Annotated in this window: 46 protein-coding genes and 1 pseudogene (2 of these 47 cut by a window edge); 28 read left to right on the forward strand and 19 right to left on the reverse strand. The window is 32.3% G+C overall.

Annotated elements, in window-relative coordinates:
• Both DR871_RS13620 and DR871_RS13625 read left to right on the forward strand, forming a co-directional pair.
• Positions 1 to 1,467 carry the 3' portion of a lipopolysaccharide biosynthesis protein gene (locus DR871_RS13620; protein ID WP_113666749.1) on the forward strand. Its footprint begins 3 nt before the window's first position, so only the last 1,467 of its 1,470 coding nucleotides appear in the window; the start codon falls outside the window, past its left edge; the stop codon is at positions 1,465 to 1,467.
• A 178-nt stretch (positions 1,468 to 1,645) separates the two neighbouring features.
• On the forward strand, positions 1,646 to 1,954 hold the full coding sequence (locus tag DR871_RS13625) for a hypothetical protein (protein ID WP_113666750.1): 309 nt from the start codon (positions 1,646 to 1,648) through the stop codon (positions 1,952 to 1,954).
• 3 nt (positions 1,955 to 1,957) lie between these two features.
• Here the strand turns inward: DR871_RS13625 and uvrA are convergent, their stop codons facing one another.
• On the reverse strand, positions 1,958 to 4,753 hold the full coding sequence (uvrA, locus tag DR871_RS13630) for an excinuclease ABC subunit UvrA (protein WP_113666905.1): 2,796 nt from the start codon (positions 4,751 to 4,753) through the stop codon (positions 1,958 to 1,960).
• Between the two features lie 186 nt (positions 4,754 to 4,939).
• Between uvrA and DR871_RS13635 the strand changes: the two genes are divergently transcribed.
• The 9 genes from DR871_RS13635 to DR871_RS16455 all read left to right on the forward strand — a co-directional run bounded on the left by DR871_RS13635 (position 4,940) and on the right by DR871_RS16455 (position 19,820).
• A complete protein-coding gene (locus tag DR871_RS13635) occupies positions 4,940 to 7,741 on the forward strand; it encodes a helix-turn-helix and ligand-binding sensor domain-containing protein (RefSeq protein WP_242497121.1) in 2,802 nt (933 codons plus the stop codon).
• Between the two features lie 476 nt (positions 7,742 to 8,217).
• Positions 8,218 to 11,343 carry a glycoside hydrolase family 2 TIM barrel-domain containing protein gene (locus tag DR871_RS13640; RefSeq protein ID WP_113666751.1) on the forward strand — a complete coding sequence of 1,042 codons (3,126 nt, stop codon included), beginning with the start codon at positions 8,218 to 8,220 and terminating at the stop codon, positions 11,341 to 11,343.
• A gap of 12 nt (positions 11,344 to 11,355) precedes the next feature.
• Positions 11,356 to 12,762, forward strand: a complete 1,407-nt coding sequence (locus tag DR871_RS13645; protein WP_113666752.1) for a CIA30 family protein — start codon at positions 11,356 to 11,358, stop codon at positions 12,760 to 12,762.
• Between the two features lie 173 nt (positions 12,763 to 12,935).
• Positions 12,936 to 13,637, forward strand: a complete 702-nt coding sequence (locus DR871_RS13650) for a glycoside hydrolase family 16 protein (RefSeq protein ID WP_317125689.1) — start codon at positions 12,936 to 12,938, stop codon at positions 13,635 to 13,637.
• A gap of 27 nt (positions 13,638 to 13,664) precedes the next feature.
• Positions 13,665 to 15,467: a carbohydrate binding domain-containing protein gene (locus DR871_RS16450; RefSeq protein ID WP_165355341.1), complete on the forward strand. Its 1,803-nt coding sequence runs from the start codon at positions 13,665 to 13,667 to the stop codon at positions 15,465 to 15,467.
• Positions 15,468 to 15,634: 167 nt separating this feature from the next.
• Positions 15,635 to 17,935 (forward strand): beta-glucosidase BglX, encoded by a 2,301-nt coding sequence (bglX, locus tag DR871_RS13660; protein ID WP_113666754.1) that lies wholly within the window; start codon positions 15,635 to 15,637, stop codon positions 17,933 to 17,935.
• Between the two features lie 6 nt (positions 17,936 to 17,941).
• Entirely contained in the window at positions 17,942 to 18,697 is a 756-nt protein-coding gene (locus DR871_RS13665; protein ID WP_113666755.1) for a glycoside hydrolase family 16 protein, read from the forward strand.
• Between the two features lie 342 nt (positions 18,698 to 19,039).
• Positions 19,040 to 19,624, forward strand: coding sequence for an RNA polymerase sigma factor (locus tag DR871_RS13670; RefSeq protein WP_091171946.1), 585 nt, complete (start codon positions 19,040 to 19,042; stop codon positions 19,622 to 19,624).
• Positions 19,625 to 19,676: 52 nt separating this feature from the next.
• On the forward strand, positions 19,677 to 19,820 hold the full coding sequence (locus tag DR871_RS16455) for a hypothetical protein (protein ID WP_165151563.1): 144 nt from the start codon (positions 19,677 to 19,679) through the stop codon (positions 19,818 to 19,820).
• Positions 19,821 to 19,936: 116 nt separating this feature from the next.
• On the opposite strand, the gene DR871_RS13675 is transcribed toward DR871_RS16455, so the two are convergent.
• The gene (locus DR871_RS13675; protein WP_113666756.1) at positions 19,937 to 20,587 is read right to left on the reverse strand and encodes an endonuclease III domain-containing protein; all 651 of its coding nucleotides are present in this window, start codon (positions 20,585 to 20,587) and stop codon (positions 19,937 to 19,939) included.
• Between the two features lie 88 nt (positions 20,588 to 20,675).
• On the opposite strand from DR871_RS13675, the gene bcp reads away from it, so the two are divergent.
• Positions 20,676 to 21,128, forward strand: coding sequence for a thioredoxin-dependent thiol peroxidase (bcp, locus tag DR871_RS13680; protein WP_113633377.1), 453 nt, complete (start codon positions 20,676 to 20,678; stop codon positions 21,126 to 21,128).
• Positions 21,129 to 21,276: 148 nt separating this feature from the next.
• On the opposite strand, the gene DR871_RS13685 is transcribed toward bcp, so the two are convergent.
• Positions 21,277 to 22,737, reverse strand: a complete 1,461-nt coding sequence (locus DR871_RS13685) for a TonB-dependent receptor (protein ID WP_113666757.1) — start codon at positions 22,735 to 22,737, stop codon at positions 21,277 to 21,279.
• 94 nt (positions 22,738 to 22,831) lie between these two features.
• Here DR871_RS13685 and DR871_RS13690 point away from each other — a divergent pair, with 94 nt between their 5' ends.
• Entirely contained in the window at positions 22,832 to 23,596 is a 765-nt protein-coding gene (locus DR871_RS13690) for an MBL fold metallo-hydrolase (RefSeq protein WP_113666758.1), read from the forward strand.
• Positions 23,597 to 23,607: 11 nt separating this feature from the next.
• Entirely contained in the window at positions 23,608 to 24,108 is a 501-nt protein-coding gene (locus DR871_RS13695; RefSeq protein ID WP_113666759.1) for a hypothetical protein, read from the forward strand.
• A 58-nt stretch (positions 24,109 to 24,166) separates the two neighbouring features.
• On the opposite strand, the gene DR871_RS13700 is transcribed toward DR871_RS13695, so the two are convergent.
• The 4 genes from DR871_RS13700 to DR871_RS13715 all read right to left on the reverse strand — a co-directional run bounded on the left by DR871_RS13700 (position 24,167) and on the right by DR871_RS13715 (position 28,458).
• A complete protein-coding gene (locus tag DR871_RS13700; RefSeq protein ID WP_113666907.1) occupies positions 24,167 to 24,814 on the reverse strand; it encodes an alpha/beta hydrolase in 648 nt (215 codons plus the stop codon).
• A 5-nt stretch (positions 24,815 to 24,819) separates the two neighbouring features.
• Complete coding sequence (locus tag DR871_RS13705; protein WP_113666760.1) at positions 24,820 to 25,161, reverse strand: hypothetical protein; 342 nt, start codon at positions 25,159 to 25,161, stop codon at positions 24,820 to 24,822.
• A 4-nt stretch (positions 25,162 to 25,165) separates the two neighbouring features.
• Positions 25,166 to 26,419 (reverse strand): dihydroorotase, encoded by a 1,254-nt coding sequence (locus DR871_RS13710; RefSeq protein ID WP_113666761.1) that lies wholly within the window; start codon positions 26,417 to 26,419, stop codon positions 25,166 to 25,168.
• A 110-nt stretch (positions 26,420 to 26,529) separates the two neighbouring features.
• Positions 26,530 to 28,458, reverse strand: a complete 1,929-nt coding sequence (locus tag DR871_RS13715) for a BatA domain-containing protein (RefSeq protein ID WP_113666762.1) — start codon at positions 28,456 to 28,458, stop codon at positions 26,530 to 26,532.
• A 182-nt stretch (positions 28,459 to 28,640) separates the two neighbouring features.
• Here DR871_RS13715 and DR871_RS13720 point away from each other — a divergent pair, with 182 nt between their 5' ends.
• Positions 28,641 to 29,753, forward strand: coding sequence for a lactonase family protein (locus DR871_RS13720; protein WP_113666763.1), 1,113 nt, complete (start codon positions 28,641 to 28,643; stop codon positions 29,751 to 29,753).
• A gap of 122 nt (positions 29,754 to 29,875) precedes the next feature.
• Here the strand turns inward: DR871_RS13720 and DR871_RS13725 are convergent, their stop codons facing one another.
• The 8 genes and pseudogenes from DR871_RS13725 to DR871_RS13760 all read right to left on the reverse strand — a co-directional run bounded on the left by DR871_RS13725 (position 29,876) and on the right by DR871_RS13760 (position 40,189).
• Entirely contained in the window at positions 29,876 to 31,228 is a 1,353-nt protein-coding gene (locus DR871_RS13725; RefSeq protein ID WP_113666764.1) for a DEAD/DEAH box helicase, read from the reverse strand.
• A gap of 87 nt (positions 31,229 to 31,315) precedes the next feature.
• On the reverse strand, positions 31,316 to 31,687 hold the full coding sequence (locus tag DR871_RS13730) for a response regulator transcription factor (RefSeq protein WP_113666765.1): 372 nt from the start codon (positions 31,685 to 31,687) through the stop codon (positions 31,316 to 31,318).
• A 10-nt stretch (positions 31,688 to 31,697) separates the two neighbouring features.
• Positions 31,698 to 33,869 carry a DUF4838 domain-containing protein gene (locus DR871_RS13735; RefSeq protein ID WP_113666766.1) on the reverse strand — a complete coding sequence of 724 codons (2,172 nt, stop codon included), beginning with the start codon at positions 33,867 to 33,869 and terminating at the stop codon, positions 31,698 to 31,700.
• A gap of 69 nt (positions 33,870 to 33,938) precedes the next feature.
• Positions 33,939 to 35,210: a YaiO family outer membrane beta-barrel protein gene (locus DR871_RS13740; RefSeq protein ID WP_113666767.1), complete on the reverse strand. Its 1,272-nt coding sequence runs from the start codon at positions 35,208 to 35,210 to the stop codon at positions 33,939 to 33,941.
• Positions 35,207 to 36,649, reverse strand: a complete 1,443-nt coding sequence (locus DR871_RS13745) for a glycosyltransferase family 2 protein (RefSeq protein WP_113666768.1) — start codon at positions 36,647 to 36,649, stop codon at positions 35,207 to 35,209. Before DR871_RS13745 ends, DR871_RS13740 begins: the two co-directional genes overlap by 4 nt.
• The gene (locus DR871_RS13750) at positions 36,649 to 37,710 is read right to left on the reverse strand and encodes a HEAT repeat domain-containing protein (protein ID WP_113666769.1); all 1,062 of its coding nucleotides are present in this window, start codon (positions 37,708 to 37,710) and stop codon (positions 36,649 to 36,651) included. The genes DR871_RS13745 and DR871_RS13750 overlap by 1 nt, the downstream gene beginning before the upstream one ends.
• Positions 37,711 to 38,143: 433 nt before the next feature.
• Positions 38,144 to 38,413: pseudogene (locus DR871_RS13755) on the reverse strand (DUF2400 family protein); the annotation flags it as partial.
• A gap of 24 nt (positions 38,414 to 38,437) precedes the next feature.
• Positions 38,438 to 40,189, reverse strand: a complete 1,752-nt coding sequence (locus DR871_RS13760; RefSeq protein ID WP_113666770.1) for a recombinase family protein — start codon at positions 40,187 to 40,189, stop codon at positions 38,438 to 38,440.
• Positions 40,190 to 40,273: 84 nt separating this feature from the next.
• Here DR871_RS13760 and DR871_RS13765 point away from each other — a divergent pair, with 84 nt between their 5' ends.
• Positions 40,274 to 40,729 carry a hypothetical protein gene (locus DR871_RS13765; RefSeq protein ID WP_113666771.1) on the forward strand — a complete coding sequence of 152 codons (456 nt, stop codon included), beginning with the start codon at positions 40,274 to 40,276 and terminating at the stop codon, positions 40,727 to 40,729.
• A 245-nt stretch (positions 40,730 to 40,974) separates the two neighbouring features.
• Here the strand turns inward: DR871_RS13765 and DR871_RS13770 are convergent, their stop codons facing one another.
• Positions 40,975 to 41,805 carry a hypothetical protein gene (locus tag DR871_RS13770; protein WP_113666772.1) on the reverse strand — a complete coding sequence of 277 codons (831 nt, stop codon included), beginning with the start codon at positions 41,803 to 41,805 and terminating at the stop codon, positions 40,975 to 40,977.
• A 1,596-nt stretch (positions 41,806 to 43,401) separates the two neighbouring features.
• Here DR871_RS13770 and DR871_RS13775 point away from each other — a divergent pair.
• The 10 genes from DR871_RS13775 (at position 43,402) to DR871_RS13820 (ending at position 55,164) form a co-directional block, all read left to right on the forward strand.
• Positions 43,402 to 44,964, forward strand: coding sequence for a type I restriction-modification system subunit M (locus DR871_RS13775; protein ID WP_113666773.1), 1,563 nt, complete (start codon positions 43,402 to 43,404; stop codon positions 44,962 to 44,964).
• Positions 44,961 to 46,247 (forward strand): restriction endonuclease subunit S, encoded by a 1,287-nt coding sequence (locus tag DR871_RS13780; RefSeq protein ID WP_113666774.1) that lies wholly within the window; start codon positions 44,961 to 44,963, stop codon positions 46,245 to 46,247. Before DR871_RS13775 ends, DR871_RS13780 begins: the two co-directional genes overlap by 4 nt.
• 4 nt (positions 46,248 to 46,251) lie before the next feature.
• On the forward strand, positions 46,252 to 47,004 hold the full coding sequence (locus DR871_RS13785) for a PDDEXK-like family protein (protein WP_113666775.1): 753 nt from the start codon (positions 46,252 to 46,254) through the stop codon (positions 47,002 to 47,004).
• Between the two features lies 1 nt (position 47,005).
• Positions 47,006 to 47,566 carry a hypothetical protein gene (locus tag DR871_RS13790; protein ID WP_113666776.1) on the forward strand — a complete coding sequence of 187 codons (561 nt, stop codon included), beginning with the start codon at positions 47,006 to 47,008 and terminating at the stop codon, positions 47,564 to 47,566.
• Between the two features lie 2 nt (positions 47,567 to 47,568).
• Positions 47,569 to 50,748 carry a type I restriction endonuclease subunit R gene (locus DR871_RS13795; RefSeq protein WP_113666777.1) on the forward strand — a complete coding sequence of 1,060 codons (3,180 nt, stop codon included), beginning with the start codon at positions 47,569 to 47,571 and terminating at the stop codon, positions 50,746 to 50,748.
• The gene (locus tag DR871_RS13800; RefSeq protein ID WP_113666778.1) at positions 50,741 to 51,433 is read left to right on the forward strand and encodes a M48 family metallopeptidase; all 693 of its coding nucleotides are present in this window, start codon (positions 50,741 to 50,743) and stop codon (positions 51,431 to 51,433) included. The genes DR871_RS13795 and DR871_RS13800 overlap by 8 nt, the downstream gene beginning before the upstream one ends.
• 156 nt (positions 51,434 to 51,589) lie before the next feature.
• Positions 51,590 to 52,693: a hypothetical protein gene (locus DR871_RS13805; RefSeq protein ID WP_113666779.1), complete on the forward strand. Its 1,104-nt coding sequence runs from the start codon at positions 51,590 to 51,592 to the stop codon at positions 52,691 to 52,693.
• 160 nt (positions 52,694 to 52,853) lie between these two features.
• The gene (locus DR871_RS13810; RefSeq protein WP_113666780.1) at positions 52,854 to 53,144 is read left to right on the forward strand and encodes a YgjP-like metallopeptidase domain-containing protein; all 291 of its coding nucleotides are present in this window, start codon (positions 52,854 to 52,856) and stop codon (positions 53,142 to 53,144) included.
• A gap of 42 nt (positions 53,145 to 53,186) precedes the next feature.
• Positions 53,187 to 53,987, forward strand: a complete 801-nt coding sequence (locus DR871_RS13815) for a hypothetical protein (RefSeq protein ID WP_113666781.1) — start codon at positions 53,187 to 53,189, stop codon at positions 53,985 to 53,987.
• Between the two features lie 166 nt (positions 53,988 to 54,153).
• On the forward strand, positions 54,154 to 55,164 hold the full coding sequence (locus DR871_RS13820; RefSeq protein ID WP_129752547.1) for a hypothetical protein: 1,011 nt from the start codon (positions 54,154 to 54,156) through the stop codon (positions 55,162 to 55,164).
• A 25-nt stretch (positions 55,165 to 55,189) separates the two neighbouring features.
• Here DR871_RS13820 and DR871_RS13825 read toward each other — a convergent pair whose 3' ends face one another.
• The gene (locus DR871_RS13825) at positions 55,190 to 55,588 is read right to left on the reverse strand and encodes a hypothetical protein (protein ID WP_113666783.1); all 399 of its coding nucleotides are present in this window, start codon (positions 55,586 to 55,588) and stop codon (positions 55,190 to 55,192) included.
• Positions 55,589 to 55,938: 350 nt separating this feature from the next.
• On the opposite strand from DR871_RS13825, the gene DR871_RS13830 reads away from it, so the two are divergent.
• Complete coding sequence (locus DR871_RS13830; protein ID WP_129752548.1) at positions 55,939 to 56,268, forward strand: hypothetical protein; 330 nt, start codon at positions 55,939 to 55,941, stop codon at positions 56,266 to 56,268.
• A 74-nt stretch (positions 56,269 to 56,342) separates the two neighbouring features.
• On the forward strand, positions 56,343 to 56,957 hold the full coding sequence (locus tag DR871_RS13835) for a recombinase family protein (RefSeq protein ID WP_113666785.1): 615 nt from the start codon (positions 56,343 to 56,345) through the stop codon (positions 56,955 to 56,957).
• 95 nt (positions 56,958 to 57,052) lie between these two features.
• Here DR871_RS13835 and DR871_RS13840 read toward each other — a convergent pair whose 3' ends face one another.
• Together DR871_RS13840 and DR871_RS13845 are read right to left on the reverse strand one after the other, a co-directional pair.
• The gene (locus tag DR871_RS13840; protein WP_113666786.1) at positions 57,053 to 57,343 is read right to left on the reverse strand and encodes a hypothetical protein; all 291 of its coding nucleotides are present in this window, start codon (positions 57,341 to 57,343) and stop codon (positions 57,053 to 57,055) included.
• Between the two features lie 41 nt (positions 57,344 to 57,384).
• Positions 57,385 to 57,671: the final stretch of a YncE family protein gene (locus DR871_RS13845; RefSeq protein ID WP_113666787.1), read on the reverse strand. 1,471 nt of this gene lie beyond the right edge of the window; the window shows 287 of its 1,758 coding nt (coding positions 1,472–1,758); the start codon falls outside the window, past its right edge; its stop codon occupies positions 57,385 to 57,387.

The following is a 57,671-nucleotide window of genomic DNA, read 5'->3' on the forward strand; positions in this document are numbered from 1 at the left end:
GGAATAGTATTAAATCAATCTTTAAAGAATACGATAATTACCTATTTGGGTTTTGGAATTGGGGCAATAAATACGTTGTATTTGTACCCTATTTTTTTGGGCGCTACGTATTATGCTTTAACGAATTATATCCTTTCAGTTGCCAATGTTATCATGCCTTTATTTGCAATAGGAATGCAAAATACGTTAGTGAAATTTTATTCCCAATATCAAACTGATGAAGAACGATCTCGATTTTTATCCTTTACCGTACTTTTTCCGTTGCTTTTATCGATTCCTTTAATTCTAATTGGATATATTTTCTTTGATGATATTTTATTCTTTGTATCAAAGAAAAATCCAGTAGTCAAGGATTTTATCTGGCTGATTCCATTTATTGGATTGTGCATGGCTTATTTCGAAATATTTTACGCTTGGGCCAGAGTTCACATGCATTCGGTTTTTGGGAATTTTGTCAAAGAAGTAGGATTAAGGTTGTTTTCGTTATTAGCGTTGATTGGTGTCTATTATAAATGGATAACGGTTGTTGATTTTGTTTACATTACTGCTGGTATTTATTTTTTGGCATTGATTATTACAATGGGATATGCATTTTATATCAAAACACCAAGTTTTCAGTTTGCAATTCCGCATAACGTAAAAGGTTTGATGGAGTACACTTTTTATATTATTTTATCAGGAAGTGTGGCTAATTTGCTTTTGGATGGCGATAAAATAATGCTGAATCAATATATGGTTATCGAAAATATAGCCTATTATTCAATTGCAACCTTTATTGCTTTGGTAATATCAGTTCCAAGTCGGGCGATGCATCAAATTGTTTATCCCATCACTGCAAAACTGATGCATGATAACAAATTCGATGAATTAAATGTTTTATACAAAAAAACGTCAATAAATTTACAAGTCGTAGGTGGCTTTGTAATGTTGGGCATTTTTGTCAATATCAATCAGTTGTATGAAATTGTTCCTAAAGAATACAGCGGTGGAATTTTAGTTGTGTTTATGATTGGGTTGTCTAAATATTTTGATTTGATATTAGGGAATAACAATGCTATTATTTTTAATACTAAATATTATCGAGCGGTTTTGTTTCTGGGAGTTTTTTTAGTCGTTGTAGCTATTGGTTTAAACATGATTTTTATTCCTTTGTACGGAATTATGGGATCTGCTTTTGCTACTTTATTATCGATAACCTTATATAGTATTGCCAAGTTGCTTTTTGTGGTAAAACGATTGCATTTGTATCCATTTACAAAACAAACATTGTATTCTCTGGCAATAACACTGTTGTTATTTTTACTGTTTTACTTCTGGGAATTTCCTTTTAATCCAATGATTAATATTGTGTTGAAATCGGTTTTAATAACCCTATTATACGTTTATATTAATTACAAATTTGTTATTTCTGTCGAAATCAATCAAGCTATTGATGTAGTTTTTAAGAAATTAAAAATTATGTCTTAGTATTTTTATTTGATACATAAAGGAAATAACTCTTTCATTTTCTCTTATTTAGGAAAAGTCTTTTTTTATTTAAAAATTTTAAATATCACTAAAAGTGGGTATTGTGGAGTTTTAATTTTGCTATTATTTTTGTGAAAGTTATATAAACGTATAACCGCAAAAAAATAGACGAATCGCAATGAAAAATAGTTCTTCCGCAATAAACGCAAATGATGCTGATTTAATTAAATTTACATCTATTCTAACCGATAAAACCAATAATGGATTTGTAGTTTTAGAACGAAATGATAAATTACCTTATGCAGTTTTATTAAAGAAGAAAAAAAAGGTGGACCATGTTTTTAATTTTTACATCTTTTGTGCTACTCTTGGACTTTGGTCTATAGCTTGGATATATATTTCACAAGTTTCGTCAAAAGCTAAAAAAATATTAATAGCAATTGATGAAGACGGAAATCCATTTGAAGAGAAATGTTATATGGGGTAATGTTTATAATTTATCCTTCAAATATTTTCCTGTAACAGATCCTTTCATTTTGACAACTTGTTCTGGAGTTCCTACCGCGAGTAATTTTCCTCCATTTTCTCCTCCTTCAGGTCCCAAATCAATAATCCAGTCCGCACATTTTATCAAATCAAGGTTGTGTTCGATAACAATAATCGAATGTCCTTTGTCAATTAATGCATCAAAGGAAGCCAGTAGTTTCTTGATGTCATGAAAATGTAATCCAGTTGTAGGTTCATCAAAAACAAATAAAGCTTTGTCTTTTGTTGCTCCTTTTACTAGGAATGAAGCTAGTTTTATACGCTGTGCTTCTCCTCCGGAAAGGGTAGAAGAGGATTGTCCTAACTGAACATAACCCAATCCCACATCTTGCAACGGCTGTAGTTTTTGAGTGATTTTAGTTTGTTTGTTCGCAATGAAAAAAGCAATGGCATCGTCAATAGTCATCGTAAGAATATCGTGAATGTTTTTACCTTCATAAGCGACTTCCAGTACTTCTTTCTTAAATCTTTTCCCGTTGCAGGTTTCACAAGGCAATTGCACATCGGCCATGAAAACCATTTCTACGTTTATAGAACCTTCTCCTTTACAGGTTTCACATCTTCCACCATCAACATTAAAAGAGAAATGTTTGGCCTGATACCCTCTTATTTTTGATAATTTTTCCTTGGCATACAATTCCCGAATGTCATCATACGCTTTAATATAGGTCACAGGATTAGATCGGGAACTTCTTCCTATTGGGTTTTGGTCTACGTATTCAATATGTTTAATTTGCGAAAAAGAACCAGTCATTTCAGTAAACTGTCCTGCTTTTTCGCCTATATTTTCCAGCTTTTTCTGCATGGCCGGAAAAAGGATTTTCTTAACAAGCGTACTTTTCCCACTTCCAGAAACTCCAGTAATTACTGTTAACACATCCAATGGGAAAGTAACATCAATATTTTGAAGATTGTTTTCTCGAGCTCCTTTTATTTCTATAAAATTTTTAAATAATCTTCGTTTTTTAGGCACGGTAATTTCTAAATCTCCATTCAAATATTTTGCGGTAAGTGAAGTTGATTTTAATATTTCGTCATAAGTTCCTTGAGCGACTAAATGTCCTCCTAAAGTTCCCGCTTCCGGACCAATATCTATAATCATATCAGCGGCTTTCATGATATCTTCATCGTGTTCTACCACGATTACCGTGTTTCCTAAATCGCGTAGGGAAAGCAATACTTTTATCAAGCGCTCTGTGTCTTTTGGGTGTAAACCAATACTTGGCTCATCCAAAATATACATAGAACCCACTAAACTACTTCCAAGTGAAGTTGCTAAGTTGATGCGTTGCGATTCTCCACCGGAAAGTGTTGCTGAATTCCTGTTTAATGTCAGATAATCTAGTCCTACTTCGGTCAAAAAGGACAAACGGTTGTTGATTTCTACTAATAATCGTTTGGCAATTTGTTTTTCATAAACATCTAAATCAATATTTTTGAAGAAGGTAACCAAATGTTTTATAGGTAAATCAACTAAATCCGAAACTGTTTTTTCATTGATTTTTACGTAAGAAGCTTCAATTCTTAAACGTTTTCCTTTGCAGGAATGACATTTAGTTTTGCCTCTGTAACGCGAAAGCATCACTCTGTTTTGGATTTTATAATTTTTTTCTTCCAGTTCTTTGAAAAAATCATTCAAGCCTTGAAAATAGCTATTTCCATTCCAAATCAATTCTTTTTGATCCTCAGATAATTGGTAATACGGTTTGTGAATTGGGAAATCAAATTTGTAAGCGTTATTTACTAATTCATCTCGAAACCAACTCATGCTTTCGCCTCTCCAAGGAAAAATTGCATTTTCAAAAACGGATAAAGTGGTATTTGGCACCACTAATTCGGCATCAATTCCAATAATATTTCCATAGCCTTCGCAAACGGGACACGCTCCATAAGGATTGTTGAAACTAAATAAATGAACGTTGGGTTCCAGAAATGTAATACCATCTAATTCAAAATTATTGGAATAGGAATACTTTTTTTCGGAATTTAATTCCTTTAAATAGCATATCCCTTTTCCTTCAAAGAAAGCAGTTTGTACCGCATCTGCCAATCGATTGTAGAACTCTTCTTCGCCTGATGTATCGTGATTAACGACAATTCGGTCAATGATTAGGAAAATTTCTTTTTTATCCAAAACATCCGGTAAATCGTCTAGACGTACCATTTCATTCTCTACTAATATTCGGGCAAATCCTTGTTGTAAAAGGACTTTTAGTTTGTCTTCCAGTTTTCGTCCTTCTTCAAGGTGAATGGGTGCAAGAAGTAACCATTTGCTGTCTAATTCAAATGTTTTTACATCGGAAACCACATCAGTAACAGTATTTTTTTTGACTTCACGACCAGAAATAGGAGAATAAGTTCTTCCAATTCTGGCAAAAAGCAATTTTACATAATCGTATATTTCGGTTGAAGTTCCTACCGTAGAACGTGCATTTGTAGTATTCACCTTTTGTTCGATAGCAATCGCAGGAGCAATTCCTTTGATATATTCCACTTTTGGTTTGTCCAATCGTCCAAGAAATTGTCTCGCATAAGACGATAAGCTCTCTACGTAGCGACGCTGCCCTTCGGCATATAAAGTATCAAAAGCCAAACTTGATTTTCCGGAACCCGAAAGTCCTGTGATAACAACTAATTTATTTCGGGGAATCGCAACATCTACATTTTTTAGGTTATGTACTTGTGCGCCTTTTATGATGATATTTTTCTTTGGATCTAATTTCGAAAGGTCAACTTGCATAAAAATGATAATTTTTACAAAAGTAATCAATTTTCAACTGACTAAAAGGATTCAACAAGTCACAAATATTGTTTAAAAGGTCGTGTGAAATCTCTTTTTTCTTCTTGTATGGTTTTTATGTTTTCTATCCCGTAAATAAATACTAATTTTAGGTTTATTTTTGAAAAAAATTAACAACAAGACCCTTTGAAAACAAAACTTTACTTTTTTCTTTTTTTAATATCCTTCTGTGCTTTTTCTCAAGAATTACCCCCAATTGTAAAATATGCATCTAGTATTTACGGTGCGGGAAATCAAAACTGGATGATTTCGCAGGATCAAAATCATTATGTTTTCTTTGCTAACAATGAAGGTTTATTAGAGTTCAACGGTTCTAATTGGGAGTTATATCCGTCACCAAACGAAACGATTGTTCGTTCTGTGAAAGTAATTGGAAATAAAATTTTTACGGGTTGTTATATGGAATTTGGTTTTTGGACCCGACAACCAAATGGAAAACTAAAATACACGTCACTTAGCAAAACAATAAAAACTAAAATTCTTGATGATGAGCAATTTTGGAATATATTAAATTATGATCAATGGATAATTTTCCAATCCTTGAACAGAATTTATATTTATGATACTAAAACGGGAGGTTTCAAAATTATTGCTCCAAAAAATAATATTACTAAGTCATTCCGTACCAAAAATGCAATCTACTTTCAAACACTAAACGAAGGATTTTTTGAAATAGAAAGTGGAAAAGCACGGTTAGTTTCCAATAATCCAATTTTGCAAAGCAATAAAATTGTCAATGTTTTTGCTATTGATGAAGGGCTTTTGATCCAATCACAATTAAATGGATTTTACAAGCTCATAGGAGGTGCTTTGACAAAGTTTTCTACTGAGGCTGATTCGGTATTAGCAGCCAGTAGTTTGTATAGCAGTCAAGTGCTTTCAGACGGAAGTTTTGCTTTGGGAACCGTTTCCAATGGGATATTTATTTTAAACAATAGCGGAAAAATTAAATATCACATCACTCAAAACAAAGGATTGACTAATAATACTGCGCTTTCTTTATATGAAGATGCTGATAAAAATCTTTGGGTAGGATTAGACAACGGAATCAATTGCATTAATCTGCAATCTCCAATACAAAATTTTGTTGATGACACGGGAATTCTGGGGACGGTTTACACTTCAAAACTGTACAATGGAACTTTGTATGTAGGAACGAATCAAGGTCTATTTTATAAAAGTTATCAGAGTAAAGATGACTTCAAATTTGTAAATGGAACTAAAGGACAGGTTTGGTCATTGTTTGAACACGATGGGACGCTTTTTTGCGGTCACGATTCGGGGACATTTGTGATTGAAAATGCGGTAGCGAAAAATATATTTTCAGCATCAGGAACATGGAAATTTGAAACTGTACCCAATCAAAAAGCACTTTTGCTTCAAGGGAATTATTACGGAATTTCAGTTTTGGAAAAAACGAATAATCAGTGGAGCTTTAGAAACAAAATAGCCGGATTTGATTATTCTGCTAAATATTTTGAAATCACAAACGATTTGAATGTGTTCGTAAGTCATGAATACAAAGGCGTTTACAGACTGGAATTAGACAGTAAACTGTTGAAAACAAAGCCTTTTTTGAAATATAAAACACCTGCAAAAGGGAAAAATGCCAGTTTGACAAAGTTTAATAATAGCATTTATTATGCAAATAAAGGAGGTATTTTTAAATTGAATGAAAAGACAAAACAATTTAGTAAAGATACTTTGTTAAGTGCTGTTTTTGAAAAAGATGAATACACTTCTGGAAAACTGATTGTGGATAATTCCAACAAAATATGGTTGTTTTCAAAAAATTACATCCATTATTTTTCATTGAGTAAATTGAGTAATCAACTAAAGCAAAACGTGATTCCTATTCCAGCTTCGTTAACAAATTCGATGTTGGGCTATGAAAATATTACTCAAATTTCTAATTCTAATTATTTGATTGGAACCACTGACGGATATTATATTTTAAATCTTAACGAGTTGAGTTTTAAAAATCATAATGTCTCTATTTCCGCAATTAATACAAATAAGCTTAATGAAAGCTCCGAAAATCGTTCGATTCTAGAAAAAGGTAGTTTTAAACATGATGATAATAATATTACTATCAATTATACGGTTCCTGAATTTAATAAATACATTAATGCTGAATTTCAATATTTATTAGAAGGATTTCAAGATGATTGGAGTGAATGGAGTGCGAAATCAACGGTAAATTTTAAAAACCTTCCTCCTGGCGAATATACTTTTAAGGTCAGAGCTAAATTTGCTAATTCTACTCTGGAAGATATAGCGGTATATTCTTTTACGGTTGAAAAACCTTGGTATTTAACTCATACTGCACTGTTAGTATATTTGATTTTTATAATGGTAATGGCTCGATTTATCCATAAGGCATATAAAAGTTACTATCAAAAACAAAAAGAAAAACTGATAGAAGAGAATAATCTTTTATTGGAAATTAAAGAACTGGAGAACGAGCAGGAATTGATGCGGATTAGAAACGAACAACTTTCGCAAGATGTAGATGCCAAAAATAGAGAATTAGCATTTTCTACTATGAGTTTGAATAGTAAAAATGAGTTATTGGCGTTCATTAAAGATGATTTAAAGAAAACACCAGATGATGGGAACAGAAGTATAAAATCTGTCATTTCTACAATTAACAAGAACATTACAGAAGGCGATAGTTGGAGTGTTTTTAAGGAAGCTTTTGACAACGCAGATAAAGACTTTTTGAAAAAGATGAAAGCTGCTCATCCTTCGTTAACACCAAACGATTTGAGATTATGTGCCTACCTGAGGTTAAATCTTTCCTCGAAAGAAGTGGCTCCTTTGTTAAACATTTCAGTACGAAGTGTCGAAATAAAAAGATATCGTTTGCGTAAAAAAATGGAATTAACGCATGAACAAGGGCTTGTTGAGTACATATTAGCTGTATAGTTTTCTTCAATTCCCTCAAATAGAACTATACATTACCACAACATTAACGTTATTGTTGTGGTTTTTTTGTTTTGTAGAAAAAACGGTTATCACAATTTCTTCTTAATTTTCAATGCTTTTTTAAGTATTGTAAATTAAATAGTGAATTTTTTGCATTGTATGTTTTTTGTTGAGGTTCTTTTTGATTTATTATTAGTGTTTCCGATTAATTTTATAATATCATAAAAAGCCAAAAAATGAAGAAACCAATTTACATTAGTACTTACTTATTATTGAAGACAAGTTATTGTCTTTATAAACCAATATTGATAAATAGAAAGTAGTCCAATTCGTTAAGACTTTTTGCAATTCGGATTAATATAAAAATGTAAGCAAGAAACTATAAGTGAAATATGATTTATACTTTATTTGCTCATTACACTAAAATAATTATCGTTCAATAATTTTTGAAAGAATCAAATTAAATTTATTAAAATATGAAAATCAATATTCTAAGATTACTATTTTTCTTAATAACAACAACTGTTTTTGCACAGTCTAATAACGTCTCGGTCGTTTCTAACGAGAAGGGAATGAAATTAGTTGTTGATGGAAAAGATTTTATGATCAACGGTATGAACTGGGATTATTATCCTATTGGGACTAATTTTTCCTATAGTCTATGGAAACAACCAGATGATGTTATTAAAGCTGCTCTTGACTCTGAAATGGGTTTATTGAAAAACATGGGAGTTAATGTAATTCGTCAATACACGGGTGTCCAACCAAAATGGATTCAATATATTTATGAAAAATATGGTATTTATACTATGCTTAACCATTCTTTTGGACGTTACGGACTAACTCTAAATGGAAATTGGGTGCCTAACACCGAATATTCTGATTCTAGAACTCGTAAATTACTTTTGAAAGAAACTAAAGAGATGGTTCAAGAATATAAAAATACTCCAGGACTTTTATTATTTTTATTAGGAAATGAAAATAACTATGGTCTTTTTTGGGATGGTGCAGAAACGGAAAATATTCCGTTAGAAGATCGAAAATCTACTGTAAGAGCACATTCATTATATAAGCTTTTCAATGAAGCTGTTTTAGAAATGAAACAAATTGATGCTTCACATCCTATCGCGATTTGTAATGGAGACTTATTATTTTTAGACATCATTAAAACGGAATGTCCGGACATTGACATTTTAGGTACTAATATGTATCGTGGTGTTTCTTTTGGTGATGCTTTTGCAAAAGTTAAAAATGAAATTAATAAGCCTATTTTATTTACAGAATTTGGTGCAGATGCATTTAATACCATTAATAATACTGAGGATCAAAAGTCTCAGGCATATTACATGGTTGGGAACTGGAAAGAAATTTATGAAAATGCAGCAGGAATTGGTAAAGCGGGAAATTCACTTGGCGGTTTTACATTTCAATTTAGTGATGGTTGGTGGAAATATGGTCAAACTAAAAATCTAGACATCCATGATAATAATGCCTCTTGGTCGAATGGAGGATACTCATTGGATTTAGAAGGTACTAATAATAATATGAATGAAGAGTGGTTTGGTATTTGTGCCAAAGGACCAACAAATGAACGTGGCTTATATGATCTTTATCCACGTGCAGCTTATTATGCATTGAAGCAAGCACATAATGTAAATCCATACGCTTCAGGCGAAAATCTTGAGAGCATACAAAATTCTTTTGCAAATATTGAGTTAATGGATGCTGTTTTAAAAGCTCGTGGAGATAAAGCTGCGTTGTTGGGTGGTGGTAGCGAAAAAATTCGTATTAGTAATATGAGAGCTGAGTTTACTACATTTAATACTGGTGGAAGTTTAATTACAACTCCGAAAACTGCAGATCCTGAATCAACTGTTTATCCTAAAAAACTTGGATTTGACCACATGCAATCCTTTTTTGTAGGAGTTGAAGGTAATCCTTCTTCAAATATGCGTGCTAATGTCAATTTCAGTATACTTGGCAATGTCGCTGAAAATCCAATTGATGAAGTTTTTTATGAAAACCGTGGTCGTAGTAGAACTGTATTAACTGATAATGGTCCCCTTTTATTAGATGATATAAATAGAGTTAAAGTTTACAATGCAAGTTACACTTGGGATGCAAAAGATTTTGAATTAAGAGGTTTCTACAGGACAGGCCATTATCATTGGGGTTACGAAGGCGATTTTTTTGGGTTGTATCCTGAGGCAAATTATGGAGCAAATTTAGATATTTATAATGGAGAAACTTCTGGTTTTGAAATTGATGGTAAAAGAGCATTAAAAGGTTTTAAAGCTGCTTTCGGACCACAATTATGGTGGGGTGCAAATCCAGCAGTTCTATTGAAATATGCTACAAAACTTGGTAGGTTTGATCTTGCGGGTATTTATCATGAAGATATTGCTGATGCTCCGGAAGCTGTTTCATCAATTGCGGTTCCACTACCTAAAACAAGAAGACTTTCTATTTATTCAAAAACTAAATTTGGAGATTTAGGTGTTGAGCTTGGTGCTATTTGGGGAGGACAACCATTAAATGGTAGAAGATTTCAATTTGCTGAAGGACAACCAGGAAATTATGTAATTTATACTGATGAAGTTAAATCAACTGATAATTGGGGAGGAAAAGCTAAATTAACGTATTCCAAAGGTTCATTCAATTGGTACGGACAAGCTGCAGCTATGGGCTTAGTCGCTAATGGTGGTGCTGATTATACCAGAACATTTACCGGCTGGAGATTAAAAGACAGTGGAAGTGGAAACCAAGTAAATGTTCTTTCCGGATTTACTTATACCACTGGAAATTTCCAAATTGCTCCAAACTTTTTGTGGCAAAAACCAATTGTGGCGGCTATGCCAAATGATGTGCAAGCGCCAGGAAGATTACGAAATATTCAAGATGATCCATTTGCTGTAAGAGGAAATAGAGAAACAGTGGGAGGAGAATTATTGCTGACTTATGATCCAACACCTGCGACTTGGATGTATGAATGGGATAATGACATGACTGAGGACGCTAAGTTTGCAGTAAGTACCGGATTTGTATTTCGTCATTTACCAACTACTCAAGATGCTGCTGTTGGAATTCTTGCTGATGGGCGACAAACGTTTGCTTTTCCTACTTCGGCTCCTGCACATGACTTATGGGAATCAAATACACGTATAGTTTCTAAGTTAACTCCGGATTTTGGATTAATAGGTAATATTTACTTTGGAAATGCGCAAGCAAATGGTGGTGATGCTAGATTAGTGGAGCGTCTGGGAGGTGACATACGAGTTATCTATAATAAATCGAAATTAGTTAGTTCTATAAAACTTAATGATTGGGGACCATTTGATTATCATCGAGATTTTAACTTGACGTATCCTTTGCAGTTGATGCTAGATTTATCTACTTCAGTAGGAAAGCCTAATTGGTTTATATTACCTGATACTAAAATTGGTATTCGTGGAACGTGGCGTACACTTGATCAATATTCTCCACGCTACCTTCCAAATGTTGCTGATGAATTTGCCACTTCACCGATAATAAGTCCAGTAGGATTCCCTAACGGAAATGAATGGGAAATTAGAACATACATACATATTAATATTGGAAAATAATAAAAATAAAATATGAAAAAGAGTAACTATAGAGATTCAAAAATCATATTCCTACTGGGATTGATACTCATTGTAACAGTTGGATGTGAGAGAGAGCTTTCCGATGATGTTGAGTTTGCAACGTTTCCTAAAACAGCTGAAGTTTTTATCGATGGTTTTAGTGGAGGTTTAAATTATTTCCCCTTTAGTGGTTCAAAAGCAAATGCATTTACAGTAGACCAAGAGGTAAAATATAAAGGTACGGCATCAATGCGATTTGACGTTCCTACAGTAGGTGATCCTAATGGTGCCTTTGCAGGGGCAATTTTTCCGGATGCTACGGGACGTGATTTATCGGATTATGATGCATTGACTTTTTGGATTAAATCCACACAAGCAGCAACGTTAAATGAAGTGGGTCTTGGGAATGATTTTGGGGCGAATAAATATTTAGTCACAATGACTAATGTTCCTTTATCTACAAATTGGACTAAAGTTATAATTCCTATACCTGATGCTACTAAATTGACGCTTGAAAAGGGGATGTTTTGGTATGCTGAAGGAGCTGAGAATGGTAATGGATATACTTTTTGGATTGATGAATTGAAATATGAAAAATTAGGGACTGTTGCACAGCCAAAACCTGCTATTTTTAATGGTGTTGATAAAAAGGAAAATAGTTTCATTGGTTCAAATGTTACAATTGATGGTCTGACTCAAACTTATAATTTGGCTTCGGGTATAAATCAAACTGTTTTGGCAGCACCTTCTTACTTTAAATTTAGTTCCTCAAATGTTGAGGTTGCAAGAGTTAGTGAGTTAGGAATCGTTACAATTGTTGGATTTGGTACAGCCAAAATAACCGCTGCTGTAGCAGGTGTTAAAGCGACAGGTTCCTTGACAATTGAAGCTTCTGGTGGTTTTGGTTCTGCACCTGTGCCAACTCAAGCAGCAGCTAATGTAATATCGTTGTTTAGCAATGCTTATACAAATGTACCAGTTGATTTTTTCAATGGATTGTACGATGGTTCAACAACTAAAACGTCTGATATAAAAGTTGGTTTTGATAATTTTAAATATTATTCGGATTTAAATTATGTGGGTATTGAGTTTAAAAATCCTGCAATAAATGCGACAACAATGGGTTTTCTTCATTTAGATATTTGGACCGCAGATACAACAAATACGCCTTTTATAGTCAAAATAAGAGATAGAGGCGCTAATGGTGTAATTGATACCAATGTTTTTACAGGAGGACCAACTGTAGATGATAAAGAAATATCATATACAGTTCCAGCAAATCAAATAACTCCTGGACAATGGATTTCAATAAACATTCCGTTAACTGGTGATATTGCTTCGCAAAAGGGAAATTTAGCACAAATTGTTTTTGTAGGCGATATAAATTTTTTACTTGATAATCTATATTTCTATAAATAATTTATTGGTTTTAATAAATAATAAAAACACTTAAGATGAATAAAATAAATCAACTTAAAATAAGAGCACGACAATTATCCATAATACCTTTTTATGTAGTTTTTTCCTTTTTTGTGTTCCCTAGTTGTTCAACTGATGAGAAGCAAACGGTAGCAACATTTAATAATTTGGTAATGTCTGATGAGTTTGATGTTAATGGTAAACCAAACAGCGAAATTTGGAATTATGATATCGGAACTGGAAACAATGGTTGGGGAAATGGGGAGTTGCAATACTATACAGATCGCACTGAGAATGTAACAGTACAAAATGGCGTTCTGCTTATTACTGCAAGAAAAGAATCTTTTAATGGTTCTTCCTATACTTCTGCAAGATTGTTGACTAAAGGTAAATTTGAACAAGCTTACGGTCGGTACGAAGCCCGTATAAGAGTGCCTTATGGCCAAGGGATATGGCCGGCTTTTTGGTTATTAGGTGCTAATTCCGATACTGTTATTTGGCCACAATGTGGCGAAATAGACATTATGGAATATCGCGGACAAAATCCCACAACAATTTTAGGAACAGTCCATGGTCCAGGTTATTCAGGAGGAAATTCAATATCAAAAAGTTATAATCTTTTAAATGATCGTTTTGATACTGGTTTTCATGTCTATGGCATAGAGTGGGGACCTGAATATATTAACTTCTATGTAGATGATGTGTTATATAATCAAATTACACCTAGTGATGTGACAGGCGAATGGGTGTTTGACAAACCTTTTTACATCATCATTAATTTGGCTGTAGGAGGCTCTTTTGTTGGTTCTCCAAATAGCGAAACGGTCTTTCCACAAACTATGTTAATAGATTACGTAAGAGTTTACAAAAAATAACACCAATTAACCCAAAATATAATAATTATGAAATACTTAATCAATAGCGCTAAGCAAATTGCAATTTTGATCTTAACGATATGTTTATTTGGATGTACAAATGATGACTCCAAATATCCTAAAGTAGTTGCCGGATTCACTTACACAGTAAATCCAGCAACAGGAACAGTTACATTTATAAATATCTCAGAGAATTCTAAAAACTACGAATGGGATTTTGGAGATGATGAGACTTCTACTGAAATAAATCCGATAAAGTCGTATGCTGCCGGTACATATACAATTGTTTTAATAGCAAATAATGTAGCAGGTGGTTCGGATACGTTTGAGGACGAAATTACCATAACAATTCCTACCACTCCTTGTACTACTGAAGCATTAGAATCAATAAATGCCGCAACTTTAAATATGACATTTAAAACAGAACCTGCAGCAGGAACTATTATAAATGATGGAGCTGATTTTGCATGGGTGTCAAACCCTAGTTTCGATAATGCATTAAATAGTTCATGTAAAGTGGGTAAAATCACAAAATTAGGAAACAATCCTTGGGATAACACACAAATTAATTTAAATGCCAAATTAGATTTCAATACCAACGGAGGATTGAAAATGAAAGTTTATTCGGCAAAACCTGGTTTTAAAGTTAGAATTAAATTAGAAGAAATTGGTAATCCAAATAATAACACAGAATTAGAAGTACCTACAACAAAAACAAGTGAGTGGGAAGAATTAACGTTTCCTTTTGCAGCTTCTCAAACCAATAAGTTTAATAAAATAGTTCTTTTCTTTGATTTGAATGCAAATAATAAAGATACTTACTATTTCGATGATCTTAAAGTATATGCAGGAACTGGTGGTGGAGTTACTCCTGGCGCATTTGATGATGGTTTATTAACTAATGGTAATTTTGAAAGCGGTAGCAGCTCTTGGATTATTGGAGTTGGTACTGATCCTGCTCCAGTTAAAACTGTAAACGGTGATACTTTTTATTCGGTAAACGTGACCGCTGCAGGAAATTCTTATGATGTCAATGTAAGTCAGAAATTAGCGATAGTACAAGGTGCAACATACACCTTGAGTTTTGATGCATGGTCAGATAGAGCAAGATCTATCATAGCAGGAATAGGATTGAGTGGAGGAGATTTTTCTAATACGGTTCAGACAGTAAACATTACTACAACTCGCACGAAATACACAATTACTGTAACCGCGAGTAACTTTGGTGCAAGCGATGCACGTGTATTGTTTGATTTAGGTGCAGCAATTGGAGAAGTAAATATTGATAATGTATCCCTATTTTTACAAGGTTCAGGAGGAGGTACTGGTGGGTCAGGAACGACTACAGGATTAGCACAAAATAGTGATTTTGAAACTGGGGCGCTTTCTGGATGGATTGTTTTTCAAAATGGAGGTACTGCAGCTTTAGATAATACAACAAGTAATAATGGTGGTACATGGTCAGGTAAATTAGTGACAAATGGGCCAAGTAATCCAGCCTTTAAACAAGAAGCTGTTGGTGCAGGAACAGTAAAATCTGGTGACAAAATAACAGTTAAGTTTGATGTTAAAGGTTCTATTGTACAACCAGGTGCTGTATTTAATGTTCTACTTTTTGGTGAAGGTGCTGCTGGAGCTTCGTTTACACATGTTTTCAATCCAACTCCAACTTTAACTTCATCATGGACAACATTTACGGGTACTTATACAATACCTTCAAATGCTGATGTCTCTAAAGGATTGTCGTTCTTAATTGAAGCAGTTTGTGGTGGTGATGCAGGGTGCAAAGTAACTGCTAATATCGATAACGTTTCTGTGACTATTAATTAAACTGTTGTTTAAATAGTTAAAGTGTACGTTTGCTATTTCAAAAAAGAATATAATCTTAGTTGAGACTAGTGTTTTTTTACAAGTTTAAAACTATAATAATTTGATATGATGAAAATAAAAAGGTCGAAATTTATTTCGGCCTTTTAAGTGTAAAAAAATGGATAAAGATGAAAAATAAATTCCTGATAGCATCATTTGCTGTAGCAACTCTATTAGTTGCCGGATGTAGTAATAAAATATTGAAATCTTCTGTTTCTTATTCCAAAGAAAATGTTTTAGAGACAAAAGTAGATTCAGTTCTCCAACTGATGACTTTGGAAGAAAAAGTCGGGCAACTCAATCAGTATAACGGGTTTTGGGATATTACAGGTCCAACTCCAAAAGAAGGTCAAGCGGCCAAAAAATACGAGGACTTGAAAAAAGGTTTAGTCGGTTCAATGCTGAATGTCAAAGGAGTTAAAGATGTTAAAGCATTACAGAAAATAGCGGTGGAACAAACCCGATTGGGAATTCCTTTGCTTTTTGGATTTGATGTTATTCACGGTTATAAAACGATCAGTCCTATTCCGCTCGCTGAAGCAGCAAGTTGGGACTTAGAAGCGATGAAAAAGTCGGCAGCAATTGCAGCTGAAGAAGCCGCTGCTGTTGGATTGAACTGGACTTTTGCGCCCATGATTGATATTTCCAGAGACGCCCGATGGGGACGCGTTATGGAAGGCGCCGGCGAGGATCCTTTTTTAGGAAGTAAAATTGCCGTTGCTCGTGTACAAGGTTTTCAAGGGGAAGATTTAGCCGCTGTGAATACTATTTTGGCTTGCGCCAAACATTTTGCAGGATATGCTTTTGCAGAATCAGGAAGAGATTACAATACAGTTGATATAAGCGAAACTGTGTTGCAAAATACCATTTTTCCACCTTTTAAAGCAGCCGTTGATGCAGGTGTGCGAACGTTTATGAACTCTTTTAATGAATTGAATGGAATTCCCGCAACAGGAAATGCCTATTTGCAAAGAGAAGTTTTAAAAAGAGATTGGAAATTTGATGGTTTCGTAGTTTCGGATTGGGGTTCTATCAACGAAATGATTCCGCACGGTTTTGCTAAGGACAGTAAACAAGCGGCTGAAATAGCGATTAATGCAGGTTCAGATATGGATATGGAATCCAGTGCATATGTGGAACATTTGGTTGCATTAGTCAAAGAAGGCAAAGTCAAAGAAAGCGTTATTGATGATGCTGCAAGACGAATTTTGAAAGTTAAGTTCGAATTGGGTTTGTTTGATGATCCATACAAATATTGTGATGAAAATCGAGAACTGGCAACCGTTGGAAAAGCGGCCTTTCATGAAGGAGTTTTGGATATGGCCAAAAAGTCAATCGTGCTTTTAAAAAATGAAAAGGAATTATTGCCTTTAAAAAAATCAGGTCAAAAAATCGCATTAATTGGTGCTTTGGCAAATGATAAAACGAGTCCTTTGGGAAGTTGGAGAATCGCAGCTGATGATAATTCGGCAGTTTCTGTTCTGGAAGGATTACAAAAGTACTCAGAAAATCAACTCACGTATGTAAAAGGCGCTGATGTAACCGAGGGAAGAACCCAATTCATTTGGGAAACTAAAATCAATACGACGGATAAGAGTGGATTTGCAGAAGCTATTGCCGCTGCAAAACAAGCTGACGTAGTAATTATGGTTTTGGGAGAACACGGTTTGCAATCAGGTGAGGGAAGAAGCAGAACCGATATTGGTTTACCGGGTGTTCAGCAAGAATTATTAGAAGCAATTTATAAAGTCAATCCTAATGTTGTTTTGGTTTTAAATAATGGTCGTCCATTAGCGATTCCTTGGGCTGATGAAAATATTCCTGCAATAGTCGAAGGATGGCATTTAGGAACACAAAGCGGAAACGCAATTGCGCAGGTTTTATATGGCGATTACAACCCAAGCGGAAAATTGCCAATGACTTTCCCGAGAAATGTAGGTCAGATTCCTATTTATTACAATTATAAAAATACGGGAAGGCCAGTTATGAACGAACCCGAAAGTGTGTTTTGGTCGCATTATATCGATGAAAAAAATACGCCTTTGTATCCTTTTGGTCACGGTTTAAGTTACTCTAAATTTGAATATTCGGATTTACAATTATCCTCCAATAAATTTTCTAAAAATGGTAAAATTGAAGTTTCTGTAAATTTAAAAAATACGGGGAAAGTTGCCGGAAAAGAAGTGGTTCAATTGTATATTAGAGATTTGATAGGAAGTACCACACGTCCGGTAAAAGAGTTGAAAGGATTTGAAATGATAGAATTACAACCCAACGAAACCAAAAAAGTGGTGTTTACAATCGATGAAAAAACAATTGAGTATTTCACGGCTAATAGAAAATGGGAAGCAGAAGTTGGAGATTTTAAAGTATTCATTGGAGGCAGTTCAATAACAAAGTTGGAAGGAGATTTTCAATATTCTAATTAAAACATAATGAAGAAAATAATAGTATTACTGCTTGTGGTTAATTTTTCTTTTGCGCAACAGAACAAACGAAAACTGGTTTGGGAAGAAAATTTCAACGGTAAAATTTTAAACGAAAAGAGTTGGAATTTTGAACTTGGTGATGGTTGTCCTAATTGCGGTTGGGGCAACAAAGAAAGACAATTGTATACGAAACAGAATCACAAAATTGCTAAAAATAAATTGGTCATTACTGCTAAAAAAGAAGGAGATAAATATACTTCGACACGCATTACTACCAAAGGCAAAAAAGAGTTTCAATACGGTCGTTTTGAGGCAAGAGCGAAGTTGCCGGTCGGTCAAGGAGTGTGGCCTGCTTTGTGGATGTTAGGTTCTAATATAAATGAAGTTGGCTGGCCTAAATGTGGTGAAATCGATATTTTAGAATACATAGGGAAAGAGCCAAATATGGTTTTTACTTCTTTGCATACGCAGGACAGCCATGGAAATACTATAAATACCAAGAAAACAAGATTTGATAATATTGAGGAAGGTTTTCACATTTACGCTATGGAATGGACGAAAGACAAAATCGATTTTTATGTGGATGATACTTTAGTGTACACGTTTCAGCCTGAAAATAAAACAGAGGCAATTTGGCCCTATAATCAGCCTTTTTATTTTATTGTTAATATGGCAATAGGAGGAAACTTTGGTGGTCCAGAAGTTGATGACAATATTCTACCGCAGGATTTCATAGTTGATTACATCAGAGTCTACCAATAATGGTACACAAACAGTAAAATAGTTGGAACTAAAATGAGGTTTGATTCTAATCGATTAACAATCAGACTTTATTTTAGTTTTTTTATTTTTAAGAATTTCTTGACATAAATTATTCTTTTTTATTCAACGGCATGCTATTTGTGTAGTAAATGTGAAAAAAAGAAGAAAAATTTTAACAAATTTTATTCATGATATGTTAATTTTAATTAATTTTACTTGCATCTTAAAATAATATTTAGTTAAATTTGAAAACTTAACGAACGTAATCCAATTTAGCCTATAATAGAAAACTACTTTTTAGAGAAAACTCTCCAATTTTAATTAAAACTAAAAAGTATTATTATGGTTAATATACAACTCCCAGATGCGTCATTAGTTAAGGAATATGTCGCAGGTAATGAGGATGCCTTAGCTAAACTAATAAAAAGGCATGAATCAAAAATCTATGGATTTATTTATTCTAAAATCCCCGACAGAGATATTACCAACGATATTTTTCAAGATACTTTTATCAAAGTGATTAAGACTTTGAAATCAAACTCCTATAATGAAGAAGGTAAATTCTTGCCATGGGTAATGCGTATTTCCCATAATCTGGTTGTTGATCATTACCGAAAAACTAAAAAAATGCCCATGTTCAGAGAAACGGAAGAATTTTCTATTTTCTCAATTATGTCTGATGATTCCTTGACGATAGAAAATAAAATTATATCGGAACAAGTAGAAATGGATTTGAAGAAATTAATTGAAGAACTTCCAGCGGATCAAAAAGAAGTTTTAGTGATGCGAATGTATCAAGACATGAGTTTTAAGGAAATCTCGGAATCTACCGGAGTGAGCATCAATACCGCCTTAGGAAGAATGCGTTATGCTTTGATGAATTTGAGAAAAGTAATTGATAAACACCAAATTGTTTTAACCAATTAACAATATCTTGAAATTTGCTGCGTTGTAATAGAAAACAAATATGTATTACTTTATGGCAAAAACTTACTCAAAAAAATCATTAGTTTATCAAACGATGAAACCAAGTAAAGAAACAATTTCTTTTTTATTAGGCTATTCCAAAGCGTTAACCATAATAAAAGTAGATAATAAGAGTTTCGAAATTATTTCGAATTAGAATTGTATTGATTGATTGATAAAAAGTCAGTTTTTACTTTTCTAAAGGGTAATAACAAACATAAAAAAAACCGCTGATTCTTAATGTGAATCAGCGGTTTTTTGTGTTTAGATAACTTATTTTTTATAATATGCATCGAGTACCGTTTTTCGGCCAATCGTTTTGGTAATAATATCTTTTTCTAAATCCCACCCACGAGCCGGAGAATATTCTCTTCCGTACCAAATAATTTGAAGATGCAGGTCATTCCAAATTTCCTCAGGAAAAATCCGTTTGGCATCTTTCTCCGTTTGGACTACGTTTTTACCATTGGTTAAATTCCAGCGGTACATCAAGCGATGGATGTGTGTATCCACAGGAAATGCAGGGACTCCAAACGCTTGCGACATCACGACACTGGCCGTTTTATGTCCTACTGCAGGTAATTCTTCTAGAAATTCAAAACTTTGGGGTACTTTTCCTCCATGTTTGTCAATTAAAATATGTGATAATCCATGAATTCCTTTTGATTTCATTGGCGATAAGCCACACGGACGAATAATTTCCTTTATTTCCTCCACAGACATTTTTATCATATCATATGGATTATCTGCTTTTGCAAAAAGTAAAGGCGTAATCTGATTTACTCGCACATCTGTACATTGTGCTGATAACAGAACAGCTATTAATAATGTATATGGATCTTTATGATCTAGCGGAATTGGAATCGTAGGGTATAATTCTTTTAACGTATTTATAACAAAAGATACACGTTCTTGTTTATTCATTATTCATTAAATTTGATTGTAAAGAAAAACAATTTCAACTGCAATAGCAATATTCAAATTCAATTCAAATAAGTAAAAAATACAAATAATGACAACATTAAAAAAAGGAGATAAAGCACCTAATTTTTCAGGCGTAGATCAAGACGGGAAATCACATCAATTAGCGGATTATTCAGGAAAAAAATTAGTCGTTTTCTTTTATCCAAAAGCAAATACGCCGGGATGTACTGCTGAAGCTTGTGATTTAAGAGACAATTTTGAGCGATTTCAGGCTAATAATTACGCGTTGTTAGGTGTAAGTGCTGATTCAGCGAAAGCTCAAGCGAAATTCAAAGACAAGTATGAATTTCCTTTTCCATTACTTGCTGATGAAGATAAATCTGTAATTCAGGCTTTTGGAGTTTGGGGACCAAAAAAATTCATGGGTAAAGAATATGATGGAATTCACAGAACCACTTTTGTAATTGATGAAAAAGGAATCATCGAAGAGGTGATTTCTGATGTAAAAACGAAGGCGCATGCAGCTCAAATACTTAAATAAGTATTTGTGTTACGTTTTTAGGAGTTAGTTGCCAGTGGAATTTAATTAAGTTTCTAAAACTGAACTTAGATTTTGATGGACAAAGAAAAGTCCAGAGTTGAGGTAATAATTAACCGCAATTCTGGACTTTTTTTATGATTTTAATCTACTAGTTGCTTTCGTTCAAGACTTTATTTGGATCAAATCCAAAAAGTCTGTGTTCTTTAATTATTTCTGCAATACCGGAAGGAAGCATATGTTCCCAACCTGGTTTTCCATGATTAATCATATTCAAAACTTCACGGGAGAAAACTTCTAGAATTGAAGGGTCATAATCGTCAATATCAACTACTTTGCCATTGAATTTAAAGAATTTATAAAGTTCTTTCATTCTTGGATGTACTTTCAAATTTTCGGATGTAATTATTTCTCCATTTTCACCAATCATTGGATACAAGAATACTTTCATATCGCGGTAGAATAATTTTCCAAAAGCTTCCAGAATTCCACCACTTAAATGTCGGTAATATTTCTCGTCAAAAATATCTATTAAATTATTTACGCCCATGGCTAATCCCATTCGGGCTTTTGTATAATTTGCAAAATACTCCACCACTTTATAGTATTCCTGAAAGTTTGAAATCATTACGGTTTGTCCAAGAGAACACAATAATTCAGCTCGATCCATGAAATCTCTTTCATCAATTTCACCATCGGAACGAAGATTTGAAAGTGTGATTTCAAAAACTACCAGTGTATTTTCAGCATTTACTTTATTCTCGTTCAAGAACATTTTCAATGATTTCTCATACATGTCCATGTTTACTTTTGTAACCGGACGAAAACTTCCTCTAAAAGCAAGTATGTTCTTTTTATATAATATAGCTGCAGGAAGTATGTTTTTTCCATCAGGATTAAACATTACCGCATCGGTCATTCCGTTTTTGACTAATTGTAAACTCATCAAACGATTGTCTACATCAGCAAAACGAGGACCTGAGAAATTTATCGTATCAATTTCTAGTTGATCTTTATCTAAATGGTCGTATAAATAACGCAAAAGACGTTTGGGATCGTTGTATTTGTAGTAAGCGCCATAAATTAAATTTACACCAAGGATTCCAAGAGTTTCCTGTTGCAAACGAACATCAGTTTCTTTAAAACGAATGTGAAGAATAATTTCGTTGTAATCTTCGTCTGGTTCAATTTGGTAACTTATTCCAACCCAGCCGTGTCCTTTAAATTGTTTGGCAAAATCAATTGTGGCCACGGTATTGGCATAACTAAAAAACATTTTGTTAGGATGTTTTTCTCTACTTAGTCTTTTTTCTATTAGGTTTACTTCATGAGAAAGCATTTTTTTAAGTCGGCTTTCAGTGACATAACGGCCATCTTCTTCAATACCATAAACGGCATCACTAAAGTCTTTGTCATAGGCTGACATTGCTTTTGCGATTGTTCCGGAAGAACCACCAGATCTAAAAAAATGTCTTACAGTTTCCTGTCCAGCTCCAATTTCAGCAAAAGTTCCATAAATATTTTCGTTCAAATTGATACGAAGTGCTTTATCTTTAATTGAAGGGATTTGTTGGATGATTTTATCACCTTTTAATTTTATTTCTGTATCCATTTTCTTTTAATATGGCTAATATTTTGCAAAGTTAATGAAATAGGTTTCTAATGAAAGAGAATTAACCCTATTTTTGCAATTAAAATAAAGAAAGTTGAAGGTATATTTTTTAGGAACTGGCACGTCACAAGGGATTCCTGTTATTGGGAGTAATCATCCCGTTTGTAAAAGCACTGATTTTAAAGATAAAAGACTACGAGTTTCGGTGTGGATTTCTTGGGGAAATTACTCTTTTGTTATTGATTGCGGACCTGATTTTAGACAGCAAATGCTATCCTCCAATTGTCAGAAAGTAGACGGAATTCTTTTTACCCACGAACATTCAGATCACACTGCAGGAATTGATGATATTCGTCCTTTTAATTTTAAACAAGGTGAAATCCCAATTTACGCACATCAAAGAGTGCTCCATAATTTGAGAAAACGTTTTGATTACGTTTTTGAAACAGTCAATAAATATCCGGGTGCGCCATCTGTGGAAACTATCGAAGTGGTCAATAATCAATCCTTTTCTATTGGAAATAAAACAGCTGTTCCCATAAATGTGATGCATGGAAATCTTCAGGTTTTTGGGTACCGAATTGATGACTTTGCCTATTTAACAGATGTGAAAACTGTTGAAAACAGTGAAATTGCAAAGTTGAAAAATCTAAAAGTATTGGTTATAAATGCTTTGCGGGAAGAACCCCATGATACGCATTTCAATTTGAAAGAAGCCTTGGATTTTATAACTTTGGTGCAACCCAAAAAAGCATATCTCACTCATATTAGTCATATTATGGGATACCATGAAGAAGTTCAAAAAAACCTTCCGGATAACGTCTTCTTGGCCTACGATAATTTAGAAATTACAATTTAATTTTAACTACAATGAAAAAATCATTATTCCTTTATCTAACTATTTTGGCTGTTCTTTCGACTGTTTTTACCTACATGTTCTTAAGTAAACAGGTGATATTTGAACAAAATAGATACGATAAAACTACAAAAAAATTAAGAGACAGTTTAAGCTTAGTTTCGAATCAGTTGGTAGATGCCAACTATTTTTCTTTAGAAAAGAATGAAAATGCCCAAAATTATTTTGATTCAGGAAATGGAGATAAAATGATTCAATTTGAAAAATTAATTCCTGTTGTTACTGAAAAATTAATGGATTTTAACGCCAATCCAAAAGGAAATCCTTATACCGGTCAAGACCAAATTGGGACTAATAAATTTATTATTAACAAAGTAAAAATACTAAACCACAGATGGATTATAGCGGATTATAGTGATGGTGAAATTTGGGGCGAAGTTTTGTTAAAATACTTTGTCAATCCTGATGAAAGCATTTCTTTTGAAGTGAATCAATCGCTGTTGTATCAGAAATAAATAAGCAGTCACAGTTTTCAGATAGTATACCCTGAAAACTGCGACTGATTACTGAAATTTATTTTTCCTGAAGCCAGTTTTTGAAGTCATAAAAATTCTGTGGAGCAACTCCATGGCCAATTGGATATTCTTTGTACGTTATATTTATTCCTAATTTCTGTACTATTGCCGGCGTTTTTCTTGCCCATTCTACTGGAATTACCTGATCTACTGTTCCGTGTGAAGCAAATATTTTCAGATTATTAAAGTTGTTTTTGAGGTAATCCTCAGCTACAATTTCTAAATTCAAATACCCGCTCATAGCTACTACTTTCTGAACTTTTTCAGGATAAGAAAGTGCAACTGCGTAACTCAAAATAGCGCCTTGGCTGAAGCCAACTAAAGCAATTTGTTTCTCATCAATTGGATAATTGGCAATTAACTCATCAATAAATCCAGCTATTAAATCCCTAGAAACTTTAGCTTGTTCGTGGTCAGAAAATTTGTTTTCGTCCGCATCAAAGTTAATGGCGTACCAAGCAAAAGCACCGTATTGCATATCATAAGGCGCACGCGCTGAAATAATGTAATATTCTTCCGGAAGTTCAGTGGCAAATGAAAATAAATCTTCTTCATTGCTTCCGTATCCATGCAATAAAAGGATTAGAGGATTCTTGTCTAATTTTATTTTTGGTTCTCTTATTTTGTATTCTAAAGATAAATTCATTGTAGTTATGATATGTTTGATAGCCATTTTTGATAATAAGCCCCTAATAATGGAACTGGTTTTGTTTCTCCTTTTATAGCACTTGTAATGCCATACGACCATAAAACAAATACGAAAATCCACATGGGAGCGGATATCATCAAGCTGTCAAAATTGCTGATGATTAATCCCAATGATATGAATGTTAAGGTCAGTCCCAGTCCTTGACGGATGTGAAAGGAGGCAAATGCATTTTTATCCTCTGAGTTTATTGACATCGCTATGAAAACGCCAATTCCTAAAATATAACTAGTAATCGCTGCAGTTTTACCTGACTCAGAATTATTATTATTATTATTATTATTCATTTTTCTATGCTAAAATTAATTTTCCTTGATTCACAATTCCGTATACTTTCCCTTTTATTTCAGCACCAAGAAAAGCAGAATTTTTAGATTTGGATAAAATAGATGATTTTGTAAAAATGCTTTTTGGTTCTGGATTAAATAAGGTAATATTTGCTTTTGAACCTTCATTAATCGTTTCTGTTTCGATTCCAAAAGTTGTTTTTCCGGATGTCAATTTATCTATTACAGTTTCTAATGGCAATACAGTCATCAAAGCTCCAAAAGTACTTTCCATTCCAATTGTTCCATTTTTGGCACCGTCAAATTCCATTTTCTTATGTTCGATGTCCATCGGATTATGGTCGGATGTTATCATATCAATCGTTCCATCTTTGATTCCTTTCAGCAATGCTTTTCTGTCGGTTTCAGTTCTTAGTGGTGGCGAAACTTTATAACGGGTATCAAAACCTTCCAGTTTTTCATCGGTTAAAACCAAATGATGTACAGCAGCACTGCACGTTACATGTAGTCCATTGGCTTTAGCCTCTTTGATTAATTGAACTGATTTTTTAGTGGAAATTGTTGGAATGTGAAGTTTTCCTCCGGTGTATTCTAACAGGAATAAATTTCTTGCGATTTGTAATTCTTCGGCAAGATTTGGAATTCCTTTTAAACCTAATCGGGTTGAAACAATACCTTCATTCGCTACTCCATTTCCTTTTATATTTTCGTCTTGGGAAAAAGCAAGAATCAATCCATCAAAATCCTGAACATATTGTAAAGCGATTTTTAGCAAATTAGCATTATCTAAACTTTTATTATAATCACCAAAAGCAACTGCTCCTGCATTTTTCATGTCATACAATTCTGCCATGTCTTTTCCCGCACTTTCTTTGCTCAAAGCGCCAATAGGATACAGTTGAGTTGCAGAACCTTGTGCTTTATTCAAAACAAAATTCACTTGAGATTGATTGTCAATAATAGGGAAGGAGTTGGGTTGTAATGCAATTGCTGTAAAACCGCTTTTAGCAGCAACATTGAGTCCGTTTGCAATGGTTTCTCGGTCTTCAAAGCCAGGTTCTCCTAGAGAAACGCTGCTGTCAAACCAGCCTTGTGAAACATGTAAATTATCAAGTTGTAATTCGTCTACTTTATCTGGATTTGGAAGTGATGTTCCAATTTTTTTTATAAAACCATCAACAATTAAAATATCTGCAGTCTTATTATGAAACGGACTTTTCGAATCGATTATTTTGGCGCCTCTGATGATTAATTTCATATGTAGATAATATTTGTTTTTTTAATGGAATATGGAATTCGTATTACTGTATTAACTCTTGCAACCAAACTCATTTCAAATTGAGTTTTAAAGTATTTGACTTACGTTATTTACTTCACGAATCGTATAATTGCCATTTCGCTAATCAGAAATAACAGTGCAAAGATAACAAACCATTTCCAAATTTGATTGTCAGTTCTGTCAGTTTGTAAAGTATCAAATAGCGATGGGATGGATTCGATTGTTTTATAGTCAGAAAGAATATTGTCATTGGCTGAAGCCAAATCACTTTCAGTTCTGTTATAATTAAAACTGATGTTTTCAACCCATTCTTTTTTATTGAAAATGCTAAAGTTTCCAGCTTGTTCCGGATAATCATTGAAAGTCATTTTGACTTTATTATTCAGAATTTGTTGGATAGGAATGAATTGTTCGTCCGAGCCTTTTACCGTTAAAATAGCGTCTTTATTTAGCGATACTTCTGTCAAGTGTGGATTGTTATTCCCAATTGTCAAAGCATTTACACCGTTGTTTTGAATGTTCATCGCCATCTTGTAAAAGGTAGGCACAATTAATGGAGATTGCTGAAAATTAGAATTTTCGGTATTGATAGGAGCTGCAAAAACGGCAACTGCTGAAACCGAATTTGCTATCGATGTCAAGAAAACACTTTGGTCTTCATAAGATAAAGCAGCAGGACTTGAACTTGATAATACGAACGATTTTTTTGTTTTTGGATATTGAAAATTAGTCACTTTGTTTTCAAAAACATTATTGAATATAGGATGATTGAAGTTGATTTTAGTAATCAGTTTTTCTCTCTTTTCTAAAGAATTGAATCTCAGATTTCCAAAATTCGAAATAAAAGAATTCAAATTGGTAACAGAACTTATCGCTGAAGGAATCACAATTAGATTTCCGCCTTTTTCTACAAAAGATTTCAATGTGGTTGACAAAGCCTGAGGGATTTCATCTAATTCATTGAGAACAATTGCGTCCTGTTCCTCCAGTTTATTGTAGTCTAAAGCACTTAAAGTATAATTGTTAAAATTGAATTCTTCACTGGTGTAAATTCGGGAAAGGAAGTTGCTTTTTGCCGGTTCTCCAATGCTGATAATATTGGTTTTCTTAGTTTTAGAAATACTAAAATACAAGGTGTTATCATAAGACAAACCATTATCAGCTATCGAAAAATAACCATGAAAAGCTTGTTTTGGAATCGTAAAATTGAGGTTTTTTTTCTTTGTTTCTAAAGTTAATATCGTTTTAGCAATAAGCTTATTTTCATTGTATAGAGAAATTGGAATCGGTTTGAAATCATCTCCATAACCGGATATTTGGACGCTAATTTCATAAAAATTGTCCAATGTTTTATTGATGAAAACGCTGTCAATAGAAACATTGTTTTTTTGTTCTGCTTTTGGGATTATAAATAAAGGAGAATCAGTTACATCACTATTTTTCAATTGTTTTTCATCAAGACCAATAGCATCGGTAATGATAACGATATCTTTTTTAAAAGCTGATTTATGCGCTTTTATTTTGGCCATTATATTGTCCAATTGGAACGGAGTGGCGCTGTATTTTAGATTTTGCAGAGCACTACGAACCGACTTTATATCCGTGTTCCAATAATTTTCGGAATTGGTGAGCAAAGAAAAATTAACGTTTTCCGGAGTTTCTTCTAGTAATTCCTGAACAGCTCTTTTTAGCAATTCGCCTTTTTTGCCTTTGGCTTGCATACTAAAAGAATTGTCCAAAATGATATACAATTCATTGTTGGCATTTTTGCTGTCTTTGGACTCAAAAAAAGGCTGCGTAAATGCTATAATAATACAAGTTAGTAGCAATAAACGACAGGTGAGAAGCAGCCATTTCTTGATTTTAGAGCTTTTTCTGGTTTGAATCGAAAGTGCTTTTAAGAAACGAACATTAGTGAAATATTCTTTTTTGAAACGGCGTAATTGAAATAAATGAACCAAAATTGGAACAATCAACAAGAACAGAAAGTATAAAATTTCGGGATGTTTAAAATGCATTCTGAGGTTGAGTTTACTTCACTGGATTTTATTTTCAATGAAGTTCATTGAATTTCGTGAGTCAAAAATACAAATTTGTTGACAGTTTTGGTTGAAGTTGTTATAATTTTTCAAAGGAATAAACAATTGACATTCATTATGGATATAATGTGTATTTTAGCTTTTCAATAAAATTTAAAAACATGAAAAAGCCGTTTGCTATTGTTCTACTAATTTTCATTTTTACAAGTGTTCAGGCACAAAAAAATAAATTCAATTTACTGATTGGAACCTATACTCAAAGTTGTGACAGTAAAGGAATTTATGTGTATGAATTTGATTCGAAAACAGGTGATTTTAGTTTTAAAAATGCTACTGAAAAGGTTATAAATCCAAGTTATTTGACGGTTTCAAAAGATAATAATTTTGTTTATTCCGTAAATGAGTTTGGTGCTGAAAGTTCGGTAAGTTCTTTTAGTTATAATCCAGCAAGCGGAAAATTAGAATTAATCAACAAGCAAAGTTCGAAAGGTGCTGATCCTTGTTACATTATAAACGATGATAAAAATGTAATCGTTGCCAATTATTCTGGTGGTAATATTTCTGTTTTTGGTAAAAATATCGACGGAAGTCTAGCTGAAGCAAAGCAAGTGATTCAACATTATGGAAAAGGGATGAATACGCAAAGACAAGAAGGTCCACATGTGCATATGGTTCATTTTTCTCCAGATAAAAAGTTTGTTTTGTCTAATGATTTAGGGAATGACAAAGTGTATTCCTATGCCTATAATCCTAATGTTGCAAATACTGTTTTAGAATTAAAAGATAGTATTTCAGTGAAATCGGGTAGTGGACCCAGACATTTAACTTTTAGCAAAGACGGGAAATTTGTTTATTTATTACAGGAACTTGACGGAGCGTTAACGGTATTTAGTTACTCAAACGGAATTTTAGAGAAAATCGATGAAACGACTATTTTAGCTAAAGATTTCAAAGGAAAGTTTAGTTCTGCGGATATCCATATTTCGCCTGACGGGAAGTTTTTATATGCTTCTAATCGTGGTGAAGCCAATAATATTACAATTTTTAAAATTCTAAAAAACGGAAAATTAGTATGGAAAGGAGAAACCAGCACTTTAGGAAAAGGACCTAGAAATTTTGCGATTGATCCAACAGGTAATTTTCTTTTGGTAGCACATCAATATACCAATGATGTGGTGATTTTTAAAAGAGATAAAAAGACCGGATTACTTACTGATACTGAAAAAAAAATAGCATTATGCGCTCCGGTTTGTTTAGTTTTTACTAAGAATTAAACTTGAGAACTCAATATAATTCACAAAAAAAACGGGTTGAAAATGTTTCCATTTTTAACCCGTTTTTATATTTTATCTTGTGTCCCAGATGATTTAAAAATATCAGGATTTAGAACTGAGGACTATCTATTCTTGTCTTTTCTCTTTTTGTCTCTGGTTTTTAGCATATTTCTATTCACAGAACCATGAGTTTTCTTTTTAGTGACACCAGGTCCACCTAAATTGACTTTCTTGTTCTTTTTACTTTTCTCTTGAAAAGCGCCATCTCCATCAAGTTTCTGTTTTTTCATCAAAAACTTAATTGGCTGTCTGTCTTTTTCAGGCTCTATTAATTTGGATGAAACTTCAACGGTTTCTGGGAAAGGTTCAATTGCCAATTCCATATTCATCAGTACTTCGACCTCTACTTTGAACTCTTCTTCGCGAGGCGCAATAAAACTTATGGCGGTTCCTGAAGCATCGGCACGACCTGTTCTACCAATTCTGTGCATATACAATTCGGGCATTTCGGGCATTTCAAAATTGATTACGTGTGTAATATTTGAAATGTCTAAACCTCTGGCCATAATATCTGTGGTAATTAAACCACGTAAATTTCCTTCTTGAAAGGAAGCCATCGTGCTCAAACGATAATTTTGTGATTTATTAGAGTGAATTACTCCAAACTGACCGTCAAAATCTTCTTCGATTCGCTCGAGAACCATATCCGAAATCTTTTTATTATTGACAAATACCAGAACACGACTCATGTCCTCGTTATTTTGCAACAAGTGCTTTAGAAGGTTTATTTTGGTATTGAAATTAGGAACTTGATAGGATAATTGTTTGATGTTTTCCAATGGTGTTCCTGAAGCAGAAAGCGTAACTTCTTCCGGATAATCAAAATAATCATTCAAAATTGCATCTACTTCATCCGTCATCGTAGCCGAAAAAAGGATGTTTTGACGTTTTTTTGGCATCATCGCTAAGATAGCCGTCAATTGCGTACGAAATCCTAAATTTAGCATTTCATCAAATTCATCAATTACTAGTTTTTGCATTTCTTCAAAACGAATGACATTGTCCAGTGTTAAGTCCATGATTCTTCCTGGAGTTCCCACAAGTATGTCGCAACCTTGGTAAACGGTGGTTTTTTGAGTATTAATATTGACACCACCAAAAATTCCAATAGTTCTAACCGACATGTATTTGGTCAGTTTTTCAACTTCTTCCACAACTTGAACTACAAGTTCACGTGTAGGAACCAGAATCACTATTTTTGGAGTATGTCCGGGAGTAAATTTATATAGTTTTAACAAAGGCAATAGGTAAGCAAATGTTTTACCGGTACCGGTTTGAGCGATTCCCATCATATCTCTTCCGGACATGATCACAGAAAAAGTTTTTTCCTGAATTGGAGTGGGAGTAGTAAATCCTAAATCATCAATCGCTTTTTGTACGGATTTCGGAAGGTTGAATTGCTCAAAAGTAGTCATTTGCTTAAATTTTTTGCAAATATAGTCTTTTTGAAAGTAATGCTCAAAATCAACATTTTTCAGAGGCTATTTAGCTTCATATTTGAATTAATAATTTAATAATCGCTTCACTCTCAATACTAATTCGTTTGGATTAAAAGGTTTTGCAATGAAATCATCGGCACCAAGTTTAAATGCTTCGCTAACAGAATGTTCCTCTTCGCCTAAGGCAGATAATGCAATTATAGCTTTATTTTTGTAATTACTTTTTACAAAGCTAATTACTTCTAATCCTGATTTATACGGTAATAATAAATCAGTGATTACCATGTCAGGATTTATGGTGTGTAATTGTTCAATAGCACTTAGACCATCTCTAATTACGCTCAACTGATATCCTTCCTTGTTTAATATAAATGTGAGGATTTTAATCATTAACTCATCATCTTCAATAATTAGTATTTTTTTGTCGCTATTCATTTGAGTTATTTTATTTGTTGTAAAGTTCAATCTCATCAATCATTACCATCGGTTTTTTGTTTTTCCGTTTTCTCCAATTTGGTAAATCTTCCTGATTCTGCACGACTAATTTTATTTTTTCAAAAGTGCTGAAACTTTTATCCACAATCTCTATTTCACTACTTTTTACTTCATAATTTTCTATTAAATTTGCTAATTTTTTTTCAGTTATCAGGTTCCATTTTTTGTTTTTATATCCAAATATTGTGATTTTCTGTGGTAGAAAAATCCAACTTCTTTGGTTATCTAAAAAGTGCATCTTAATAAGATTAAAATCTAAATTTTTTGTAATTATTTCTATTTCAGGATTGTTTCCATACCATCCAATCCAATTGATGTTATAATCTGTGTGTCCAGTTATTCCATCAACAAGTCCAGCACTTCCTTTACCTGAGTATTCCGTTGATGATGGTGTCAGAATATTAATTTCTAGTTTTTCTCCAAGATGTGCTGCCGTATTTTTAGTTATTTCCAGCCAATTCTGGTAATATTGGTCAGGAGACAATCCATCTTCGCTCAGTTCGTAAATTCCAAATTCATTGCACGCCTCAGCAAATTTCGACACCCTTTCAGTTAAGCTGGGTTTTACTTCTTTTTCACCATTGGCATTGACGATGAACATCCCATGTTGTTCTTTCCCGTAATACTTGGATTGCTCAAAAAACACATATTCTAATGCAAGACGTAATTTTTTTATTCGGGAATATAAAATGGGGTCTTCATTCACTGACATGGATGCTTCTTCCAGTAATTGATCATATTGTACCATCGCTTTTGGAGATAGGAAGGTATTTCTACTTTGAATAGGTCCAGAATAAATGTCTAAAGTGCGATTCGAATTTTCTTGGTTTTTGGACAAAAGATTTAAATATTCTTTAATTGAAGAGGCAGCATTTCCGTAAAAACCTCTTAAGAAGTCATCGGTAGTTGCTTCGATATCTATTTCAGTATCCCATAATAATTTTGCTAAAAGATACTGTCGTAATTCCGAAAAATCTCCGGGAACATCAGCGTAACCTTGTACAAATAATCCTTTGACATTATTTTTTTTGAAAAGTTTATAATTATCTGAAAACGTATGCACGTTAGGAAAAGGAGATAAATAGTTTGAAAATTGCACGGTATAGTCCCATAAATATAAATTGGAAGCTGTTTTCCCCCAGTTTTGTAATATTTTTATAAAAGGTTTATTTTCAGTATCATTCTGTATCGATTTTCCTCGGTTTAATTCTATAGGGCAAAATAAAGTGTAAATATTTGATTGGATTTTTAAATTAGTTGGTGCTTTGAAGGTGTGTTGGTACGCCAGTGTAGCAATTTTTGTTTTCGGAAAATGTTTTGCAATTTTATTCAAAAAAAAATACAGAGAGCCTTGCGGTCCTCCATGTTTTTCATTCAATGATTTGCATTTATCGCACTCACAATATACAGCATCATCATTTTGACTGACTGATATAAATGATGCTTTAGGATTGTCAGCAATAATTTGAGTCATTTTTTTTATTACCGTATTAACGACAGTTTCGTTAGTCATACAAAGTGATTCCGGTCTTCGTTTCCCCTCGTATAAAGCAAAAAATTCAGGATTTGTTTTGAAAAATTCTTTTGCTGGTAAAAGTATATGAAATGAGTGTCCCCAAATACTGAAATCGTCTAAATGCCAATCTAATTTGTGCCAATCGCGAAAATCTTCATCAAAAGCATCTGGATAAAAAAGTACCCGATATTCAAATGAAGGATTATGTATTTGGGTTGTGTTTTTTGGAAAAACTACACGGTTTAATTTTGGAATATAAAGATCTTTCGAAGTAAATTTTCTAAATCCCCAATTTTCAAGTAAAGTATAAACGGCGTATCGAAGCAGTTTTTCACTGGCTGCAGCCAAAAAAATAGTGGTATCATCACTTTTGATGCTAAAATTATTTTTGTCCTTTTTATTTTTCGAATTTGTAATTTCGAGATGAATAGCTGCATTCAATTTTCCATTATTTTCGCTAATACCTTGAATGATGAATGGATTAGAAAAGCTTTTGTCTAAATACTTTTTTAAAATGTTTGCGGCTGGTTTTGCATTTTCGTTCATAATTTGAATAGCATTTTCCTCCCCAGGTTTATTCTCAATTATAATGTTAGATTGAGCCATAGTTTTGAAGTTAAAAAGAACCAAAAAAAACAGAAAGTAAATCAAGTTCAGCCTTTTATTTAACATATTTTAGAATTTATATTGGAACATTAATGAGAGTTCCAATTCATTTTGTGTTAAGTTTCGAACGTATTCTTGTTGATTATAGGTAAGTTGAATTCCTACAATATAATGATTGTTGAATATTCGGTAATAACCGGTACCCAACCGATACGAATCCAGTGAAATTCGCTCTTTAAATTGTCCTAAAGTAGTCCGCTCTTCCGGGGAAGAACCGTAGCCAGAGGTAAAAGTTACGTAATCAAATCGGGTATCAAAATAATATCGCATAGTCAAGGTAACAGCGGGATAATAATCTTGTTTGTCTTTTTGAATAAAAGTTCTCAGATTAATCCAATAGGACCCAATGTATTTCCCGAGACCAATAACTATGGTATTAAATTCAGTACCATCTTGGGTTTTTAAATAGCGGAGACCTAAATCACCTTCCCAGCCTTTTTTAAAATTTTGATAAAAAGAATATCCCAGTCTTATTTTTGGAAAAACAAGATCATTACTGTATGCCGCGCTCACATAGGAATAATTGTTTTTGCCCGTAAAAAAATACGATTCGGCTTCATATTGAATTCCGTCAGCTATACTCTGACCTGAGGATAACCGATCAGCATAATTGATTCTCCCAATCAAGGATCCCCATTGGCGTTCTCTTATGTATTGAAAACCCAGTAAATGCCATGGTCCGTATCCTTTTCTGTCAAAAGTGGTATAACTGTAATTGATACCTGCTCGATCCGATTTCATCTTTGATTCCAGTTGAAAAATCAGTTGTGTAACGGCATCATCATTTGGATTTTTTGCTTGTAACGTTTTTAAATATTCATATTCTTTTTTTCTATCCTTTTGCAACTGGAAAACAGTAAGTTTTTTTTGTTCAAAGTTTTTATTTCCAGGATGTTTCGTAAGGGCTTGGTCTATTGTAACTAAGGCATTGTTGTAATTTTCATCCTCTAATTCAAGATTGATTAAATAGTTAAAAGTGTCCTCATTGTCGGGATTTTTTTCTATATAATAGTTGTAATAATATCTAGCGCTATCCTTCTTTTGCAGTAAATCATAGTTTCTACCCAAAAGCAAATAGTAATCTAAATACGCAGGAGCAATTTTTTTCCCTAATAAAGCTCTTTCAATATTTTTTTCATAGTTTTTATTGGTTTGCATGTCTTTTATAATGACCGTGAGTAGACTATCAGAATCAATTTTTTGAGCTGATAAATTTGGGTTAGACAGAAATAATAAAAAAATTAAAAAACTGGCAGTGTTTAAAATTTTGTTTAGAATCATAATGTTACTTTTTCAGTTGTTGCAAATCCTTTTCGAATCATAACGCCCCATTTTTGTTCTGTTTGTCTAAAAAAGAACCAATAACCCTTTAACGATGCGTATACATTCAAAGGATGATATACGAATGGTTCTATGATGGCCATGAAAATCAAGACCATTAATTCTTTGTAATTAGCATAGCTTTTGTACAATAAATCGTCAATTAGGATGGATATTAGTGTAATTAATAAATAAAATATATAGACAAACAATCCCATAGTGACGAGATATTCAATATTTATGGAGTGGTTGAAAAATCCTATAATCAGTGCGATAATTCCAAGTAATTCAACAATTGGTACTAAGAATTCGAATACAAAGAAAAAGGGTAAAATCAGGAATGCTGTTTTACCATATTTTGGGTTTAAAAACATTTTTCGGTGCAGAAAAAGCGTCTGAACAAGTCCTCTGGCCCACCTGGTACGTTGTCTCAGCAACACTTCCCTTGTTTCTGGAACTTCAGTCCAGCACAACGATTCCGGAATGTATTTAATTAAGAATTTTTGCTTATTTTCATGCATGTGTTTTCGCATTCGGGTGATCAGTTCCATATCTTCGCCTAACGATTTATGCCAATAACCACCTACTTTAATAGCTATTTCTTTGTCAAACATTCCTAATCCGCCAGAAACTAAAAGCAAACCATTGATTTGGCTCCAAGCCATTCTGCCAAAAAGAAACGAGCGAACATATTCTAATTCCTGAAATCTAGGATACCAGTCTTTAGGGAAATGCACTTTATGCAAAAAGCCATCTTTTACCTCACAGGAATTCGATATTCTGATTCCGGCACCCGTTGCGATTACGCGGGTTTCATTTTCCATAAATGGCTTTGCTAATTTAAGAATTGTATCTCTTTTGAGAATACAATCGACATCAGTACAGAGAAACAAAGGATATTGTGACGAATTTATTCCTGCATTGGATCCATCCGCTTTACTTTTTCCGTTTTCTTTATCCACGACCATAAGTTTGGAATATATAGGATTAGTGGATTTATAATGACCCCGAACGGGTCTGGTCACAATTTTTTCCTGATAATAGAAATCAATTTTTACTAATTCAAATTCCGTGATCAACTTGGTTAACGTGTCATCTGTGCTTCCATCATTGACAATAATGATTTCGTATTTTGGATACGTCAGTGACAATAATGATTTTACATTATAAACGATGCTAACGCCCTCATTAAAAGCTGGTGCAACAATGGATACGCCTAACAAATGATTCGATCTAATAAGAATATCTTCCGAAATATATTTTTGGTATCTAAGATGTTTTAGTATAGCAAAATAGGAAAGAATGGACAGTAAAACGTAGAATAAAATGTAGGTAAGCGAGAAAAGTGAAACGAATATTTCATAAAAGTGAATAAGCTGATATGTGAGACTGTTTATCATTATAAATATATTTCTCTGACATGTTTTGTCATTTTTGTAATATCAAAATCATTGATTGCTACTAAATTCAGTTCTAATTTGTCTAATTCGTTTAGGCATGCAACCGCTTTTAGTTTTATGTCTTTATTAGTCGCTTTCGGAATTGTATTTTCTAAAAAAGGAACTATACTTTCATCACCTATAACCATTAATGTTTCTAGAATTTCTAATTGAATATCGGGAGATACTTTATTGAAAAGTTGTATCAATTCCGTTTTAGCTTCTGTTAGAAACAGTTCTCGGATAGCGATAATAGCCTCTTTTTTTAAAGTATCATCATCATTATAAATTAATGAAATAATTCCTTTAGCCTGTTTTCTATAATTGTAGTACACCATTATCTTCAGCCCTAATTTCGTGACCGAATTATTTTCTGTTTCAATCCATTCATCAATATTTTTAGGAATAGCGATTTTTTTTTCATGTAAAATATCCATTATTTTTATCATATTCAGATGCGATATAGTGGACGATTGTTGTTTCAAACTTTCCATGTGATTTTCGGATAAGGAAATGTAAGCCATGTTAGCATTTGACCGAATCACAATATTCGGGTGTTTCAGATAGGGTTTTATTAAAGCACTTCCTTTTTTATAATCTAAAGCCTGAAAATGATAAAAGCCCTCGCATTTATAAAAACTTCTAAAATCACGGATTAATCGTGCGGAGTATTTATCAAGATTCAAAGCTTGGTAAAAAACATTGATTTGTTCCGATGCTTTTCCTTTTAAACTGTGTTTAAAACGAATCATATCATTGATAATCATTTCCTTGCACCAAGTCTTATGAAGCGGTATTTCTTTTTTAAAGAGGGATAATTTAGTACTTAATTTTTTGTCCTTTCGATCTGACAGAATAATTTCAGTCAAAAAAGTTTCAGCTTTATTGCTTATTGCTTCTCTGCGGGGTTTGTTGTGTTCGTAGCGTATTCTTTTTAACAATAAAAAAATTGTCAATAATAAGGTTGAAAACAATAGGAATGGAATAATGTAATATTGCAGGTAGTTAGTGATTAAATCCATGATTAGCAGTATTTTATAATATAATATTACAAATAAAATAAAGCTTGAAGAAATATTTTCGACGTATAACATTTAAATCCTTTAAAACACATAATCCAAAAAAAGCAATGTTGTTTTTTGTAGAATTTCTATTTTTAGAAATTTATTTTTCGCAGTTTTATTAGAGTCTTTGAATTTAATTAAGGATTTTTTATCAAAGCTACGAGTAGAGTAGGGATTTCATTTTTTTACCGTGTATTATTCGAACATTGTGCACCGAAACAATTCATAAGTCTAAATTGTATTAATGGTAAACCCTTTTTTTGGAAGCTAAAGAAGGATTTACAAAGTAAATAGGTTGCCTTTATTTGAAGTTTAATTAATAAGATGAATCAACAGAGAATGCCCAAAAGGAATTTCCTTGTTGAAATATTGTTTTTTGGTGTGAAAACGCTTAAAATCCCTCGAAAATACCTAATCCAAATAAAGCAAAATCATATTTAACAGGATCAGCATTGTCAAATTCACGAAGTTTCAAATCCAATTCAGACAAGGCTTTGCCATCGTTCTGTTTTCTGGTTAATATTCCTAATTTTCTGGCTACATTTCCGGAATGTACGTCCAAAGGGCAGGATAATGAAGCTGGTGAAATGCTTTTCCAAATTCCTAAATCGACTCCTTTATTGTCTTGACGAATCATCCATCTCAGATACATATCTATACGGTTAATTAATGTAGTCTGAATTTTTTAATTAAATTCAACAAGGTTATTATTATCAAGTACTATTTCATCCATCATCATTGAAACAGAATCACCAGCAACAAAATCAATAAAATCTTCATCAGTGTATGGAATCCCTTTGTAATCAAATAAAGCTTTTTCATTTTCTATATCTTGTAGACGCTGTTGTTCACTTATTGCTTCACCCCGTGAATAATACAACCAAATCCATTTCAAACTGAACCAATTGGTTGTAAATGTTGAATACTCTTCAAATCCTTTATACTTAATTACAACGTTAAAAATACCACCCTTATCCAGCTTCTTATGTATGACAGTAATTCTTTCAACTAACGAATGAATAAGTCTTTTGGTGTCATCAAAATTTGTTGTAAGTTTATATTCATTAGTAGCATTTTCAACTTTTAGCTTAGCAAAATTTGAATCAGATTCAAGTATTTCAGATTTTAAAATTTCAATATTATTTTTTAGACTACCAATATCTTTTACATTTTTCTTATACTGTTCTCTAATGGAATCATCATCTTCTAAATCCTCATCATTCAACCATTTTAAATACTTTTCCTTTAATTTAATTTTCTTTTTGAGCTCTTCTTCATATTTAAATAATTTACTTTTTAAAACAACACCATTATCTGTATTAATGGGCAAGTTTATTAATAATTCTTTCAAGTTTTTATTAATAAATAGATGTTGAATTAGAAAGTTTTCAAATCTAACAATTGATAAACCACGTGATTTAGGACATTTACCTTGTTGAATGCATTTGTAAGCTGAATCTTTATTTACAATTCTTTTTTTGCCACGATATTCTTTGCCACAACAACCGCAAATTATTAAACCATTTAATAGATATTTAAACTCACTTCTTTTACCAACTTTTTGTTTGTTATTAACAAGGTTTCGATTTACTCTATCAAATAAATCCTCAGTTACAATTGCTGGCACATTTGCTTCGATTCGTTGTTTCTTATCTTTTTGGAGACGATTCCAAACTCTAATACCTTTATAAGTAGTATTCTTTAGCATGTCATATATAACATTACCACGCCACTTAATTGTAGCTTTATTAAATACTTTTTTTTCACCTGTATAAGCATCGTAACGAATAAAAGAATCTCTCTTACTAACATTTTGAAACTTAGTTGGTATTTCATCAGCATTTAAAATGTTAGCAATTGTATAAGTTCCATCACCAGCAAGACTTAAATTAAATATTCTAAGAACAATATCAGCTTCAGTTGGAATTATTTGATACTTTCCATCTTTTCCTTTTTCATAACCATAAGGCAGACCACCGTGCGTAAAACCTTCAGATGCACGTTTGTCAAATGTCAGATTAACTTTTTCACGTGTTTGTTCAGCAAATAATTGATTAGTTAATGATTGAATACTAGTTGCAAATTTTATTGCTGGGTCAGTTAAATCTGTCTCAATACCTTTAGGATAAAACTTAACATCTTTTTTATTGACTTGATACAAGAATATCTGCCAAATTTTAGGGTTTCTTTCTAGTCTTGCTTGGTCTATTACATACACAGCTGTTATCTTTCCTTTATCAATATCTTTCATTAAGTATGCAAATGAAGGTCTATCTTCAATTTCTTCTTTAGTTCCAGATATACCAATATCAGTATAAACTTTATACTGCATTCCAAGCTTCAAAGCTATTTTGACTCCTTCAGCTGTTTGAATTTCAATTGAAGTATCTTTTCCCACAGCTTTATTTCCAGAAATACGTGTATAAATACCTAACATATTTTTTTTAGCAAATATAACTAATTAGTTTAGAAGGGTGATTAAGGTAGTATATTAAAAACTAACTTTAAAAACTTTATAAAAATGAAAAAGACTGCTAAAAACAAATTTGATTATTTGTTTGATTTCACATTACTACTAAATGATAAAATTATTTGCCAACGGAATTTTAATATAAGGGATTATAATCATAATTGCCAAAAATCACTCGAAATTAAAGAAATGATTTCAGAGGTAATAATGATAATTGAAAGCCAACTAAAAAATAAAAGTTTAGATTATTTATGGGAATCATATAATCCATTTACACCGAAAATTATACCCCAAATCAATTCTGAAAAAATCAAAAGTGACCTGTTTAAATTGAATATTAGCATGAATTCAGAAATCATGGTAAGCGGTTGTTTTGATGGATGTAAATATCCGCCAAAAATTCGACACCAAGTTGATATTAAGCCATTGGTTCCAATTTTAATAGAAATAATAAGGCTCTATATCAGTGGTGCTGAATATGATTTAATAACGGTTATATCTCAATAAAAAAACATGAAAAACTAAAAAGTTTTTGATTCAATAAATCAAAAGTTTTTGTCAAATCGTGGAAATTAGCATCAAAAGGAAAAATGGTTTCTTCTATTCTGATATTTTCTCAAGTTTTAAATTTCTAATTACAGATAACTTGTTAATATAAAAACAATAAAGGCTAGTCAACTAAGATTAGCCTTCTGTTTTTTTGATTTTCTTGTTTTAAAACCAAACATGTGACCATCTTTCAGCTTTATAATCTAATCCATTTCATCTGAAAATAGACTGTTATCAATATGCTTTAGACTTGATTTAGCATAATATTTACTTGAATTTGGAATTTTTATTACTTCCTCTTGCAGTACAATACCGCCATCTTCAAAATCTATATTTACCATTTGAAAATCAAACTTTTGACCATTTTTAATTTGGTTAATAAATATGTTTCCAACATTAGCACAATAATCTAAATCATCAAATTTCAAAGTTATTAATCCATTATTAAGATGTGAATCATCGGAAAGTACTTTTGCTTTACAACCAGTGTAACCAATTGTAATTTCATCTTTATCACCCTCGTGCTCATTTTGAATTAGTTTAATATCTACAATTGAAGCATTGATAGACTCTGGAATTATTAAATTGTGTTCATTCTTTTTTGAAACGTCATTACCTTTCCTATTTTTCATTATCCAAGCGTAATTCTCATCTTTTGTTTTCTTTTCAGTTGGTAAAATTTTAAAACCGATTTTATTAAGATGTTCATCCGTATATATCCATTTTTCAATCTGGATTAGTTCCACCTCTCGAAGGTCTTCTTTATGTTTACCATCATTATATGGCTCCGTGTTGATATAACCATTTGTATTCAGCCATTGAAATGCTGTTTGAATAGTTTTCTTTTTATAATTTCCAAGTTCTTCAGCCAATGTATTACTGACTTTATAATATGGCTCACCCTGTATATTTCTCGAAATCACATCACATAGGATATATTTCTGAAGCAGTGTTAGTTCTGTACGCATTACTTTAGGAAATAAGCGTAGGTAATTATCGAGACCTTCTGTCTCATACTTTTTTTTGGTAATCATTGTATTATGGTATTATCGACTTCATCTACACCTTTTCGGTTGAAGATTGCTTTATTTTTTTGCCAAATATTAATCAATTAGACTAATACCTTTTATGGCTTATTGGAGTTATTCTGGACTGAATCTAATCAACAAGGTTCACACCCTCTTTTGGTTGAAGATTCTTATTTACCAAATGCTAATTAAGAAAATTAGCATCTCAAATCTGGTTTTACAAATATACTTAGACTTTATTGTTGTTTCAACTTAAATTTCAGTTGGTATATGTTTTTTATTATTAAGTTTCAGTATTATAACAGTTAAATCACTTAATTGAAATAGCATACCTGTCCTTTTTATATAGCATACCCATGCAACTTGAATAACATAGACTATCCCATTATTATAGCATATCCCATACTATACATATAACAATAGATAATACTATAAATTAAAATAAAAAGAAAATTATATATGATAGTATGATAACTTTTAAAATAAGTTAAAATCATTATAATTAAATAAAAAAAATACACTTCAATTACTTTTAATTTGCCTTCGGCATATCCTTTTTAAATAATTATAAAATATAATACCAATTGCCGAAGGCTATTATTTAGATAAACTATATCAACTGTAAAAATTAGTTGGTTACTTAAAGTAAAATAGAAAAACATAACAAGCCGTAGGCTATTACTAAAATAACTATTCAACTAAATATTATCTGAATTATTATTACTTAATTTTAATTACAATAAAAATCCTATACCAACAGTGCCGAAGGTTACTATGTAGATAAACCTATATCAACTAAATATTATTTGGATTAACTTACTTCTATAATTAAAACATACCAACTACCCGAAGGGAAACCTTTTTTTTATTTTTATATAAAACCCACATCAACCAAAAGAATTTAAACCAGTTACTTGAAGACCAATTGCACCCCAGTTCCGCTACACCCCCCTCTGTACCACTCCCCCCGTTACCACCCTAATAGTAGCCCCCCGTACCCATACTATTTATGGGGTATAGATATGTAAACCAAAATCCTGGCATATTTTTTCTCAAAATTATTTCAAGAAGAGTCATTCTCCAAAATTTTTTTTTTTGAATTTTTTGAGACAAATCTTTGAAACCGAATAGTACTATTTGTGTACCTTAACTATCAAATACCGCTCCCTTTTCCCGCTAGAGCCGCACGTTAATAGGAGATAACAATTCAGAAAAACATTGTTTTTGATGCGGTAATCAACGAAAAGTATAGATAGGCTTGCGAACGTTAATACTTTTTTGATTTTGATTTATTTAGACTAGGATGTATGTCATGTTTGGCCTCAGTTAATTGATTTAATGCTATCTTATTTTTGAATATTTCTTGCCTTTTACGGGAAACCGTAATGAATTGATTTATAGGAAATGTAAATTTGATTTAAGTATCTTTTTTTACTAATGGTAAAAGTAATTACCTATAAAAAAGTATTATTTATTCTTAATATTTGCATTACATTTAGCATCAAAAAACATTCAAGACCCTATTAAAAAGGATATTTGAATCACCAGTTGAAAAAATGTTTTCAAAAAGAATAAAAAGATTATTAAAGAACAATAAACATAATGTCCGATAAAAAATTAAAATTAGAAACATTAGAATCTTGGCTTTGGGATTCAGCAAACATATTACGTGGAAGCATTGATTCCTCAGATTTCAAGAACTACATATTTGGCTTATTGTTCTTAAAACGCTCCAATGATGTCTTTGAAGAAGAAGTAGAAACCATCATGAACCGTGATGACGTTTCTCGTGAAGTGGCAGAGGATGAAACCTATTTCCAAATGCCATTGGAATCTCGCTGGGAAACCATCAAGAAAGAAACCGAGAACATTGGTATTGCTTTAGACAAGGCTTTTGCTGGAATAGAGCGTGAAAACACTTCCTTGGAAGGCGTAATGACCGCTACCAAGTTTGGTGACAAAGAAAAATTATCGGATGAATTATTACAACGCCTTTTAAGGCACTTTAACCAACATTCCCTAAGAAACTCCCATCTGGAATCCAATGACTTATTAGGGGATGCCTATGAGTATTTGATTAAGATGTTTGCTGATGATGCTGGTAAAAAAGGTGGTGAATTCTATACTCCGAGAGGTGTAGTGCAATTGATTGTACAACTGATAAAACCAGAACCCAAACAAAAAGTATATGACCCAACTTGTGGTTCTGGTGGTATGCTGATTGAATCGGCTCGATACATTGCGGAACAACCCAATGGAAAAGTAGGAAACAATATAAACGTTTCATTGTACGGACAAGAAAAAAACTTGGGTACATGGGCAATTGGTAAATTGAACATGTTACTCCACAACTTTATGGATGCGGATATCCGTAAGGGTGACACTTTAATCACACCTCAACATAAAAACGAAAATAACGAACTCGATTTGTTTGACCGTGTGATTGCCAATCCCCCGTTTTCGATGGATGGATGGTGGACACCAGCCGAAAACTCTATTGAAGTAAAGCTAGACAAAGACGGCAAAGAAAAGAAAGTAACCCCCAATTATGCGAAAGTAGTAAGCGACCCTTACGGACGTTTCCAGTACGGAATACCGCCTAGAGGTTATGCCGATTTGGCTTTCTTGCAACACATGGTAGCGGTCTTGAAACAAGACGGAAAAGCGGGTGTTGTTTTACCTCATGGTACATTATTTAGAAGTGGAACCGAAGGAGTAATTCGTAAAGCATTATTAGAAGCTGATTTAGTAGAAGGTATCGTAGGATTGCCAAGTGCGTTGTTCTACAATACAGGCATACCCGCCTCAATTTGGATTATTAATAAAAATAAAACCGAAGCCCAAAAAGGCAAAATATCCATTATTGACGCTAGTAGTGACTATAAAGAAGGTAAAAACCAAAACGAATTACTACCAAAGCATCTTGCTAAAATTGTAAAAGCCTACGATGGTGCTATCGATATTGACAAATACATGCGTATTGTTCCTATTGCCGAGTTGGCTGAAAATGATTACAACTTGAATATCTCTCGTTTCATAAATACAAGTGAAGCGGAAATTGAAGTAAATATTAAAGCGGTGCACCAAAAGCTTTCTCAATTAGAAAAACGTGAAACAGAAATTGATATGAAGTTGGCTGGTTTTTTAAAGGAATTGGGGATATGATAGAAGGATATAAAGATTCTGAATTGGGTTTTATTCCAAATGACTGGAAACTTATTGAATTAAGGGATGTTGCAAAATGCACTGTTGGAATAGCAACATCTACAACACATGCGTATTGCGATAATGGAGTTATACTTCTAAGAAATCAAAACATTAAAGAGGGGAAAATAGCATTAAATGATATTTTATATATCAATCCCGAATTTGATGAACTAAATAAATCAAAAAGATTACGAGAAAATGATATTATTACTGTAAGAACAGGGTATCCTGGAATCAGTGCGGTAGTTCCAAAGGAATTAGACGGGTCACAATCTTTCACAACATTAATTATTAGACTTAATGAACAAAAACCATTGAGTAATTTTTTGTGTTATTATATCAATTCTGAACAAGGGAAAACATTTTTCACAAACAATCAAGCTGGAGGAGGTCAACAAAATGTTGGAGCAAAAACTTTAGAAAGGATGAAAATTCCAATTCCACCCATTCCAGAACAACAAAAAATAGCCGAAATATTGAGTACTGTAGATGATAAAATTGAGGTCATAGACCAACAAATAATCGAATCCCAAGTACTCAAAAAAGGCTTGATGCAACGCTTATTTACTAAGGGTATTGGTCATACTGAGTTTAAAGATTCTCCTTTGGGTGAGATTCCTAAGAGTTGGATAGTAAATGAAATTGAGTTGATGGAGATTGAATTAATTGATGGCGATAGAGGTAGTAACTATCCAAAATCCAACGATTTTAATAATGTAGGTCACTGTTTATTTCTTTCAGCAAAAAATGTTACTAAAAATGGGTTTAAATTCAAAGATTGTCAATTCGTTAATGAAGAACGAGATAGATTGTTAAGAAAAGGTAAGCTTTCAAGAAATGATTTTGTAATTACGACCAGAGGAAGTGTCGGACATATAGCTTTATATGACGATTCAATTCCTTTTGAACATGTTAGGTTAAACTCTGGAATGGTAATTCTCCGAGATAGTAAAATGAATTTCAAAATACAATTCCTATATCAACTTTTGAAAAGTCCAATATTTAAATCACAAGTTGAATTCATAACAAGCGGAAGTGCTCAACCACAATTAACCATTGCGGGATTAAAAAAGCTTAAATTACCTATCCCATCAATAGACGAACAATTGATTATTGGAGATATATTAACAACAATTTCTGAAAAACTTGAAGTTCTATCTGAAAAGAAAACTCACTACCAGGAACTCAAAGAAGGATTGATGCAACAATTGTTAACGGGGAAAATTAGGGTAAAAGTATAACGGTATGGATAATGACATAGCCAATATTGAAGCCTTAATTTGTGAGTACGATGCTGTAAAACTTAATTTTCAGCAAGAACGAATTGCCGAAGATATTCCTAAATACAATGCACTTCTGGATGATTTTACGGTAATGAAAAAAGAGTATCACAGTTGGAATCGAACAAAAGCGGAACGCTATAATATTTTCCATATTCTCAACATTCGCCATGGAGAAACTAAAACGCATACCCCTTATTTAATCAATTTATTAAATCCAAAAGCCTCACACGCTCATGGTTTGTTGTTTTTTAATTTGTTTATCAATGCTATTGCTCCAGAGAGTAAAAAACATCTTTACAAGAATTTAAAAGTTTCTAATCTTCGGGTAAAAGAAGAAAAATCAACTGAGGATGGACGATTGGATATTTTTATAGAGAGTTTTGGTCTTAAAGAACGATTTGTCATTGTCATTGAGAATAAAATAAATGCTGGTGACCAAGAGAAACAACTGGAAAGATATTATAACCATTGCCAAAAATCTGGATATACAGATGGTAACATACTATTGATTTACTTAACCAAATGCAGAAAAGATGCAAGTGATTCTTCCATGCCATTTCTGCAAAGAGAAAGATTAAAAGAAGCGAGTGTACTTGTAAATATGAGTTACCGCCAAGACATAAAAAACGTCCTTAAAACATATATCAAAGAGCTAAAATCAAAAAAAGTGAGATTTATAGCCAAACAATATTTAGACATTATAAAAACATTCTAACATGAGCGAATACGAAAATAGAATATTCGATACCCTAACTGCATCTGACGATAAGTTTAAATCAGCCTTTGAAATATCGAATCACTTGAACGGAGTTAAAAAAAAGTTGATTAAGCAATTTTGGAAAAGCGTAGAAAAAGACCTCAATGAATTAATTGCAAATAGCGAAGAGAGTTTTAAAGTAGTATTGGATAATGATATATTTCACCCCACTTCAAAATGTTATTTATACGACGGGAAAAATAAATCTGTACGAGTTTTGTTTGAAATATTATCAGCGAAACAAACCTTTGGAATTTGGTTTTATGACGACAACATAAATTATGAAAAAATAAGTGAATATAGAAAACAAGTAAATTCAGAGTTTAATGAATATTCTTTCAATCATTGGTGGTTTGCAAAAACACATGTACAAAATGATTTTAATTCTTTCGATTCATTACTGATGATTTTACCAACTAAAATGAATGATTATAGTAAGTCAAAAGCCCAAGAATTATTTGATTTTGCAGTAGCAAATAAAGTACATACCGAATACATTATTAATAATTGTCTTAACTAATTATGAGTCAATCACCAGAATATATTCATAGCGAGTTACCAGCCATAGCGTTATTCCAAGAAATGGGCTACCACTTTTACAATGGGGAGCAACATCAAGAACGCAATGATATAACTGAGGTGATACTCAAAGAACGACTGTTAATAGCAATCAAGCGAATAAATCCTTGGATAAATGACAATAACCTAAATAAAGCCTATACATTAATTACATCGGTTAATGGAGCTTCGTTAATGGAGATTAACCAGAAGATTTGGGAACATATCAGAGGAGGAACGTATACGGTAAAACAAGTTATTGATGGCATAGAAGGATTTCATTCGGTACATTTTATAGATTATGAAATCATTGACAACAATGATTTCTTGGTGGTCAATCAAATGTCATTTCATAATAGAGTTGGTAGAAAATCAAGACCAGATTTAGTTGTATTTATTAACGGACTGCCTATTGGAGTTATTGAGTGCAAATCTCCAGTTGCTCCTAATGCTTGGGATTCTGCTTATAGCGATTTAAAAGAATATCAGGACTTAAATCAGAAATTATTTCATTATAACCAAATATGTGTGGGTATCTGGCAAATGGACGGTCGTTATGGAGCGATTAACTCACCTCAACAATTTTATTCGGTTTTTAAAACCAATAAAGAAGACAAAGACATTTTGGCTCAAGCCAAAACAGAACAGGATAAATTATTGATAGCCCTTTTCAAGAAAGAGCGGGTTTTGGATATTATTCGTCACTTTGTGTTATTTGAACTAGATGAAGGCGTTACTATTAAAAAATTACCACGATACCAACAAATAAGAGCGACTAACAAAACCATAGAACGCTTACAAGCGGGAGAAGGTGGTGTGGTTTGGCATACTCAAGGTTCTGGTAAATCGCTAACAATGGCTTATGTTACTCGTAAATTACAAGCCCCCGAATACGGTTTTGATAATCCCACCGTGATGATAATGACCGATAGAAAGGATTTGGACAGACAAATTACCACTACCCTTCAAAACGTTGGTTTCAAAAATGTAAACCAAGCTTCATCAGTTATACACTTAGATAAATTATTACGCAATGATTACGGGGGAATTATCACCACTACTATACAAAAATTTCAAGAAACAGATAAAGAAGCAACGGAATCTGCTGACCAAACAGAACTGGAAGAGCGAGGCAATTTGATGATTGAAAAACATCTGAAAGATAAAACGCTTGTCAAAATTACCAAAGAACTTCAAAAAGGGAAATGGGTTGAAATTGACCGTGTAGAGATTGAGCTAGAAGAGCTTTCTAAAAAAGAAAACCTTTACATTCTCGTTGATGAAGCACACCGCAGTCATTATGGTTTTCTGGCTTCATTTATGCGAACTGTTTTACCCAATGCGAAGTTTATTGCCTTCACTGGAACACCAATATCAAAAGAAGATAAATCAACTCTTGGTGAATTTTATGGTGGCGATTACATCGATGTTTATACTATTAAAGAATCAGTTGCAGATGGAGCAACTGTTGAGTTGTTGTACGATGAAGGGATATGTAAATTAGATGTTAAGAAAGAAGAACTCGATAAAGAATTTGAAAAAAACTTTGCCGATGCATCCGAAGAAAAGAAAGACAAACTAAAGCGAGAAGCACTTCGCAAGTACCAATTATCAGCGGAACGAATTGAAGACATTAGCAAACATCTAATTGACCATTTCAAAAATAAAATTCATCCAGATGGTCACAAAGCAATGTTAGTATGTAGCGGTAGAGAAGCTGCTATCAAATACCAACAAACTTTACATAGGCTCAAAGAAGAAGGTTACCACAATTTCAGTTCTAAAGTAGTCGTAAGTATTAGTTCTCTAAAAACAGATGCTATTGCCAAAGATTATTATGAAACCTTGGAATGGAACAGGAATAATCCAAGCAATAAAAAGCCAATATACGTTGTGCCACCCGAAGACATCAAAGATGCCACGGATGATTTCAAATTACCTTTTGGCAACGAAACTGAAACTGAAAAATCGGGTAAAAAGAAGTTTGATAACACAGCAATCATGATAGTTTCTGACATGCTACTTACTGGTTGGGACGCTCCCATTGCTTCATGTTTGTATCTGGACAAACCTTTAAAGGAACATAACCTTTTGCAAGCTATTGCCAGAGTAAACCGTTCCCGAAAAGGAAAAAGTGCTGGTTTTATTGTAGACTATAACGGAATCACTGCTTACCTAATTCAAGCCTTAGAAATCTTTTCTGGAGACCTTAGACCCGATGATATTTTGAAAAATATAAATGAGGAATTCCCGAAGTTAGAAATGAATCATACCAAGTTAATTGATTTCTTTAAACCAATGAAAATTGATAGAAATTACGATAGAGATGCTTACATTGATTCAGCAGTTCGATTCATAGAACCAATAGACCGAAGAGATGATTTCAAATCCTTGTTGAAGGATTTTAACAAGTCGATTAACATTGTTTTGCCCAATACCAAAGCATTGAAGTACCAAGGAGATTTCAAGCTCTTCAATGAGATTAAATTAAGAGCAAGAAATGCATTTCCAGATGATGATGAATTAAAAATTAGCAAGGATGAAAGTAAAATGCTTCAAGCCATGATTGATGAACATTTAAAATCAAACGGAGTTCATAGTCTGTTGGCTGAACCTATCTCCATTATTGATAAAGATAAATTTAAAGAAGAAATCATGAACGCATCACCAGCAACCAAAGAGTTGAAGATGCGAAACAACTTGAAGCATGTTATAAAAGTGGGACTGGATAAGAATCCCGATTTCTACAAACCACTGGCTCAAAGGCTAGATGAGTTATTAAAACAAAAAGAAGCTCAACGAATTGATGAGGCTCAATTGCTTATTGCTTACACTGCGTTGCAAGATGAAATCATTGATGAGCAAAAAGAAGGGGAACAAAAAGGTTTTGTGACGGAACGACAACGAGCCGTTTACAACTCTATGAAAACCCTATTCGATGGAACTGCCGAAGATGCCACCAAAACCCTGTTTGACCTTATCCAAGGCGAGCTGAGTATTGTAGCTTGGGAGAATAAAGGTCAAGTTCAAAAAGATATTGAAAACAAGATTATTCGGTTTTTGAGTACTAAGTTGGAACGGTCAGAAGCTAAGGCAAAAGCAAGAGAGATGGTCGATGTTTTAAAGAAGAATAGAGATGTATAGCGTGCAATATGGCAATCACACCATTGAGTATTCGATAGAAGTAAAAGAAGGTCTTAAATCGCATTATATCAGTGTAGAAAAAGGACGTGGTGTTATTCTTAAAGGGAAGTCTATCCCAGTCGAGCAAGCTGATAAATTGATACTTAAGAAAGCCAAATGGGTTCTGGACAAACTAGAGTTAGTAAGTGCCATTAGTGATGGTGAGATTGTAACTGGCTCCCGCATTCAATACCTTGGAAGAAAGTATTATGTTGAGCTTATTATCGAAAATGACAGTGCTAAAATCACTATTGATTTCACGGAATCTAAATTTAAAATTACACTACCTAACCAACTTAATACACAGGAGAATTTACAGCAAGCTTTTGAAAACTATTTCAGAATAAAAGCACAGGAAAAAATTGAACCTATCTTGAAAAAGAAGTCAAAATTGACTGGTTTGGAATACAACAACGTTAGGTTCATGAAGCTTGAAAAACGCTGGGGAAGTTGTACACCATCCAACACTATCATAATCAATATTAACGCTATTAAACTACCATTTTCGCTTATCGAATATTTAGTTATTCATGAGTTAGTACACACCAAAATAAAAAACCATTCCAAAGAATTTTGGGCTGAGCTGTCTAAGTACATTTCTAATTGGAAAGAATTAGATGAAAAGATGTACGGAATGAAGTTGTAAATAAAGATGGTTGTTTATCAAATAACAAAGTATGAAAGTTCTAGACATTTATAATAAATTAGATAAAAATAATACCAACCACTTTTAAAATAATACCGTAAAAATCTAAAAATAGTAGACAGACTTCTAGTTATTAAAAAACATTAAATAAAAAGTATGGATTTCAATAAAAATATAATATTATCTATAAATAAAGTCAAAATTTATCCAGGAGAAGTTTTTGATTTTGTCCGAGTTTATATAATGGAAGGTTTTGGCGAAATTGAAGGAAAGTGTATAATAGTTTATAAAAGAAGAAAGGACAATATTTCGATTTCATTTAGTATTCAACAATACAGATATTTTACTGTTAATGGAGGTAAAATGGATATACCTAATTTTGATGGATTTGACTTTAAGAGTTTACCAATATTGACAAGTGAATATTTCAATAAAAGAAATCAATCTGGTTTAAATTTTGTTGATACATTCACCGTTGTAAAAGGTAATGTTGAAATTGAAAAACATCATCCAAATTTAGATGTAAACCAACCAATTATTGGTATAGGTTTAGATTGGATGGAATCTTCAATAATAGAGAAAGCACAAATAAAAAAGCGACAAACCGACTATAAAGAAAATGAATATAAAGAAAAGTTAAAATTACAAAAACTGGAGGAAAAGAGAATTAAATTTTTAAGTAGAAAAATCGACAATAAATCAGATGATGAATACGACCAGAGTACTCAAAGATGTAGTTTTAATTATAAAAAAGAAGATTTATATGGTGTTACATTTGCTTTAAAAAAAATAACACAACCCGTTGTAAAAACAGCTGATTTTTATGAGGATGCAATGAATAGCAAGCTGACTTATGTTGGTTTTATGGGACCAACGATATCATTTTCAATAAGGACTCTTTTTAGTTTTAATTTAATTTCTAGTAATATTATTAGGTTTCACGAATTTATGGAGCCAGAAAATTATATTGAATATGGAGATGACCTTATTTGCATTATTCCAAAACAATTTAAAATAGTTGAAGTAGATGACTTAATTCAAAATGAAACAAAAAAAGTTATGTTTCCTTACTACTATTATAAAGATTTTGTAGAAATGAAAAATAAATATTTGGAAACTAAAACATATAGTAAAACTGAGTTTAATGATTTCTTATCTACTTTTCATGGTGGTCCTCTAGAACCTCGTTATGTAGGAGCGGAAACATCAAAACAAATATTAATCGATATGCAGAACTCAATGCCACTTAAAAGAAAATAGCTAAAAAACATTTAATTTTAAATATTGCTGAAGTCCATTTCCAAGGTGAAGTACGAAGTAATAAAAATAAATGGTTACAAATTTTAACAAAAAACAAAACTAATATTTATAATTATTTTTCATACAATCATACAGAAATAAAATTGGATATAGAGCTATTATGCTAATTGCTTACCCTATTGGGTTAACTGGAATTGTAAATAGAAAAGCTTTAAATAGAAATTCAACTCAACGTCTAAACGGACATACATTGTATAACGAAATTTTCATTTACTTAATCCACCATAATCCTTGCGGTCATCTAATTGATATTCTGCTTAATTATGTAATTATTCATCAAGTGGTATCTACCAAAGTAAAAAATCACTGCAAAGAATTTTGGGCTGAATTATCCAAACACAACCCACACTGGAAAGAGTTCGATGAAAAGATGTATGGGATGAAGTTGTAAATAAAACTAATTAAACATCAATTGCAAACTAATTAAAAGACTATGAAAATTACTAAAGACACTCCTGTTCATCAAAGGAGACAAATATATGTTGGGTCACAGGTCGAAGTTGACATAATGAATACTCGGGAATTTCACTTTTCTAAAATTTTATTAGATACAATAACTTATACTGGTCTTTTTAAAATGCTTACCAATCCAAAAAAAGCTTCTTACAATTATATAGTTAAAAAGCCTCAATCTTGTTTAATTGACGATGCTGTCAACGAATTTACTTTTCCCCCATACCATCCTGTAAGTAATACTATTTATTCATGTTCAGATTCTGACCCTAATTTATATATCCCATTAGCAGAATTTCATGAATATGTATTCCAATCTAAACTTTCTTCATTTAAAGAATTGTGTTCAACTTTAGGAGCGAAAAATTGTATTATTACATATGCTGAAGAAGATGGTATCGACATCACGGCCAAAGTAAAAGCAGAAAACATACCAACTGAAGCTGGTGTGATAGATGGTGATATTAATGGTAGTAGTAGCACAAAAAAAGATGCCATATTAAAATTTAATTGTTCCTTCGCAAAACCAAAAGCACCAATTAAAGAATATAAAAGTAATTGGATGAAAAGTGAGTCTTCATGGATAACTCTTCAAAAAATCAGATTAGAAGGAGGTTGTAAAAAAGATAAAGCTGAAGTGAGTTATACAGATGACATGAATATCAATGTTGATTTAGCTTTAAAGTTAGAAAAGATGGGTGTGGGAATTGGAGGAACATTTAAAAAAATCAAAACAAGAAAGCTTACTTATGAAATTGAATTTTGGCCTATTGAGGACTAATGCCATTTTTTTTTTCTGTAAACTATGAATAATCAATACATTTTTGCTCAAATATTTAATACTAAAAAAACATATGAAAAACATACTAATCCTAATCTTAGCTTTTTATTCATTACAGAATTGTTATTCGCAAAATATTGATTACTCTTCTTTTTATAGAAATAGAATGGAAATATTAGAATTTATTGGTTTAAAACAAAATGTCAAAAGTGTTAAAGGTTTCATGTATTTACCAATTGAAAAATTTGGTGAAGTTGAAAATGGAAAGTTAATCTATAATTGCTACAAAAAATTTAACACAAAAGAGCAAATATTAGAATACAAAACATACACTTACAATAATTTATCAAATGGAAAAATCCATGAAACATACTTATATAATGAAATAGGCAACAAAATTGAGAAGAATAATTATTATACTAACCTTGAATCACAGGGAGAATTATTATCTAGAGAAAGATATAAATATGATGAAAGTAACAATTTAAATGATGACAGCCATTATAACTCTGATGGAAGTTTGTCCTCAAAAACAACTTATACATATAATGAGAACCAAAAAGAAATAGAAAAAAAAATTATATCTAACTGGAGTAATAAACAAGAATTTAACATAATTACCAAAAAATACGATATTAATAATAATATTGTAGAAATAAATTCAGATAGTCCATATTACTATGGTAAAACGAAAGAAATTTTCACCTTAGATGAAAGAAACAATATCTTAATAGAAAAATGCTTGTCATCAACTGACGGAAATTTATTATACTACAAAACTTACAAGTATGATATCCAGAATAATAAAATTGAATATAATTCTTTCAATGAAAAAGGCTTATTTAATTATAAAATAACATACAAATATGATGAAAGAAATAATGTAACAGAAGAAAACAAATATAAAACTGATGGAATATTATTAAATACAGAAACTTGTATCTATGATGAAAACAATAAAAAAATAGAGGAAAGCATAAATGGTAAGAGAGCAACTTATGTATATGACACAACTGGTATTTTGATTGAATCTAACTATTATACTTCCGCTGGTAATTTAAAATCAAGGAATTTTTCAAAGTTTGAATATGATATAAAGGGTAATTGGATAAAAAGAATAGATTTTAAAGATGAAAAAGCAATTATGAAATACGAAAGAGTAATCGAATATTTTTAGTGAAATTATTCGATAAAGTGTAAATTTAAAAATTGTAATTCTCAGCTTGATTGTCCCAATCAAATGTTATTACACCCGACACAATTATCTCCTCAATATTTTTACCTTTTAGATTATCAGCCAACCAAGTTAAAATTACTGAGCTACCATCAAATTGATTTTCTCTATCATTAATTGGATTAGCTGAAAGCCATACCGAAAAAACCACTGGATTCAAAATATCTTTTGAAAGGTACATATTAGATTTTTTAATAAAAGATTTCCTAGTACCCCAGTTTTGTGGATAACTAATATTATTAATAATTTCTATATTCATCTCTTCTGTCGGTTCGCCTGTTATCAAACCACTGTAAGTTTTACACATGTGAAATGCTTCCAGTGTTACTATTTTTCCAGCTGCTAATTTTATTTTAATATTTTCCATAACAATACCCTTTCCCTATAAATATTATAAAGTTTTAAATTAGATTCATTAATTGCAACTCTTTATTACCTCAAAAATTTAGCCCTCAAAAAATAATTTGTATTTTTTTAGTGTGGGTATAAAAAGCACACTCTCAACTCAATAAACAGTTTAAAAATTTCAATACATTTTGTATGCAAATAGAGTATACTTTATTTGCATACATCGAACTAATTATATATCTTTGATTTGCCCCAAAAAGGGAATGAAACAAGTACTTTGAAATATTGGGATTACCACAAAAAAAAAGCGGTGTTACTAGCACCGCTTAATACCAGCATCTGATTCAGATGAATCAAACACATATAGCTATGGCAAATTTAAATAAAAATTTTGAACTATTAGTACAAAGAGAATTCAGCACAAAAGAAACACTTCAAGTATTACAACAGAATAAACAAATTTATTGGAGTTGGGGAGTGGAAAAGTTGGTTAACTATTATGATAAGGGTTTAATTCTTATCGTAAATGCACATCACCACAAAGGGCTGTTATTTATAAGATTAAGCTGGGATGATACTTATTCTTATTATCTTTTAAATGATGATAACAGCATAAAGAAAGAAGTTCACAATGTTTATTTTGATGAACTTCAAAAAAGAGTCGATAAGGATATTGAATTTATAAACGAATATAAATAACAAAGTAGTTTGAATTGAATGCTGGTTGATGGTGGTTGTCTTAATATCATTATTCAATCAAATTATTACACATTATGAAAAAAGCCAAATATATAAGGGTTTCAAGTTCAAGCCAGAACACCATACGCCAATACCATAAACAAACACCAGATGAATTAGTATATGTTGATGTTATAAGCGGTGCAGTTCCATTTAATGAAAGACCAGCAGCACAAGAACTAATTAAAGCAATTGAAGCGGGTTCAGTGGATTATTTAACGGTTGAAAGCATTGACCGCATCGGGCGTGATGCCTTTAATATCCAGTCCACAATTCAATATTTAAATAGTAAAGGTGTTAATTTGAAAGTTAATAATTTAGGTGTTGAATCTTTAGTTAATGGTAAGGTATCAATGACATTTAAAATGATATCAGATATACTTGCAAATCTATCCCAGATGACCAGGGAAAATATACGTGAAGCACAAGCCCAAGGGGTACATTTAGCTGTTCTGGCTGGTAAATTTAAAGGGCGTATGAAAGGCAGTACAATCCCAGATGATGTGATATTATCAACCTATAAAAACGTAGTTAAAGAATTAAAGCTTGGTGGTAATTCATTACGCAAAGTAGCTGCGATATGTGGTGTATCTTTAGCAACTGTTCAGAAAGTTAAAAGGATATTAGATAATCCAACTGAAAAAAAATAAGATTATCTAACTAGCGATTATAAGTCTTAATAAGTGGACAAAAAAGAAAGGGTATCGCTTAGATACCCTCATTAGTTTCACCGTTCAATTTTATATTATTTAATTAATTCAATCATATTTGTAACCATATCTTGAAGACAATCTTCACGTTCATCATAAAAAGTATCAGCATTAGTTGCAACACCATTTTGAATATAGATATAAGTAAAACATCTATACTTATCAATTAGTAATTCACTAGTTATATTGTGTTTTACTTTAAACCATTTAATAACTTCTTTATAAGTATCAGCATTATCAAAACCGTTTTCTTTTAATAAATTAATTACTGATGTATCAACTTTAACTTTGTTGATATTTAATTCTGGATTCTTAATTGTGTTCATAATGGATAATTTTATAGTTAGTTAGTGAAGATGTATTAAAATCAGTATATTATTGTTGCATGAGTAATTTTACCAGCACCGTTACAAATATAACATCGATGCAGATTATTGTTACCCAATCCTGTACCTCTGCAATCTTGGCACATATCAGTAAACTGCATTTTATTGGGATGGTTGTATCTGTAAATTGCTTTTTCTTTAGAATTGGGATAAGGAGATTTAAAATTGGCATCCCTCATTCCGTCAGTTCCTAACGCTCTTAAAAGAGTTATTTCTCCTAAATAATTTAAGAAAAACATATACTTTGCTTTATCATTTGGATAATATT

Origin of the sequence: Flavobacterium petrolei (assembly GCF_003314435.2) — a bacterium.
GTDB lineage: Bacteria > Bacteroidota > Bacteroidia > Flavobacteriales > Flavobacteriaceae > Flavobacterium > Flavobacterium petrolei.

What these genes read in the sequence shown, in the direction of transcription:
- DR871_RS16455 (WP_165151563.1), top strand. Translation starts at nt 19,677, where the DNA reads ATGGCAAAAACTTACTCAAAAAAATCATTAGTTTATCAAACGATGAAA.
- DR871_RS13760 (WP_113666770.1), bottom strand. Translation starts at nt 40,189, where the DNA reads ATGTTAGGTATTTATACACGTATTTCTGGAAATAAAGCTGTGGGAAAA.
- bglX (WP_113666754.1), top strand. Translation starts at nt 15,635, where the DNA reads ATGAAAAATAAATTCCTGATAGCATCATTTGCTGTAGCAACTCTATTA.
- DR871_RS13735 (WP_113666766.1), bottom strand. Translation starts at nt 33,869, where the DNA reads ATGGCTCAATCTAACATTATAATTGAGAATAAACCTGGGGAGGAAAAT.
- DR871_RS13820 (WP_129752547.1), top strand. Translation starts at nt 54,154, where the DNA reads ATGGAAATATTAGAATTTATTGGTTTAAAACAAAATGTCAAAAGTGTT.
- DR871_RS13835 (WP_113666785.1), top strand. Translation starts at nt 56,343, where the DNA reads ATGAAAAAAGCCAAATATATAAGGGTTTCAAGTTCAAGCCAGAACACC.
- DR871_RS13730 (WP_113666765.1), bottom strand. Translation starts at nt 31,687, where the DNA reads ATGAATAGCGACAAAAAAATACTAATTATTGAAGATGATGAGTTAATG.
- DR871_RS13815 (WP_113666781.1), top strand. Translation starts at nt 53,187, where the DNA reads ATGAAAATTACTAAAGACACTCCTGTTCATCAAAGGAGACAAATATAT.
- DR871_RS13665 (WP_113666755.1), top strand. Translation starts at nt 17,942, where the DNA reads ATGAAGAAAATAATAGTATTACTGCTTGTGGTTAATTTTTCTTTTGCG.
- DR871_RS13710 (WP_113666761.1), bottom strand. Translation starts at nt 26,419, where the DNA reads ATGAAATTAATCATCAGAGGCGCCAAAATAATCGATTCGAAAAGTCCG.
- DR871_RS13825 (WP_113666783.1), bottom strand. Translation starts at nt 55,588, where the DNA reads ATGGAAAATATTAAAATAAAATTAGCAGCTGGAAAAATAGTAACACTG.
- DR871_RS13685 (WP_113666757.1), bottom strand. Translation starts at nt 22,737, where the DNA reads ATGGATACAGAAATAAAATTAAAAGGTGATAAAATCATCCAACAAATC.
- DR871_RS16450 (WP_165355341.1), top strand. Translation starts at nt 13,665, where the DNA reads ATGAAATACTTAATCAATAGCGCTAAGCAAATTGCAATTTTGATCTTA.
- DR871_RS13775 (WP_113666773.1), top strand. Translation starts at nt 43,402, where the DNA reads ATGTCCGATAAAAAATTAAAATTAGAAACATTAGAATCTTGGCTTTGG.
- DR871_RS13795 (WP_113666777.1), top strand. Translation starts at nt 47,569, where the DNA reads ATGAGTCAATCACCAGAATATATTCATAGCGAGTTACCAGCCATAGCG.
- DR871_RS13725 (WP_113666764.1), bottom strand. Translation starts at nt 31,228, where the DNA reads ATGACTACTTTTGAGCAATTCAACCTTCCGAAATCCGTACAAAAAGCG.
- DR871_RS13750 (WP_113666769.1), bottom strand. Translation starts at nt 37,710, where the DNA reads ATGGATTTAATCACTAACTACCTGCAATATTACATTATTCCATTCCTA.
- DR871_RS13745 (WP_113666768.1), bottom strand. Translation starts at nt 36,649, where the DNA reads ATGATAAACAGTCTCACATATCAGCTTATTCACTTTTATGAAATATTC.
- DR871_RS13740 (WP_113666767.1), bottom strand. Translation starts at nt 35,210, where the DNA reads ATGATTCTAAACAAAATTTTAAACACTGCCAGTTTTTTAATTTTTTTA.
- DR871_RS13645 (WP_113666752.1), top strand. Translation starts at nt 11,356, where the DNA reads ATGAAAAAGAGTAACTATAGAGATTCAAAAATCATATTCCTACTGGGA.
- DR871_RS13720 (WP_113666763.1), top strand. Translation starts at nt 28,641, where the DNA reads ATGAAAAAGCCGTTTGCTATTGTTCTACTAATTTTCATTTTTACAAGT.
- DR871_RS13810 (WP_113666780.1), top strand. Translation starts at nt 52,854, where the DNA reads ATGCTAATTGCTTACCCTATTGGGTTAACTGGAATTGTAAATAGAAAA.
- DR871_RS13715 (WP_113666762.1), bottom strand. Translation starts at nt 28,458, where the DNA reads ATGCATTTTAAACATCCCGAAATTTTATACTTTCTGTTCTTGTTGATT.
- DR871_RS13700 (WP_113666907.1), bottom strand. Translation starts at nt 24,814, where the DNA reads ATGAATTTATCTTTAGAATACAAAATAAGAGAACCAAAAATAAAATTA.
- DR871_RS13695 (WP_113666759.1), top strand. Translation starts at nt 23,608, where the DNA reads ATGAAAAAATCATTATTCCTTTATCTAACTATTTTGGCTGTTCTTTCG.
- DR871_RS13840 (WP_113666786.1), bottom strand. Translation starts at nt 57,343, where the DNA reads ATGAACACAATTAAGAATCCAGAATTAAATATCAACAAAGTTAAAGTT.
- DR871_RS13780 (WP_113666774.1), top strand. Translation starts at nt 44,961, where the DNA reads ATGATAGAAGGATATAAAGATTCTGAATTGGGTTTTATTCCAAATGAC.
- DR871_RS13640 (WP_113666751.1), top strand. Translation starts at nt 8,218, where the DNA reads ATGAAAATCAATATTCTAAGATTACTATTTTTCTTAATAACAACAACT.
- DR871_RS13785 (WP_113666775.1), top strand. Translation starts at nt 46,252, where the DNA reads ATGGATAATGACATAGCCAATATTGAAGCCTTAATTTGTGAGTACGAT.
- DR871_RS13625 (WP_113666750.1), top strand. Translation starts at nt 1,646, where the DNA reads ATGAAAAATAGTTCTTCCGCAATAAACGCAAATGATGCTGATTTAATT.
- DR871_RS13670 (WP_091171946.1), top strand. Translation starts at nt 19,040, where the DNA reads ATGGTTAATATACAACTCCCAGATGCGTCATTAGTTAAGGAATATGTC.
- uvrA (WP_113666905.1), bottom strand. Translation starts at nt 4,753, where the DNA reads ATGCAAGTTGACCTTTCGAAATTAGATCCAAAGAAAAATATCATCATA.
- DR871_RS13800 (WP_113666778.1), top strand. Translation starts at nt 50,741, where the DNA reads ATGTATAGCGTGCAATATGGCAATCACACCATTGAGTATTCGATAGAA.
- DR871_RS13770 (WP_113666772.1), bottom strand. Translation starts at nt 41,805, where the DNA reads ATGATTACCAAAAAAAAGTATGAGACAGAAGGTCTCGATAATTACCTA.
- DR871_RS13805 (WP_113666779.1), top strand. Translation starts at nt 51,590, where the DNA reads ATGGATTTCAATAAAAATATAATATTATCTATAAATAAAGTCAAAATT.
- DR871_RS13765 (WP_113666771.1), top strand. Translation starts at nt 40,274, where the DNA reads ATGAAAAAGACTGCTAAAAACAAATTTGATTATTTGTTTGATTTCACA.
- bcp (WP_113633377.1), top strand. Translation starts at nt 20,676, where the DNA reads ATGACAACATTAAAAAAAGGAGATAAAGCACCTAATTTTTCAGGCGTA.
- DR871_RS13650 (WP_317125689.1), top strand. Translation starts at nt 12,936, where the DNA reads ATGTCTGATGAGTTTGATGTTAATGGTAAACCAAACAGCGAAATTTGG.
- DR871_RS13790 (WP_113666776.1), top strand. Translation starts at nt 47,006, where the DNA reads ATGAGCGAATACGAAAATAGAATATTCGATACCCTAACTGCATCTGAC.
- DR871_RS13705 (WP_113666760.1), bottom strand. Translation starts at nt 25,161, where the DNA reads ATGAATAATAATAATAATAATAATAATTCTGAGTCAGGTAAAACTGCA.
- DR871_RS13830 (WP_129752548.1), top strand. Translation starts at nt 55,939, where the DNA reads ATGGCAAATTTAAATAAAAATTTTGAACTATTAGTACAAAGAGAATTC.
- DR871_RS13675 (WP_113666756.1), bottom strand. Translation starts at nt 20,587, where the DNA reads ATGAATAAACAAGAACGTGTATCTTTTGTTATAAATACGTTAAAAGAA.